Origin of the sequence: Mesorhizobium sp. (assembly GCF_004963255.1) — a bacterium.
Lineage (GTDB): Bacteria > Pseudomonadota > Alphaproteobacteria > Rhizobiales > Rhizobiaceae > Mesorhizobium.
Window position 1 is genome coordinate 1 of sequence record NZ_SUGA01000033.1, and the last position, 55784, is coordinate 55784.

General features: G+C 65.0%; 53 protein-coding genes and 1 tRNA gene (1 of these 54 running past the window's edge). 27 read left to right on the forward strand and 27 right to left on the reverse strand.

Annotated features, from left to right (window positions below; translation table 11 throughout):
• Positions 1-106: 106 nt before the first annotated feature.
• Entirely contained in the window at positions 107-1021 is a 915-nt protein-coding gene (locus E5X34_RS25695) for a hypothetical protein (RefSeq protein ID WP_292570617.1), read from the reverse strand.
• A 316-nt stretch (positions 1022-1337) separates the two neighbouring features.
• Positions 1338-1943, reverse strand: a complete 606-nt coding sequence (gene leuD, locus E5X34_RS25700) for a 3-isopropylmalate dehydratase small subunit (RefSeq protein ID WP_040987979.1) — start codon at positions 1941-1943, stop codon at positions 1338-1340.
• 183 nt (positions 1944-2126) lie between these two features.
• Here leuD and E5X34_RS25705 point away from each other — a divergent pair, with 183 nt between their 5' ends.
• The 5 genes from E5X34_RS25705 (at position 2127) to E5X34_RS25725 (ending at position 4770) form a co-directional block, all read left to right on the forward strand.
• Positions 2127-2552: a GNAT family N-acetyltransferase gene (locus tag E5X34_RS25705; protein WP_292570620.1), complete on the forward strand. Its 426-nt coding sequence runs from the start codon at positions 2127-2129 to the stop codon at positions 2550-2552.
• A 99-nt stretch (positions 2553-2651) separates the two neighbouring features.
• On the forward strand, positions 2652-2972 hold the full coding sequence (locus tag E5X34_RS25710) for a metalloregulator ArsR/SmtB family transcription factor (protein WP_292570623.1): 321 nt from the start codon (positions 2652-2654) through the stop codon (positions 2970-2972).
• Positions 2969-3418 carry an SRPBCC family protein gene (locus E5X34_RS25715; RefSeq protein ID WP_292570626.1) on the forward strand — a complete coding sequence of 150 codons (450 nt, stop codon included), beginning with the start codon at positions 2969-2971 and terminating at the stop codon, positions 3416-3418. The genes E5X34_RS25710 and E5X34_RS25715 overlap by 4 nt, the downstream gene beginning before the upstream one ends.
• 43 nt (positions 3419-3461) lie before the next feature.
• On the forward strand, positions 3462-3947 hold the full coding sequence (locus tag E5X34_RS25720) for an SRPBCC domain-containing protein (protein WP_292570629.1): 486 nt from the start codon (positions 3462-3464) through the stop codon (positions 3945-3947).
• Between the two features lie 43 nt (positions 3948-3990).
• Positions 3991-4770 carry a DUF72 domain-containing protein gene (locus E5X34_RS25725; protein WP_292570632.1) on the forward strand — a complete coding sequence of 260 codons (780 nt, stop codon included), beginning with the start codon at positions 3991-3993 and terminating at the stop codon, positions 4768-4770.
• Here E5X34_RS25725 and E5X34_RS25730 read toward each other — a convergent pair.
• The 4 genes from E5X34_RS25730 to E5X34_RS25745 all read right to left on the reverse strand — a co-directional run bounded on the left by E5X34_RS25730 (position 4719) and on the right by E5X34_RS25745 (position 9790).
• Positions 4719-5885 (reverse strand): FAD-binding oxidoreductase, encoded by a 1167-nt coding sequence (locus tag E5X34_RS25730; protein WP_292570635.1) that lies wholly within the window; start codon positions 5883-5885, stop codon positions 4719-4721. The genes E5X34_RS25725 and E5X34_RS25730 overlap by 52 nt on opposite strands.
• A gap of 81 nt (positions 5886-5966) precedes the next feature.
• Positions 5967-7538, reverse strand: a complete 1572-nt coding sequence (locus tag E5X34_RS25735) for a HAMP domain-containing sensor histidine kinase (protein ID WP_292570638.1) — start codon at positions 7536-7538, stop codon at positions 5967-5969.
• On the reverse strand, positions 7526-8224 hold the full coding sequence (locus E5X34_RS25740) for a response regulator transcription factor (RefSeq protein WP_292570641.1): 699 nt from the start codon (positions 8222-8224) through the stop codon (positions 7526-7528). The genes E5X34_RS25735 and E5X34_RS25740 overlap by 13 nt, the downstream gene beginning before the upstream one ends.
• A gap of 3 nt (positions 8225-8227) precedes the next feature.
• Positions 8228-9790: a DUF4173 domain-containing protein gene (locus E5X34_RS25745; RefSeq protein ID WP_292570644.1), complete on the reverse strand. Its 1563-nt coding sequence runs from the start codon at positions 9788-9790 to the stop codon at positions 8228-8230.
• A gap of 484 nt (positions 9791-10274) precedes the next feature.
• Here E5X34_RS25745 and E5X34_RS25750 point away from each other — a divergent pair, with 484 nt between their 5' ends.
• The gene (locus E5X34_RS25750; RefSeq protein ID WP_292570647.1) at positions 10275-11153 is read left to right on the forward strand and encodes a CoA ester lyase; all 879 of its coding nucleotides are present in this window, start codon (positions 10275-10277) and stop codon (positions 11151-11153) included.
• Positions 11154-11182: 29 nt separating this feature from the next.
• On the forward strand, positions 11183-11389 hold the full coding sequence (locus E5X34_RS25755) for a DUF1737 domain-containing protein (protein ID WP_042645368.1): 207 nt from the start codon (positions 11183-11185) through the stop codon (positions 11387-11389).
• 154 nt (positions 11390-11543) lie between these two features.
• Here the strand turns inward: E5X34_RS25755 and E5X34_RS25760 are convergent, their stop codons facing one another.
• Positions 11544-11981 carry a metallopeptidase family protein gene (locus E5X34_RS25760; RefSeq protein ID WP_042645389.1) on the reverse strand — a complete coding sequence of 146 codons (438 nt, stop codon included), beginning with the start codon at positions 11979-11981 and terminating at the stop codon, positions 11544-11546.
• Between the two features lie 183 nt (positions 11982-12164).
• Between E5X34_RS25760 and E5X34_RS25765 the strand changes: the two genes are divergently transcribed.
• Genes E5X34_RS25765 through E5X34_RS25775 form a run of 3 tightly spaced genes read left to right on the forward strand, consistent with a single transcriptional unit; the run spans position 12165 to position 17912 of the window.
• Positions 12165-13154, forward strand: a complete 990-nt coding sequence (locus E5X34_RS25765) for a hypothetical protein (RefSeq protein WP_292570649.1) — start codon at positions 12165-12167, stop codon at positions 13152-13154.
• Positions 13096-14583: a DUF6504 family protein gene (locus E5X34_RS25770; RefSeq protein WP_292570652.1), complete on the forward strand. Its 1488-nt coding sequence runs from the start codon at positions 13096-13098 to the stop codon at positions 14581-14583. Before E5X34_RS25765 ends, E5X34_RS25770 begins: the two co-directional genes overlap by 59 nt.
• Entirely contained in the window at positions 14580-17912 is a 3333-nt protein-coding gene (locus E5X34_RS25775) for an error-prone DNA polymerase (protein ID WP_292570655.1), read from the forward strand. Before E5X34_RS25770 ends, E5X34_RS25775 begins: the two co-directional genes overlap by 4 nt.
• 267 nt (positions 17913-18179) lie before the next feature.
• Here the strand turns inward: E5X34_RS25775 and E5X34_RS25780 are convergent, their stop codons facing one another.
• The 4 genes from E5X34_RS25780 to E5X34_RS25795 form a co-directional block, all read right to left on the reverse strand.
• Positions 18180-18428 (reverse strand): Trm112 family protein, encoded by a 249-nt coding sequence (locus E5X34_RS25780; protein WP_292570658.1) that lies wholly within the window; start codon positions 18426-18428, stop codon positions 18180-18182.
• A 173-nt stretch (positions 18429-18601) separates the two neighbouring features.
• On the reverse strand, positions 18602-19273 hold the full coding sequence (locus E5X34_RS25785) for an LON peptidase substrate-binding domain-containing protein (RefSeq protein ID WP_126063591.1): 672 nt from the start codon (positions 19271-19273) through the stop codon (positions 18602-18604).
• A 339-nt stretch (positions 19274-19612) separates the two neighbouring features.
• Positions 19613-20605, reverse strand: a complete 993-nt coding sequence (gene trxA, locus E5X34_RS25790) for a thioredoxin (RefSeq protein ID WP_292120585.1) — start codon at positions 20603-20605, stop codon at positions 19613-19615.
• 84 nt (positions 20606-20689) lie between these two features.
• Positions 20690-21190 carry a prolyl-tRNA synthetase associated domain-containing protein gene (locus E5X34_RS25795; protein WP_292570661.1) on the reverse strand — a complete coding sequence of 167 codons (501 nt, stop codon included), beginning with the start codon at positions 21188-21190 and terminating at the stop codon, positions 20690-20692.
• A 261-nt stretch (positions 21191-21451) separates the two neighbouring features.
• Between E5X34_RS25795 and E5X34_RS25800 the strand changes: the two genes are divergently transcribed.
• From E5X34_RS25800 to E5X34_RS25810, 3 genes are all read left to right on the forward strand, one after another.
• Positions 21452-21526, forward strand: a tRNA-Gly gene (locus E5X34_RS25800).
• 593 nt (positions 21527-22119) lie between these two features.
• Entirely contained in the window at positions 22120-22317 is a 198-nt protein-coding gene (locus E5X34_RS25805; RefSeq protein ID WP_292570664.1) for a hypothetical protein, read from the forward strand.
• 213 nt (positions 22318-22530) lie between these two features.
• Positions 22531-22914 (forward strand): hypothetical protein, encoded by a 384-nt coding sequence (locus E5X34_RS25810; RefSeq protein WP_292570667.1) that lies wholly within the window; start codon positions 22531-22533, stop codon positions 22912-22914.
• A 144-nt stretch (positions 22915-23058) separates the two neighbouring features.
• On the opposite strand, the gene E5X34_RS25815 is transcribed toward E5X34_RS25810, so the two are convergent.
• Positions 23059-23499 (reverse strand): Lrp/AsnC family transcriptional regulator, encoded by a 441-nt coding sequence (locus E5X34_RS25815; protein ID WP_292570670.1) that lies wholly within the window; start codon positions 23497-23499, stop codon positions 23059-23061.
• Positions 23500-23630: 131 nt separating this feature from the next.
• Between E5X34_RS25815 and rocF the strand changes: the two genes are divergently transcribed.
• A complete protein-coding gene (rocF, locus tag E5X34_RS25820; protein WP_292570673.1) occupies positions 23631-24566 on the forward strand; it encodes an arginase in 936 nt (311 codons plus the stop codon).
• Positions 24567-24568: 2 nt separating this feature from the next.
• A complete protein-coding gene (locus E5X34_RS25825) occupies positions 24569-25627 on the forward strand; it encodes an ornithine cyclodeaminase (RefSeq protein WP_126063585.1) in 1059 nt (352 codons plus the stop codon).
• Between the two features lie 170 nt (positions 25628-25797).
• Here the strand turns inward: E5X34_RS25825 and E5X34_RS25830 are convergent, their stop codons facing one another.
• Together E5X34_RS25830 and E5X34_RS25835 are read right to left on the reverse strand one after the other, a co-directional pair.
• On the reverse strand, positions 25798-26796 hold the full coding sequence (locus E5X34_RS25830) for a substrate-binding domain-containing protein (protein ID WP_292570678.1): 999 nt from the start codon (positions 26794-26796) through the stop codon (positions 25798-25800).
• A 369-nt stretch (positions 26797-27165) separates the two neighbouring features.
• On the reverse strand, positions 27166-28185 hold the full coding sequence (locus tag E5X34_RS25835) for an LLM class flavin-dependent oxidoreductase (protein WP_292570681.1): 1020 nt from the start codon (positions 28183-28185) through the stop codon (positions 27166-27168).
• Between the two features lie 247 nt (positions 28186-28432).
• On the opposite strand from E5X34_RS25835, the gene E5X34_RS25840 reads away from it, so the two are divergent.
• Entirely contained in the window at positions 28433-29188 is a 756-nt protein-coding gene (locus E5X34_RS25840; RefSeq protein WP_292570760.1) for a COG4280 domain-containing protein, read from the forward strand.
• Positions 29185-29394, forward strand: coding sequence for a hypothetical protein (locus E5X34_RS25845; protein ID WP_292570684.1), 210 nt, complete (start codon positions 29185-29187; stop codon positions 29392-29394). The genes E5X34_RS25840 and E5X34_RS25845 overlap by 4 nt, the downstream gene beginning before the upstream one ends.
• 312 nt (positions 29395-29706) lie before the next feature.
• Here the strand turns inward: E5X34_RS25845 and E5X34_RS25850 are convergent, their stop codons facing one another.
• The gene (locus E5X34_RS25850) at positions 29707-30339 is read right to left on the reverse strand and encodes an isoprenylcysteine carboxylmethyltransferase family protein (RefSeq protein WP_292570687.1); all 633 of its coding nucleotides are present in this window, start codon (positions 30337-30339) and stop codon (positions 29707-29709) included.
• A gap of 216 nt (positions 30340-30555) precedes the next feature.
• On the opposite strand from E5X34_RS25850, the gene E5X34_RS25855 reads away from it, so the two are divergent.
• The 3 genes from E5X34_RS25855 (at position 30556) to E5X34_RS25865 (ending at position 33678) form a co-directional block, all read left to right on the forward strand.
• Complete coding sequence (locus E5X34_RS25855; protein WP_292570690.1) at positions 30556-31341, forward strand: hypothetical protein; 786 nt, start codon at positions 30556-30558, stop codon at positions 31339-31341.
• Between the two features lie 240 nt (positions 31342-31581).
• Entirely contained in the window at positions 31582-32259 is a 678-nt protein-coding gene (locus E5X34_RS25860) for a winged helix-turn-helix domain-containing protein (protein WP_126063578.1), read from the forward strand.
• A 45-nt stretch (positions 32260-32304) separates the two neighbouring features.
• The gene (locus E5X34_RS25865; protein WP_292570692.1) at positions 32305-33678 is read left to right on the forward strand and encodes a HAMP domain-containing sensor histidine kinase; all 1374 of its coding nucleotides are present in this window, start codon (positions 32305-32307) and stop codon (positions 33676-33678) included.
• 119 nt (positions 33679-33797) lie between these two features.
• On the opposite strand, the gene E5X34_RS25870 is transcribed toward E5X34_RS25865, so the two are convergent.
• Entirely contained in the window at positions 33798-34667 is an 870-nt protein-coding gene (locus E5X34_RS25870) for a helix-turn-helix domain-containing protein (protein WP_292570695.1), read from the reverse strand.
• 106 nt (positions 34668-34773) lie between these two features.
• Here E5X34_RS25870 and E5X34_RS25875 point away from each other — a divergent pair, with 106 nt between their 5' ends.
• The 5 genes from E5X34_RS25875 to E5X34_RS25895 all read left to right on the forward strand — a co-directional run bounded on the left by E5X34_RS25875 (position 34774) and on the right by E5X34_RS25895 (position 41098).
• Positions 34774-36042, forward strand: coding sequence for an ABC transporter substrate-binding protein (locus E5X34_RS25875; RefSeq protein ID WP_292570698.1), 1269 nt, complete (start codon positions 34774-34776; stop codon positions 36040-36042).
• 183 nt (positions 36043-36225) lie between these two features.
• Positions 36226-37086: a sugar ABC transporter permease gene (locus tag E5X34_RS25880; protein ID WP_292570701.1), complete on the forward strand. Its 861-nt coding sequence runs from the start codon at positions 36226-36228 to the stop codon at positions 37084-37086.
• Positions 37083-37919, forward strand: coding sequence for a carbohydrate ABC transporter permease (locus tag E5X34_RS25885; protein WP_292570704.1), 837 nt, complete (start codon positions 37083-37085; stop codon positions 37917-37919). Before E5X34_RS25880 ends, E5X34_RS25885 begins: the two co-directional genes overlap by 4 nt.
• 11 nt (positions 37920-37930) lie before the next feature.
• Positions 37931-39016: a sn-glycerol-3-phosphate ABC transporter ATP-binding protein UgpC gene (gene ugpC, locus E5X34_RS25890; protein WP_292570707.1), complete on the forward strand. Its 1086-nt coding sequence runs from the start codon at positions 37931-37933 to the stop codon at positions 39014-39016.
• Between the two features lie 54 nt (positions 39017-39070).
• Complete coding sequence (locus E5X34_RS25895; protein WP_292570710.1) at positions 39071-41098, forward strand: aldo/keto reductase; 2028 nt, start codon at positions 39071-39073, stop codon at positions 41096-41098.
• Positions 41099-41327: 229 nt separating this feature from the next.
• On the opposite strand, the gene E5X34_RS25900 is transcribed toward E5X34_RS25895, so the two are convergent.
• On the reverse strand, positions 41328-41756 hold the full coding sequence (locus tag E5X34_RS25900; RefSeq protein WP_292570713.1) for an Lrp/AsnC family transcriptional regulator: 429 nt from the start codon (positions 41754-41756) through the stop codon (positions 41328-41330).
• A gap of 132 nt (positions 41757-41888) precedes the next feature.
• Here E5X34_RS25900 and E5X34_RS25905 point away from each other — a divergent pair, with 132 nt between their 5' ends.
• A complete protein-coding gene (locus E5X34_RS25905; protein WP_292570716.1) occupies positions 41889-43007 on the forward strand; it encodes a saccharopine dehydrogenase family protein in 1119 nt (372 codons plus the stop codon).
• Between the two features lie 165 nt (positions 43008-43172).
• Here the strand turns inward: E5X34_RS25905 and lpdA are convergent, their stop codons facing one another.
• The 4 genes from lpdA to E5X34_RS25925 form a co-directional block, all read right to left on the reverse strand.
• Complete coding sequence (lpdA, locus tag E5X34_RS25910) at positions 43173-44570, reverse strand: dihydrolipoyl dehydrogenase (protein WP_292570719.1); 1398 nt, start codon at positions 44568-44570, stop codon at positions 43173-43175.
• Positions 44571-44805: 235 nt separating this feature from the next.
• Entirely contained in the window at positions 44806-46116 is a 1311-nt protein-coding gene (locus tag E5X34_RS25915) for a dihydrolipoamide acetyltransferase family protein (protein WP_292570722.1), read from the reverse strand.
• A gap of 12 nt (positions 46117-46128) precedes the next feature.
• Positions 46129-47142 carry an alpha-ketoacid dehydrogenase subunit beta gene (locus E5X34_RS25920; protein ID WP_292570726.1) on the reverse strand — a complete coding sequence of 338 codons (1014 nt, stop codon included), beginning with the start codon at positions 47140-47142 and terminating at the stop codon, positions 46129-46131.
• A 2-nt stretch (positions 47143-47144) separates the two neighbouring features.
• Complete coding sequence (locus E5X34_RS25925; RefSeq protein WP_292570729.1) at positions 47145-48377, reverse strand: 3-methyl-2-oxobutanoate dehydrogenase (2-methylpropanoyl-transferring) subunit alpha; 1233 nt, start codon at positions 48375-48377, stop codon at positions 47145-47147.
• A 345-nt stretch (positions 48378-48722) separates the two neighbouring features.
• Between E5X34_RS25925 and holA the strand changes: the two genes are divergently transcribed.
• A complete protein-coding gene (holA, locus tag E5X34_RS25930) occupies positions 48723-49766 on the forward strand; it encodes a DNA polymerase III subunit delta (RefSeq protein ID WP_292570732.1) in 1044 nt (347 codons plus the stop codon).
• A gap of 144 nt (positions 49767-49910) precedes the next feature.
• Here the strand turns inward: holA and E5X34_RS25935 are convergent, their stop codons facing one another.
• From E5X34_RS25935 to mnmG, 6 genes are all read right to left on the reverse strand, one after another.
• Positions 49911-50681, reverse strand: coding sequence for a DUF2182 domain-containing protein (locus E5X34_RS25935; RefSeq protein WP_292570735.1), 771 nt, complete (start codon positions 50679-50681; stop codon positions 49911-49913).
• A 25-nt stretch (positions 50682-50706) separates the two neighbouring features.
• Positions 50707-51333, reverse strand: a complete 627-nt coding sequence (locus E5X34_RS25940; RefSeq protein WP_292570738.1) for a DUF1326 domain-containing protein — start codon at positions 51331-51333, stop codon at positions 50707-50709.
• Positions 51334-51970: 637 nt separating this feature from the next.
• Positions 51971-52864, reverse strand: coding sequence for a ParB/RepB/Spo0J family partition protein (locus tag E5X34_RS25945; protein WP_292570740.1), 894 nt, complete (start codon positions 52862-52864; stop codon positions 51971-51973).
• A 65-nt stretch (positions 52865-52929) separates the two neighbouring features.
• Positions 52930-53727 (reverse strand): ParA family protein, encoded by a 798-nt coding sequence (locus E5X34_RS25950; protein ID WP_042645323.1) that lies wholly within the window; start codon positions 53725-53727, stop codon positions 52930-52932.
• Positions 53728-53744: 17 nt separating this feature from the next.
• Positions 53745-54386, reverse strand: coding sequence for a 16S rRNA (guanine(527)-N(7))-methyltransferase RsmG (rsmG, locus tag E5X34_RS25955; RefSeq protein ID WP_292570762.1), 642 nt, complete (start codon positions 54384-54386; stop codon positions 53745-53747).
• Positions 54387-54397: 11 nt separating this feature from the next.
• Positions 54398-55784 carry the 3' portion of a tRNA uridine-5-carboxymethylaminomethyl(34) synthesis enzyme MnmG gene (gene mnmG, locus E5X34_RS25960; RefSeq protein ID WP_292570743.1) on the reverse strand. Its footprint extends 488 nt past the window's final position, so 1387 of the gene's 1875 nt are visible here — the last part of the coding sequence; its start codon lies off the right edge, out of view; the stop codon is at positions 54398-54400.

Here is a 55784-nt window from a genome sequence, read left to right on the forward strand (position 1 = left end):
GACCTACCGAATCACCAACTCAGTTCCGTGCAAAGCCCTCCTTGTGGGGGAGATGTCCGGCAGGACAGAGGGGGGCGCGAAGGATCTCGGCCTGGCAGAAATGGGCTTAATTCCCCGCCCCCTGCGCATCCTCATAGGCCTTCTTGATATCCGCCGGCCAGTCCTTCACCGGCGGCCAGGCCTGCGGCTCGCCATTGTCGCCACGGCGGGCGAAATAGACTTTCTGCTTGGCCGGGTCGACAGCCATGAAGCCATCATTGCCGCCGCAGTCATGCGGCACGCAGCCGGTGGCGTAGAAGGCGCCGGACGCCGTCTTTTCGGTGCCGCCGCCAACCAGCAGGCTGGTCGCCATGTCGGGCATGTCGTTGCCCAGCAGCGCCTGGCCGGCCTTGTAGACCGCCTCGTTGTGGAAGGCGTCGATGATGTTGTCGTATTTCGACGGGTCGACATCCTTCCAGCCGGTGCCGGGCTCCGGCGTGTAGGTCAGGTTGCCGGAGGTCGTCAGGCCTTCCGTGGGCGACCATTGCAGCGCCGGCTTGGAATCGCCCGGCAAAAGGTAGGGCACGAAATAGATAGCGCTGTCGGAGACGGCGGCCGGCGGCGCGCCGCATTCGTCCTGCTCGACCGTGGTGGTCTCAATCTCGCCGTCCTTCTTCCAGACGATGACCTTGGCCGGGCCACATTGATTGCCGCCGTCGCCGACATCGACCAGCGCCACGTTTACGTCGCCGATCTTGACGATCTTGTCGAAGAAGACGTCGTAATTGCTGGCCAACTGCTTGCCGTCATAGGACAGCACCTTCTCGCCATCCTGCTCCGGTTGCGTGATGGTGAGCTGTCCGCCCTCGAACGGGATCGGCGCCTGCTTGTCGTCCTCCGACGCAGCCTGGTCACTGCCCTGGTCGGCCGTGCCTTGATCGGCAGCCGGCTGCTCGGACGTGGCGGGCGCGGTGGTCTGCGCGTGGGTGCCGATTGTGGCGAGAAGGATTGCCACCGAAGCTGCCAGAAGCGAGCGTGTCATGACTGTCCCCTCCATTCAGTCGCGAGCCCAGCCGGCAGCGGGCGGGGCTATCGATTTCAAGCCGTGCCGCTCAGAGACTGTTTCGAAATTCGCTCCGGCGAGTCATATGGTGGTGGTTTCGAGAACCGGAGCGGAGCGGACATTTGGGTCCGTGAGCCTGCGCATGACCCCGAAAATCGAAATCGATTTTCGGAAAGGATCATGCGCCAAGCAAAATTGCTGCAGCGTCCTTTGCGCGTCAAGAGGACGCGCGGCGCTGCAGTAGCGCAGAAACCGCCATCAGATGGCCGCCGGAGTAGAATTTCCAAACAGTCTCTCAGGCCCAGGGGCGCTGCTCGGCGTTACGCTTCTCGAAGGAAGCGATGGCGCCGGCCTTCTCCATCGTGAGGCCGATATCGTCCAGGCCGTTGAGCAGGCAGTGGCGCTTGAAATCGTCGAGGTCGAATTTGACCACGCCGCCGTCCGGCCCCCGGATTTCCTTCGCCTCGAGATCGATCGACAGCGTTGCGTTGGAGCCGCGCGAGGCGTCGTCCATCAGCTTGTCGAGGTCTTCCGGGCTGACCGTGATCGGCAGGATGCCGTTCTTGAAGCAGTTGTTGTAGAAAATGTCGGCGAAAGAGGTCGAGATCACGCAACGGATGCCGAAATCGAGCAGCGCCCAGGGCGCATGCTCGCGGCTCGAGCCGCAGCCGAAATTGTCGCCGGCGACCAGGATCTGCGCCTTGCGGTAGGCCGGCTTGTTGAGCACGAAATCCGGGTTCTCCGAACCGTCCTCATTGTAGCGCATCTCGGCGAACAGGCCGGTGCCGAGCCCGGTGCGCTTGATCGTCTTGAGATAATCCTTCGGGATGATCATGTCGGTGTCGACATTGACGATCGGCATTGGCGCGGCGACGCCGGTGAGCTTGGTGAATTTGTCCATGGGTACCTGCCCGTTTTCTTGGCTTGCGGGGGATTTTGCGGGACGGTTTACACAAAGCCGGCGGTAAATGAAAGGCAACTGTTCGTGCACGGCCCTTGAGGCCAATGGCGGGCATGGCTTGCGCACGGAATGACGCCTCAAAAACGGCTTCGAAATCCTGGCCGGCTGGTGCAGTCTGCGACCATGACCGGTCCTTCCAAAGTCCTTTACGCCAGCGAGCCCAGGCTCGACGTCGCCGAATTCCGCCGCGTGCTGGTCGAATCCGGCCTCGGCGAGACGCGGCCCATCGATGACGAGGCTCGCCTGAAGACGATGCTCGACGGGGCCAATCTGGTGCTGACCGCTCGGCTCGACCGGCCGGACCGGCAACTGGTCGGCGTCGCGCGCGGCGTCACCGACTTCTCCTGGGTCTGCTATATCTCCGAGCTCGCCGTGTCCGCCTCCGCGCAAGGGCTCGGCGTCGGCAAGGGCCTGATGGACGAGGCGCGCCGCCAGCTCGGCGCCTCGGTCGCCATCAGTCTGATCTCGATGCCCGACGCCGTCGGCTTCTACGAGCGCATCGGCATGACACGCATGACCGACGCCTTCTGGTTCTCCCGCAAGCGTTGACCCTCCCGCAAGCTGATGGCGCCGGGTCCCGCAGCCCGGCACCCGATCTTTTTGCGTCTCACCGCTTGACATGCAACCAAATGGTTGCATATTAAAGCCATGAGCATGGATGCCGTCTTTCGCGCCTTGGCCGACCCGACCCGCCGGCAATTGCTGGACAGCCTCCATGCCAGGAACGGGCAGACGCTCAACGCGCTCTGCGAGCACCTGGACATGACGCGCCAGGCGGTGACCAAGCACCTGGCGATCCTCGAGGTGGCGAACCTCGTCACCACTATGCGCCGCGGCCGCGAGAAGGAGCACTACCTCAACCCCGTTCCGATCAACGAAATCGCCGAGCGCTGGATCGGCAAGTTCGAGCGCCATCGGCTCAACGCATTGAGCGACCTGAAGCAACGCCTTGAAAGGGAAGAGCCGTGAGCGAGAACAGCTTCGTCTATGTCACCTATATCCGCACCACGCCTGAAAAGCTCTGGCAGGCGCTGACCGATCCGGAATTCAACCGGCAGTTCTTCCTCTGCTCCTATCAGGAGAGCGACTGGAGGGTCGGCTCCAGCTGGAAGCTGATCTTCCCCGACGGGCGCGTCGCCGACTCGGGCGAGATCCTGGAGATCGATCCGCCCAAGCGGCTGGTGATCAAATGGCGCAATGAATGGCTGCCCGAGGTGAAGGAGGACGGCTACACGCGCTGCACCTTCACCATCGAGCCGGACGGCGAACTGATGAAGCTCGCCGTCGTGCACGAGGCCGACGGCCCGCACAGGCTGATCCCCAACGTTTCCAAGGGCTGGCCGCTGGTGCTGGCGAGCCTCAAGAGTCTGCTCGAAACCGGCAAGGGTTTCGAGCGCCCGCCGTCGAAGGGCTGAACTTCATTCCGGATACGAGACAATTTCGCTGGGGATGCATGCGATGCTGCAACTGTCCTTGCCGCAAGCCATGGCGAACGCCGACACGGTGATGGCCTCGGCCGACCTTCCCGCCGCGCCGGACGAGGTCATCGCCGCACTGGTCACCCGGGAGGTCGAGCGCTGGTGGGGTTCGCCCGAAACCTATCGTATGATCGGATGGAACGCCGATCTTCGCGTCGGCGGAAGCTGGAGCGTCGTCGTGAAAACGGCCGACGGTCAACGTCTACCCGCCAGCGGCGAGTTTCTCGAAATCGAGATGCCGCGCCGCATCGTGCAGACACGGCGCTACGACTGGGACCATCCGGCGCTCGGCCGCAAGGAAACGACAGTGGCTTACCTGCTCGAGCCGATCGGCGACGGCACGCGGCTCACCATCTGCCACGGCGGTTTCGCCGGCTTCCCGGACGCCGCGGCCGAACATGCCGAAGGCTGGGCGCGTGCGCTTGGGTGGCTGCAAGCCTTTCTCAACGCGCGGTTGGCTGGCTGAAGCGCTCCCTTGACCCGCAATCGCGCCTGTCCAGATTTTGGGCATGGAGAACAGAAGCTGTGTCGTGGGAACCGCCGGATGGAGCATACCAGCAGCGTATAAAGCTTCTTTCCCGGCCGCCGGCTCGCAGCTTGAACGCTACGCCATGCGGCTATCGATCGTGGAAATCAATTCGTCCTTTCATAAGCCGCATCGGGGAGAAACCTTTGAGCGCTGGGCGCGCTCGGTTCCGGGCCATTTTCGCTTTTCCGCAAAACTCCCCAGGGCCGTGACGCATGAGCGCCGCCTGCAAGGTTGCAATGATCTTCTGGACATTTTTCTTGGTCAGATCGGAGGGCTCGGCGCCAAGCTTTCCGTGCTTTTGATTCAACTGCCACCCAGCCTGCAATTCGAGGCCCAAATCGCCGAGAACTTTTTCGCCTCGCTACGTGCGAAGACTGACCGGCGCCTGGTCTGCGAACCGCGTCACCCCAGCTGGTTCGACCCCGAAGCCGAGGCCTTGCTGAGCCGCTTTCAGGTTGGGCGCGTTGCGGCCGACCCTGCTCCCGTGCCCGCCGCCGCTATGCCCGGCGGCTGGCGCGAGATCGCCTACTTCCGTTTCCATGGCGCGCCGCGAATCTATTATTCGGACTACGAGGCCGATCAGCTTCTGGAAATCGGCAGGCGGCTTGCCGAAGCCAGCGCGTCGGCCGCCGAAGGCTGGTGCATCTTCGACAACACGGCACGGGGCCATGCGCTCGGCAACGCGCTTTCGGTGGATGCGGCCGTCCGTCAGATGACGTTCAGCTCCCGGAACGCCCTTCCTTCCGCCACCCGCGCGTAGCCGAACGCCGAGCAGTCGATCGTCCGGTAGCCGCCATGCACGACAAGCTCGGCGATTGACTTGCCGACCGCCGGCGCCTGCTGCAGGCCATGGCCGGAAAAACCGTTGGCGAACAGGAAGTTTGCGACCTCCGGATGCGGCCCGATCACCCCGTTCTGGTCGAGCGTGTTGTAGTCGTAGTGCCCGACCCAGGCGCGCGTCGGCTTGATCGCCTCGAAAGCCGGGATGCGGGTGGCCAGAACCGGCCAGATCACCTCTTCGAACAGCGGCCAGTTGACCTCAAAATCCTTGGGATCGGGCGCGACGTCGCCTACCTCCGGCTCGGCGCCGCCGGTGAGGTAGACCGAGCCTTCCGGCCGCACATAGATGCCCGACGGATCGACCAGCAGCGGCATGTCTGCATATTTCTCGCGCGCCTCGAAGACAAAGACGTTGCGCTTGCGCGGCTCGACCGGCAGCTCGAGCCCGGCGAATGCCGCGACCTTGCCGGCGTTCGGCCCCGCGGCGTTGACGACGGTACCGGCTTCGAGCGTCTCGCCATTGTCGAGCGACACAGCGGTGACGCGGTTGCCCTCGCGCCTGATGCCGGTGGCGGAAGCCGTGATGAAATCGATCTTCCTGTCGCGCAGCGCCTTGCGGAACAGCGTCAGCAGCGCATGCGCGTCGAACCAGCCCTCGCCGCTGCGACCATAGGCGCCGGCGGAAATGCCTTCGACCGACAGCCACGGGAAGCGGCGCGCCAGCTGATCGGCATCCTCGAGCAGGATATCGGCGCCCTCGGCGACCTGCGTCTCGTGATTGGCCTTGAGGATCGGCCGCCCGGCCTCGCCGGCAAGGATGAGATAGCCGCCCTCGCGGAAGCCGATATCGGCGTCGGCGCCGAACGTCTCCTTCAGCCGCCGGAACAGTTTCAGCGTGAACTGCGACAGCCGGATGTTTTCAGGGATGGAGAATTGCTGGCGGATCGAGGCGCAGGACAAGGTCGTCGCCGCGTGGGAGAATTGCGGATCGCGCTCGATCAGGGCGATGGAGCCGGTAAAGCCTTCCTCCCGCAAATGATAGGCGACCGAGGACCCGACGATGGCTCCGCCGATGATGACGATGTCGTAGCGCACTTTTTTCTCCGATCAGAGCAATTCCAGGAAAAGTGTGTAGCGGTTTTCCGTACGGAATTGCGTAGCAAGCCACCCCGGTTCTCAGACGACCGGCAGATTGATCTCGAAGCGCGTGCCGCGCTCGGTGTCAACCAGCCTGATCGTGCCATCATGCGCTTTTAGGAGGGCCAGCACGATGCCGAGCCCCACGCCGGTGCCGCCGGTCTCGCGCCGCGTGGTGAAGAACGGCTCGAAGATCTTGGCCCGGTTGGCGGCCGAGATGCCGTCACCGTCGTCGCCTATCTGGATCGACGCGCGCTCGCCGTCGGCCGAGGCATGGATCGCGACGTGCCGGGCGCCGTGCCTCGCCGAATTGTCGATGAGGTTGGCGAGCACGATGCCGAGATTCTCGGCCGAGATGCCGAGCCTGATATCGCCGCCGCCTTCGAGCCGCGTCTCCAGCCTGGTGTCGACCGGCAAGGATGCCAGCGCCGCATGGAGCGTCGTGCTCTCGCCGCTCGGTTCCAGGTTCTCGGCGCGCGCCAGGTCGAGCAGCCGGCGCACCAGCAGATTGAGCCGCCCGGCATCGGTGACGATGTTGTTGGAGAAGCGCTTGCGCTCGGCCTCGTCCATCGCGCCGCCGGAATCGCGCAGCAGCTCGGCCGCGCCCTGGATCGCCGTCAGCGGCGATTTCAGCTCATGCGAGACATGGGTGGCGAAAGTCTGGATGGAGTCGGAACGCGCCTGCAGCTTGGTCGCCATGTCGAGGAAGGCCGTCGACAGCGCCGCCATCTCGCGCGTGCCGTGATGGGCGAGCGGCCTGATCGCGTCGCGATCGCCGGCGGCGATGCGTTTCGTCCGCTCGATCAGCGCATAGATCGGCCGGCTGACGGTGCGGATGAACACCAGCGCGATCAAAAGCGTGCCGCCGAGTATGGCGATGGCCGCCAACGTCACCTTGCCGCGCTCGCCATAGAGATGCTTGACGATGTTGTTCGGCGTCCGCGACAGGTAGACGACGCCCGCGACCCGGCCGTCGAGCTCGACCGGCATGGCGACGAAGACGCGCACCCTGGTGCCGCGGCTCACCGAATAAAGCGGCGGCGGCGGCTGGTCGGGGATGCGGAGCCTGAGCTCGCTGGCATAGGCGCCGGAAAGCGCGGCGCGCACCTCCTCGACTCCGCCGAGCGACTGACCGATCTCGTCGCCGCCGGCAATCACCACGCCGCGCGGGTCGAGCAGGCGGAAGCCGGCGAGCGTCGTCTTCTGCGTTTCGTCGAGAATGCCGGAGAGCTTTGCGCCGATCGCCGCGAAAGCGGGATCGGCGGCGGCCGGAGCCGCCGCCGGCCGCATCGGCATCACGTCGTCCGAGGCGAGATCGAGGCGTGGCTCGATCGGTTCATAGGGATAGTTGTTGTCCCGCGCCGGATCGGCCGAGATCGGCGAACCCAGCCTGTCCTGGGAAATGCCGGCGGCGCGCACCTCCTTTGCATAGATGGCGGCGACGACCGCTCCTTGCGCAATCAGCTCGCCCTCGGTCTGCCGGATCAGCTGGTTCTCATAGAGCCGGAAGAAGAACAGCCCGACCAGCGGCAGCGCCATGACCACGATCAGGATGGCGATGACGACGGTGGCGAGCCTCGGCCGCCACCTTTCCTTGCTCAACCACCGCATCGGCCGAGCCGGAAGCCGACGCCATGCACCGTCGCGATCGCATCGGCGCACCCGACCGCCGCCAGCTTGGCCCGCACATTGCGGATGTGGCTGTCGACCGTGCGCTCCGAGACATGGATGTTGGAGGCATAGGCATTGGCCATCACCGCGTCGCGGCCAAGCACGTGAAGCGGGCGGGCGAGAAAGCCTTTCAGGATGGCGAACTCGATCGCCGTCAGGGTGAGCGGCTTGCCGTCGAAACTCGCCGCATGGCTTGCCGGCACGAGCATGAGCTTGCCATGCGCGAATTCCCGCTCGTCGGCTTCTTCTTCGACCGGTGCAGACCGCGCGCGCCGCAGGATGACGTTGACGCGGGCGACCAGCTCGCGCGGGCTGAACGGCTTTGTCACATAGTCGTCGCCGCCCATTTCCAGCCCGAGGATGCGGTCGATTTCCTCATCCCGCGCGGACAGGAACAGCACCGGCACGTCGGATTTTTGCCTCAGCCGCCGGCAGACCTCCAGCCCGTCCATCTCGGGCATGCCGATGTCGAGCACGATGAGGTCGGGCGCGCGCCGCTCGACCGCCTGGAGCGCTGCGGCGCCGTCGGCCACGGCGGCCGTCTTCATGCCGGCCTTTTCCAGCGCGAAGCAGATGATCTCGCGGATATGCGGGTCATCGTCGGCGACGAGGATGTTGTGCGGCATCGATCAGTGGCCCGGCGCGTAAGGTTGAGTGACGGCAGGATTGGCAAGCGAGCCGCGTTTGTCGAGATAGCGCAAAAGCCTCCAGTCGCGAAAGCTCCAGGCCCGCCAGTGGTTCAGGACAGCGCGATACGCGCCTTCGTCGACAGGGCGTATCCCCAAGAATTGGCGAAAGGCCGGATTTTCGGCAGTTGTCGGGCCTTGATGATCGATGAAACGGTCGAGGGCAGGAAATGCGCCCGCGCCAAGCGAACGGACATACCAGATGTCGATGGGAACGCCCTGTCCGGTCATTTCACGGGAATGGTCGACATTGTAGTTGGCGATCAGCGCTGCAAAATTGACGAAACAGCAGGCATAAAGCGTCGCCGAAAGCGTCAGAAGATTGGCGGAGAGCAGCCATTCGCCGGATTTTTGAAGCGCGATGCGGGCAATGATCAGCGCCAGCCCCGCCGCCACCAGCCCCATCCAGATGAAGGCCGCGACGCGCAGATAGGTGAGCGCGTAGGCGCCGATATAGAGGTCGAGCCGCAGCATCGAGGAGATCACCAGCACGATGTTCTGCGCCACCCAGAGATAGACCAGCCGGCGGATCAGCGGATCGCGCGACGTCTCGCTGCCCGAGCGCAGCGCCACCAGCACGAAGCCGGCGGCAAGCAGCGCGGTGGCGACCAGCGGATAGGCGCCGCGATGTGCGTAATTTGCGTAGGTCAGCCCATCGGGAAGAGCTGCGCCGCCCCATAGATAGGTGCCGTCGAGGATCGTCTGCACGGCAAACAGCGCGTTGAAGACGATCAGCGCGCGCAGGACGGCGGCCTTGCCGAAGAGGACGTCCTCGGCGGAAGTCCTCGTCCGCCTTGCCGCGGGCGCGGCAGGCAGGATGCGCCTGAGACGAGAGACGAAGCGCGGCAGGCGGGGCCGCAGAAAGGCCCAGACGCCGGCCAGCACGATGAGCCAGAAGATCAGTCGCGCGACCTCGATTTTCTCGAGCAGCGCATAAAGATCGATCAACGACAGCCAGTGCTCAATGATTGGATTGGCGGCGCCGAACAGCGCCAGGAAGACGATGCCGAGCGTCAGCGGCATGGCCCAGACGGCGATGGCCGCCAGCCGGATGCGCCGCTGCCCGAGTCGGCGCGCCACCTTGCGCCAGCGGAAGAAGTCGCGCGCGAAGCGGAAAGGGGCGGCAAGCAGGAACAGGCCAAGCTGCCGCGCGATGCATGCAGGCCTCGTCCGCAGCCGGCCGGCCAGCGACAGCGCAAAGATCGCAAGTGCTGCAACCGCGACCAGCACCGAAAGTGGGCTGACATTTTCGACCAGCGGCAAAAGTGCCGCGAACAATGCGGCTGGTTTGATCCACACCCGGGCATCGTTCAGCGCGGTCGGATGCATGGCGACAACCGCGGCCGCAAGCACTATGGCGAAGATGAAGACGGTGATGCCGGCTGGCTGGCCGTAGAAAAGGAAATCGGCCAGCGCCACCAGTAGCGCGGCGGCGCCGACGCGGCGGCAGTAGCTCGGGACAGGCGACGTCTTCATTGCCGGCGCCGTGGTGGTGATCGTCGTCATCGCCGCGCCTTCCTGGCTGCTGTTCTGCCGGCGCATGCCAGCCGTGGTCTGAAGGGAAGCACCGTCGCCGGGGCGCGCCGCCCTTGCGACTCGACGAGCCACCAGCCTTCGTCGCGGAGCCGGCGCGGCAGGGTCCAGCGGGATGAGTGAGGCGTTCGCATGCCGCCGGTTTCGCCGACAGACGAGGTAAGCGCGCGGCGGAATCCCGGAGCTTTTCAGCAAGGATTTGCAGATTTGGTGCAGCTAGCTCCCTTGAGACAGGCTAATCGCATAGGGCGCTCCCCCTCTCCGTCTCGGCTTCGCCGAGCCACCTCTCCCCGCCTCTGGCGGGGCGAGGAACCCAGGCTTGCGAAGGCCGCGCCGTCGACGATTAGCGTTTCCTCGCCCCCGAGACGGAGCGGGGGCTAGCGCTGCCCTATGCGATTGTCCTGCCCCTCGAGGGACTCGCCTTGCCTCCCTCGCCATCACCCGGCATAGATCGGCTATGACCGTCGACACCTACCGCCCGCGCCGCTCGGTGCTTTACATTCCCGCCTCGAACGACAAGGCGCTCGCCAAGATCGGCACCTTGGCCTGCGACGCCGTCATCATCGATCTCGAGGACGCCGTCCTGCCCGCCGACAAGAAGGCCGCGCGCGACAAGGTTGCCGGCATCCTGGCCGACCGTGAAAAACGCTGCGAGATGGTGGTCCGCATCAACGCTTTGGCCAGCGAATGGGGCGCCGACGATCTCCTGGCTGTCGCCAAGGCCGAGCCCGACGGCATTCTTCTGCCCAAGATCGGCACGCCGCGCGACATCCTCGAGGCCGGCGACCTGCTCGACGACAATTTCGCGCCGGACGGCGTGAAACTATGGGCGATGGTCGAAACGCCCAAGGCGCTGCTCAACATCGGCGCCATCGCCGAGCTCGGCCGCGATCCGGCTTCGAGGTTGGCTTGTTTCGTGGCCGGAACGAACGACCTGGTGAAGGCGACCGGCATTCTGGCGACGCCCGACCGCCGCTATCTGATGCCTTGGCTGATGCAGCTGGTGCTGGCGGCGCGGGCCGGCGGCCTCGACGTCATCGATGGCGTCGCCAATGATTTCCACGACCTCGACGCTTTTGCCCGCGAATGCGCCGAGGGCGCCGCCATGGGCTTTGACGGCAAGTCGCTGATTCACCCCGCCCAGATCGAGCTGGCGAACCGTGCCTTCTCGCCGGCGCCCGAAGCACTTGCCGAGGCCCGTGCGATCCGGGACGCGTTCGCGCGGCCCGAAAATGCCGGCAAGGGCGTCATCGCGCTGGACGGCCGCATGGTCGAGCGGCTGCATCTGGCGCAAGCCGAGAAACTTCTGGCGAAGGCCGCGATCATCGGCGCATGATGCGCCGATACACATGATGGGTTCGAAAAATGAAACTCTACCGCTTCCTGTCCGGTCCGGACGACGCAACCTTCTGCCACAAGGTCACCGCTGCGCTGAACAAGGGCTGGCACCTGTTCGGCTCGCCGACCTACGCCTATGACAAGAAGACCAAGTCGATGCGCTGCGGCCAAGCCGTGGTGAAGGATGTCGAAGGCCAGGAATACACGGCCGACACCAAGCTCAGCGATTGGTAGGGAAAGCGCTTAGAGACTGTTTCGAAATTCGCTCTGGCGAGTCATATGGTGGTGATTCGAGAACCGGAGCGGAGCGGACATTTTGGTCCGTGAGCACCGGAAGCGCAGAAAGCGCCGCCAGATGGCCGCCGGAGTAGAATTTCCAAACAGTCTCTCAGCCCGCCGCCGCCTGCTCGGCCGCTTCCTCGATCCGCTCCATGTCGTCGTCCGACAGGCCGAAATGGTGGCCGATCTCGTGGATCAGCACATGGGTGACGATGTCGCCCAGCGTCTCCTCGTTCTCGGCCCAATAATCGAGGATGGCGCGGCGGTAGAGCGTGACGCGGTTCGGTCCCTCGCCGGTCTGCGGGTTCCAGCGCTCGGCGATGCCGCGCCCCTCGAACAGGCCGAGCAGATCGAAGGGCGTCTCCAGCGACAGGTCGTCCATGATCTCGTCGGTGGGGAATTCGGCGATCTGGATGACGATCTCGCCGGTGAGCTGGCGGAACTCGTCCGGCAGATGGGCATAGGCCTCCAGCGCCATAAGCTCCAGCTCGTCCATCGACGGCGAGAGCTGATCGTGCCAGGTACGGGTCTTGTAGATGCGGGCCATGGAATGTCCTTTGATCCCGGCATATAGGCTTTCGCGCCGATAGAGGCAAATGAGCCGGCTGGCCATGCGCTTTCAGGGTAAAAGGCGAAGGAATAAATTCCTTCTGACTCTGCTTGACTCTTCCGGGCGCCTCTGGAATCTATAAGAACATAACAGGAACAATTGCTGCCGGAAGTGAACGTCATGGCGATGAGCGCCGTGGCGCGGGACACTGTTTTTGCCCTGCGCCGCCAGATCGCGAAGATCGAAGGAACGCTGCCCGAGCGCCTGGAGGCGCCGGTTGCTGCCCCTGCGGATGCCGCCAAGTCGGATATGACGCTGGTCCGGCGCGGCCTCGCGGTGGCCTCGCCGGATGCCTTCCTGCACACCGGCATCGAACGCCTCGACACCGCCCTTGGCGGCGGCCTGCCCAGGGCGGCGCTCAGCGAGATCCATGGGCTGGAGACCCGCGATGCCGGCGCGGTCGCCGGCTTCGCGCTGTCGCTGGTAAGCCTGATCCTCAAGGAGAAGCAGGGCCTGCCGATCCTCTGGGTCGGCACGTCGGAGATCTTCCACGAGGCCGGCCTGCCCTATGCCAGGGGCCTTCATGCCCTGTTCGGCATCGAGCCGGAGCAATTGCTGTTTTCCGAGGCGCCGAAACTGCTCGACGCGCTGTGGATCGCCGAGGAAGCCGCCCGCATGACCGCCTTCGCCGCGGTCATCCTCGAGATCCGCGGCAGCCCGCGACTTCTCGACCTTACCGCCACGCGCCGCCTGCACGCCCGCGCCCAGAACGCCGGCCGTCCCGTATTGTTGCTGCGCCAGGCCGGTGAGGCCGATCCCACCGCTGCCCCGGTGCGCCTCATCGTCTCGGCGGCGCCTGCGGCAAGCCGCGAGACGGTCGCCGGGCCGCTCGCCGGCTCGATCGGCCGCCCCGCCTTCAAGGTCGATATCGGCAAGAGCCGCACGGCCCTGCCCGGACAATTCACACTGGAGTGGAACCCAAATGAGCACGCTTTTGCGGAAAGAACAGAGAATCCTGTCGCTGTGGTTCCCGCATCTCAGCGCGGAGCGGATCCTGCGCCAGCGCCTGGGGCGGTCCTGGCGTTCCCGGCCATCGGATCACCTGCCACTGGTGATCAGCCATCGCGACAACAACACCCAGCGCATCGCAGCCCTCGACGAGCGGGCTGAGGCGCTCAAGCTGAAGCGCGGCATGGGCATTGCCGATGCCCGCGCCATGCACCCCATGATCGATGTGGTCGAGGCCGACCCGGAAGCCGACCGCCGCCTGCTCGAAGGCCTTGCCGACTGGTGCGACCGCTACACGCCGCTGGTGGCGATCGACGCCGAGGACGGGCTGTTCCTCGACGTCACCGGCTGCACGCATCTGTTCAGCGGCGAGCGCGCCATGCAGGACGAGATCCTCACCCGCTTCTTCCAGCAGGGTTTCGATGTCCGCGCCGGCCTGGCCTCGACGCCGGGCGCCGCCTGGGCGGCGGCACGCTTCCACGGCAACCGTATCGTAGCCCTCGGCGAGGAGGAGGCGCTGCTGGCGCCCCTGCCACTGTCGGCGCTGCGCATCGCGCCGGAGACCCGCACCCTCCTGGAAAGCGTCGGCCTGCGCACCGCCGGCGCGGTGATGGCCGCGCCGCGCGCGCCGCTCGCCCGCCGCTTCGGCGCCACTCTGCTTCTGCGCCTCGACCAGGCGCTCGGCCGCCTCGACGAGGCCGTCTCGCCGCGCCTTCCCGTCGCGCCGCTCTCGGTCGAGCGCCATCTTGCCGAGCCGGTCATGCTCACCGACGATATCGAGCGGCTCATAAGCCGGCTTGCCGTCGCCCTGAAGACCGACCTCGAACGGCGCGGCGAAGGCGCAAGGACGCTGGCGCTGCTTCTCTTTCGCGTCGACGGCGCCGTCAGCCGCATCGCGGTCGGCACCTCGCGCCCGATGCGCGAGCCGCGGCTGATCCAAAGACTGTTTCATGAACGTCTGACCGCGTTGGAGCAGAACATCGATGCCGGCTTCGGCTTCGACCTCGTGCGACTCTCCGTGCTGTCGGTCGCCGCCTTCGACTTGGTTCAGGGCGACCTCACCGGCGAGGCGGATGATGAGGACGCGGACATCGCGCTCTTTGCCGACCGCGTCCGCGCCCGCCTCGACGAGGCTGCCGTGCTGAAGCCGGTGATTGTCGAGAGCCATCTGCCGGAGCGCGCCGTCAAGACCGTGCCCTTCGCCGAAGCGCCGCAAAGGCGCGCGCCGGCGGCCGGACGGGCAACCCCCCGAACAACGCCGCCGATGACCATCTATCCGCCGGAGCGGCCGGTGCGCCTGTTCCGCTCGCCCGAGCCGATTGAGGTGCCGGCGACCGAGATCCCGGAAGGACCGCCGATGAATTTCCGCTGGCGGCGCGCGCTCTACCGCGTCGCCCGCGCCGAGGGGCCGGAGCGCATCGCCGCCGAATGGTGGCGGCAATTGCCCGGCGAGGAAGAGGCGCCAACCCGCGACTATTACCGCATCGAGGACAGCGAGGGCCGCCGCTACTGGCTCTACCGCCAGGGTCTTTACAGCAGCGCGCCGCAAGCCGCGCCACCGCGCTGGTACATGCATGGGGTGTTCGCATGAACGCGCTGACCGCCATCCCCTATGCCGAGTTCGGCATAAGCTCGAATTTCTCCTTCCTGCGCGGCGCCTCGAAGCCCGAGGAGCTGGTGGTCACGGCGAAATTCTACGGTTTTGCCTCGATCGGGCTTGCCGACAGGAACACGGTGGCCGGCGTCGTGCGCGCCTGGCAGCAGGCCAAGGTGGAGAAGATGCCCTATCATCCCGGCTGCCGCCTGGTGTTCGGCGACGGCACGCCGGACATTCTCGCCTATCCCCGCGACCGCCAGGGCTGGGGGCATCTGTGCCGTATGCTCACGCAAGCCAATCTGCGCAACGAGACCGAGAAGGGCGCGACATTGCTTGAGCTCGACGACCTGCTCGAATGGGGCGATCGGATGTCGCTGGCGATCCTGCCCAATCTGTCCGGCGGCGCGGAAGGCAATCTGGAATTGATTAGCCGGCTCAAAGATCGCTTCGGCGCGGCGCTCAGACTGGCCGTGGCGCCGGATTATGGCGGCAATGACCGCTTTCGCATCGAACAGGCGGCGGCGATGGCCGATCAGGCGCGCGTCCCGCTGATGGCGACCAACGACGTGCTCTATCATGCCGCCGAGCGCCGCCCGCTGCAGGATGTGCTGACCGCGATCCGCCTCAACACGCCGGTTTGCGAGGTCGGGCTGGAGCTGACCGCCAATGCCGAGCGCCATCTGAAGCCGCCGCTGGAGATGGCGCGCCTTTTCCGCCGTCACCCTGAAGCGCTGGCCGAGACGCTGCGCTTCGCCGACGAATTGACCTTCTCGCTCAGCGACCTCGAATACAACTACCCGGACGAGCCGACCGAATCCGGCCTCGGGCCGCAGGCCGAGCTCGAACGCCTGGCCCGCGAAGGGGCGGTCAGGCGCTATCCGGCCGGCGTTCCCGAATATGTGCTGGAACGCATCGACAGCGAGCTCGCGCTGATCGAGCGGCTGAACTATGCGCGCTATTTCCTGACCGTCCACGACATCGTCAAATTCGCCCGCAGCAAGGACATCCTCTGCCAGGGCCGCGGCTCGGCCGCCAATTCGATCATCTGCTTCTGCATCGGCATCACCGAGGTCGGCCCCGAGCGTATCGACACACTCTTCGAGCGCTTCATCTCGGAGGAGCGCAACGAGCCGCCCGACATCGACGTCGACTTCGAGCATGAAAGGCGCGACGAGGTCATCGCCTATATTTACGACAAATACAGCGCCAAGCGCACGGCGCTTGCGGCCGCCGTCATCAGCTATCGCGGCCGCTCCGCTCTGCGCGAGGTGGCCAAGGCCATGGGTCTGTCGGAGGACGTGCGCAGCGCGCTGTCCAGCACCATCTGGGGCTGGTCGACCTCCGAGCTCGGCGAAAGGGAAGCCAATGCCGGCGGCCTCGACCGCACCGATCCGCTGTCGCGCCAGGTGCTGGAGCGCGCCAACGAGATCATGGGTTTTCCCCGCCACCTCTCCCAGCATGTCGGCGGCTTCGTCATCACCCGCGACCGGCTCGATGAGGTCGTGCCCATCGTCAAGACGGCGATGGAGGAGCGCAAGATGGTCGAGTGGGACAAGGACGATCTCGACGCGGTGAAGATCCTCAAGGTCGACGTGCTGGCGCTCGGCATGCTGACCTGTCTGAAGCGCGCCTTCACCTTGCTCACCGACCATTATCCGCAAGCGCGGGATCCGTTTGGACGGCCTTACGTGCTCGCCACCCTTCCCGAGGAGCACGAGGACGTCTACGCCATGATCCAGAGGGCCGACACGCTCGGCGTCTTCCAGATCGAGTCGCGCGCGCAGATGTCGATGCTGCCGCGTCTCAAGCCGGAAAATTTCTACGATCTCGTCATCGAGGTGGCGATCGTGCGCCCCGGCCCGATCCAGGGCGATATGGTGCATCCCTATCTGCGCCGGCGGCAGGGCAAGGAGGCGGTCCATTACCCCAGCCTGGAGCTCAAGAAGATCCTCGGCAAGACGCTGGGCGTGCCGCTTTTCCAGGAACAGGCGATGAAGATCGCCATCGTCGCCGGCGGCTTCAGGCCGGGTGAGGCCGACGAGCTGCGCCGCGCCATGGCGACCTTCAAGCGCACCGGCACGATCGGCAATTACCGCCAGCGCATGATCGACGGCATGGTCGGCAATGGCTACGACAAGGAGTTCGCCGAGCGCTGCTTCAAGCAGATCGAAGGCTTTGGCGAGTACGGCTTTCCCGAAAGCCACGCCGCCTCCTTCGCGCTGCTGGTCTATGCTTCCTGCTGGTTCAAGACCTTCTACCCGGATGTCTTCTGCGCCGCGATCCTGAATGCGCAGCCGATGGGTTTCTATCAGCCGGCCCAGCTCGTCCGCGACGCGCGCGACCATGGCGTCGAGGTGTGCGAAGTCGACATCAATCATTCCGTCTGGGACTGCACCCTGGAGGCCACCGCCTTCGATCCGTCCCGCATCCTCGAGCGCCACGCCTCGATGCGCGGCGTCATCGAGACGGCGCATGCCGTCAGGCTCGGCTTCCGCCAGATCAAGGGCCTGTCCAAGGAACGCATGGAAGCCGTCGTCGCGCAGCGCGGCGGCGGCTATCGATCGGTCAGGGATGTCTGGCTGCGCTCCGGCCTCGATGTCGGCGAGATCGAAAGACTGGCTGAGGCCGACGCCTTCCGCTCGATCGGCCTCGACCGCCGGGCCGCGCTCTGGGAAGTCCGGGCGCTAGACGGCAGGAGCGCCGCCGAGAAGCTGCCGCTGTTCGACCAGCCGTCGCTTCGCCTGCGCGAGCTGGAGCCGGAAACGAAACTGCCGAAAATGCCGCTCGGCGAGCATGTCGTGCATGACTACCGCTTGCTCGGCCTGTCGCTGAAGGAGCACCCCGTCGCCTTCTTGCGTGAAAGGCTTACCCACGCCGGCATCACCCCCAATGCCCAGCTGCCGTCGGTGCGCGACGGCCGCCGCGTCTCCGTCGCCGGCCTCGTGCTGGTCCGCCAGCGTCCTGGCAAGGGCAACGCCATCTTCCTGACGCTGGAGGACGAAAAATCGATCGCCAACGTCATCATCTGGCCGCGCGTCTTCGACCGCTTCCGCCCGGTGGTGATGGGCGCCCGCTTCATCCGCGTCACCGGCAAGCTGCAGCATGAATCAAACGTCATCCACATCGTCGCCGACAGGATCGAGGATTTGACCTCCTGGCTGAGCGTGCTGCTGGAGTCCGCCAATTGCCCGGTCATCGAGCCCGCCGAACGGCCGGTTGGATCAAAGGCCGACGCAAGCCGTGGCCTGCCGGTCCATCAGAATCTTGAAGCCCTGTCGGGTGCTGCACAACAGGTCATGCCGAAAGGACGGAATTTTCAGTAGGATGACACGAGGAAGACGCCCGACTACGTGTGCCGTCACGATGCACAACTTTGATGTCGGCGGGACAGCGCCCCCCTCTGTCCTGCCGGACATCTCCCCCACAAGGGGGGAGATCGATGTCTCGCCAGCTTTCGCCAATCGCCAACGTTGCAGGATACGCTGGGCGCCGCAGCTGCCAATCTCCCCCCTTGTGGGGGAGATGGCCGGCAGGCCAGAGGGGGGCGCGAAGGATCGCCAACCTACGTCGCGCTGCGCCTATGAGCCCGCTCACGAAGGCCCGCCGAGCCGCGGCGGCGGTGGCGCCAGCATGTCCTCGGCCGAGATCGTGCGCGCCTCCGAAGGCAGCATGATGGGGATGCCGTCGCGCACCGGATAGGCGAGCTTCGCCACGCGCGAGACCAGCTCGCCGCGCTCCGGATCCCAGGTCAGCGGCCCCTTGGTCAGCGGGCAGGCCAACAACTCCAGCAATTTCGGGTCAACCTCGGCTTTTCGTCCGTCACGTCCGTCCGCTGGCATCGCACTTTTCCATTGTCCAATTCCCCCGGCACTAAGTGTGTTGAGATTCAGGTCAGGCCGAGTCGAGAACGGCGGATTCCGAGAACCGGAGCGGAGCGTACTTGAAGTACGTGAGCACCGGAAGCGCAGGAAGCCGCCGTTCGCAGGCCGGGCTCACCTGAATATCAATACACTTATTGCAGGCTGGACCCGAACTCGTCATCCTCGCGCGCCAGCGTCATTTCGGTGATGGCGATCAGCGTTTCGGCGCGCGTCTTCAGGTCCGGCGCTTCCAGGAGCGCCTGTTTCTCGGCCGGCCCGTAGGGCGCCATCATCGACAGCGCATTGACCAGCATGCCGTTTTCGGCGCGGCTGACGCTTTCCCAATCGGCCTCGAGGTCGTTGGCCTGCAGATAGGCGCGAAACGCCTTGAGCAGCGCCGGCCGGTCGATCTCGGCGGCGGCCGGGTCCTCCTCGAGGTCAGCCAGGAAGGGCATGATCTTGCACTGCCGGAACGGCGCCTTTGCCGCGAGCTCCTGCACGATGCGGAACCGGCACACGCCCTGCAGCGAGATCAGGTACCGGCCGTCGCCCGTCTCGGCGAGAGAGATGATGCGCCCGGCGCAGCCGACGCTGCACAGCTCCGGCTCGCCGTCGTCGCGCAATGCGCCGTCGAGGCTCGGCTGGATCATGCCGATCAGCCGCGAGCCGGCCATCGCCTGGTCGATCATCTGCAGATAGCGCGGCTCGAAGATGTTGAGTGGCATGCGGCCGCCGGGCAGCAGCAGCGCGCCGGCGAGCGGAAACACCGGGATTGCCGGCGGCAGATCCTTGGCCAGCCGGTAGAGGGCGTTACCGACGCGCACCGCGACCCTCCCAACGCAACGCCGGCAAGTGCATCACCCTGCAATCTCCTCTCGCACCCTCGATCGGCACAGCCCTTATCTGGCGCTGGCACTCCTCCGCTCAAGCCTGCCGGTCGCGACAGCCGGCAAAAAACTTCAGAGCATGTCTCCCGAAAGTGGGAACCGGTTTCGGGATTAAAGACATGCTTAAATCAAAACCCAAAGCGCATGGAGCGAATCTGAAAGATCGCGACGCGCTTTGAGCGCAATTCCGGGACAAGGGCGCAGCGGCCTTCGTCCGGAATTGCGTCAGAACAAATACCTAGAGCGTTTCGCGTTTCTGTGAAACGCCGAAATGCTCTACGAGAACAGCAGCGACGACAGCTTGCGGCGTGCCGCCAGCGTCGCCTCGTCGGTCATTCCCCAGGCCTCGAACAACTTCAGCAGCTGCGCCCTGGCGCCGTCGTCGTTCCAGCTGCGGTCAGCCTTGACGATCGAAAGCAGATTGTCGGCGGCGGCATTGCGATCGCCGCGCGCGTTCTGGATCATCGCCAGATCGAAGCGCGCCTGATGGTCGGCTGGGTTGGCGGCGAGCCGGCGCTCGAATTCGGCCGGATTGCCAAGCGCGGCCGCTTCGGCCGCCAGCGTCATCTTGGCGCGCAGCGCGGCGAGCGCCGGCGCGTCCTTCTTGTCCTCGGGCGCCCGGGCCAGAACCGCCTCGGCGCCTTCCGCGTCGCCGGCGTCGAACAGGATTTCGCCCAAGCCGGCGATCGCCTCCAGCGTCTCCGGCGCCTGCTCGAGGATCGCGTCATAGATGTCGGCCGCGGTCTGCACGTCGCCGGCCGTGCGCGCCTCGGCGGCAGCGGCCAGCGCGTCGGCAATCTGCGGCGCGCCGCCGCCCTTGCCGCCGACCTTCTGGATGAATTGGTTGATCTGGCTTTCGGGAATGGCGCCCATGAAGCCGTCGACCGGTTGGCCGTCCTTGAAGGCGATGACCGCGGGGATGGACTGGATGCCGAGCTGGCCGGCGATCGAGGGGTGGTCGTCGATGTTCATCTTGACCAGCTTGACCTTGCCGCCGGCTGCCTGCACCGCCTTTTCCAGCTGCGGCGTCAGCTGCTTGCACGGCCCGCACCATGGCGCCCAGAAGTCGACCAGCACCGGCTGGCGCCGCGATTCCTGGATGACGTCGGCGGCGAAAGTCGCGGTGGTGGTGTCCTTGATCAGGTCGGCCGCCGCCGGCGCCTCGCCCAGCGAAACCTTGGGGCGGTCGCCGCCGCCATATTGCACCGTCTGGGCGTACTGGCCGCCATTGCCGCCGAACGCGCCGCTATACGGATTGTTGTCGCTCATCATGTCGCCCTTTCGGTCGCGCTTTCAGGCGCGTCATTGTCGGATTTCGGAACCGCCTTCCATGTGGCGATCAAGCCCTGACTTTCAAGATTGTGAGACGTTCAGGATAACAGGATCGTGGCCGGTTGCCTCGACGAATCTGATCAGATCGGCGGCGGCGATCGAGGTCGTCGCCTCATTGGTCAGCGGATGGCCGTTGATGACGTCGTGGCTCATCAACGCTTGGTCGAGAACGACCTTCACCCGCCCTTCCGTGTCGTTGATCAGGCCGAAGACGGTGACCGCGCCGGGGATGACGCCGAGCAGCTCCATCAGCATCTCGGGCTTGCCGAACGACACCCGGCTGGCGGCGCCGATCAGGTGATGGATCTGCTTCAGGTCGACGACGGCTTCCTCGCCGACGGTGACAAGGAAATAATTGTCCTTCTTGTCCTTGAGGAACAGGTTTTTGGTGTGGCCGCCGGGAATCTCGCCGCGCAAGGACTGCGAATCGGAGACGGTGAACAGCGGCGGGTGCCTGACCGTCGAGACGGAAATGCCGAGATCGGCAAGAAATTGATTGAGCTCGGCTTCGGTCTTCGGCATCGGTCCTCGCGCGGTCAAAAGAGCGGTCACGCCGTTTACGGCCAACAATGCCCTCGGGGCAAGGCCGCAGGGCAATTCCTGGAAAGGCGCGCGGAAGCTTCGAGCGCGGATTTGCGATCCGCCGGTTCCGCGCCGCTTCGATGCTTTCGAGGCGGACGTCGCCGCGGGAAAAATTCGCCGCAAAAAAGACCGTCATTTCCCTGTTGCAATCGCCGCGCTCTTCGGCCATATAGGCGCGGCTTGCGGCCCGAGGCCGCGCGAGCGGGTGTAGCTCAGGGGTAGAGCACAACCTTGCCAAGGTTGGGGTCGGGCGTTCGAATCGCCTCACCCGCTCCAGTTTCCTCCACCGAGGATCAAGCAATCGAAAAGCCGCGGTTTCGCCGCGGCTTTTTCGCGTCTGGACCATTTGAGCTTCTTGATCTTCGAAGCTTCCCGGATTGCCGGGGAAGTGACGACATCTGCCGCCGGCAGTTGGCGCGGGTCATCCGGGAAGTGCCGCCATCCATCAGACTTGGGTCGCACGCCAAAGGGACTGTAGAGCCTCTTTTGCCGGGCACCTGACAACTATATGTTGAGTGAAAGTGCCGGAACTAAATCCGGCCGGACTGTTTCGCGGGGCGCAGTTCCTGCGAGTCGTTGCGTTGGGGCATACTAGATCAAAGAACGTCGGCCATGAGGTTCACAGCCTTACGGGATCCGTGCGGCCAATGGATGGTGTATGACCTGCTTTCGGGTTATCCGGCGCAGGTTGGGGACATATTGTTGCTCGGCCTGAGCCGCGAGGAGGCGGAGCGGCTTGCCGGACAGGCGGATCAATCGGCGCCGCAGCCATTTCGTCCGTATTGCAGCCATTTATCGATACTCTGCCGTTCCGATCCGGAACAATCGCACTCGTCGGAGATTTGGATGCGCCGACCGAGGGAGCGCCGATGAGGTTCGCAGCGATGCAGGATCCGTGTGACGACTGGCTTGTCCATGATCTGGCTCTCGACCTCCCGGCGGAGATGGATGGCCGGGTGCTGATCGGGCTGACGCATGGCGAAGCCGAGGATCTGGCCGACCAGGCCAATGCGGGAATTGGCGGGCAGGTTGTCGATTCGCCGGTTTCCTTCGCCAGCGTCGCCTGAGGACGCGGTCCGCAGAGCCGAGATTCAACCCCAGATCACATCGGATAACATTTGCGTGCCAACGCATTTCAACCTTGCGCCGGCTTCTATATCCCCTTCCAGGGCCGAGAACCGCCGGCGGTGAGTGGCCTTCACCGCGACACGACGTGACCAGACGGCCCGTTTCGGAGAAAAGCGGTTTCTACCGCTTCCTCCATCATAGGGAGTGTCATCATGCGTTCTTTCATCGCAAAAATCGTCGCGGCCGCTTCGATCCTCGCGGCCATCCCGCTTTCAAGCGCCTATGCGGTGCACCGTCACCACAGGGCGCAGGTTGACACCATGAGCACCGCATCGGTTCCGGCGAACCCGGAAGCGAGAGCGGCCATGGAGCAGTTGCTGGGCGTGAAACAGGGTATCCGTGAGGCCCGGGAGATGGGCAAGATCACGCAGGACCAGGCCCGCGACCTGATGCGGCAGGCGGACGCCATCCAGCCCACCCGAGGCCGTTCGGCGATCGGGCAGATCAACCAGTTGGATCAGCGGCTTCAGAATGCTTCCGGCCAAGGGACCTATATCGGCAGCGGCGGCGATGGCGGCTACTATCCGAACGGCTGACGACCCGAGCGCTCCCCCCCCGCAATGCGGCCGCCGGTGTGATCGAGCCCTGCCGCGCCTCACACCGGGGCCGTCGCGTTCCCACGATGCCAAGGCGGAGATAACGCCCGCGGGCCGCCGACCGTCCCGAGACTCACGGAGCTGTTATGCCAGCCGCGCCCGGGTCGTCCGCGGCGTCGCCAGCAGCAGGCTGGTCTCGCTGCCTGTTATGCCAGGGATCAGCCTTATCCGGCGCAGCACGGCGTCGAAATCGGTGAGCGAGGCGGTGCCGAGCTCCACCACGAGGTCCCAGCGGCCGTTGGTGGTGTGGATGGTCGAAACCTCGGGCAGGCCGCCGAGCGCCCGGATGACACGGTCGGCGGCATGGCCCTCGATCTCGATCATCATCACGCCGCGTATCCTCTGATCGACCGCGTCGGCGCGCAGCACCACCGTGTAGCCGATGATCTCGCCGGATTTTTCCAGCCGCTCCATGCGCGACCGGACCGTGGCGCGCGAGACGCCGAGATCGATGGCGAGATCGGAAACGCTGCGCCGCGCATCATGCCGCAGAAGCGTGACCAGTCTTTCGTCGAGCGCGTCCATGATTGCTCATCCTGATCAAGTTGGATGTGCAGAATGATAGATTACCCTTCTCGAAATGCCAATTTCGTCTGTTCAAACCGCCAGCGCCTGATGATCCAATCAGCCAATCAATCGTAAGGGCTGAAAAAATCATGCGCTGCAGGATCGTCGGCGCGCCGGTGCAGGACGGCGCAGGCAGGATGGGATGCGAGATGGGGCCGAGCGCGCTGCGCACGGCAGGTCTCGTCTCGGTGCTGGCCGAGCTCGGCCATGAGGTCGAGGACTGGGGGGCGGTCGAGAAGGCCGCGGCGCGCCCGGTGGTGGTGCACGGCAACCTCGCGCTCAAGGCGCTGCCCGAGATCTCCGCCTGGACCGCGGCAATTGCCGAGACCGCCTACGCCGCTTCCAGGGACGCCGTGCCGATCTTCCTCGGCGGCGACCATTCGATCTCCGCCGGCACGGTGTCCGGCGTGGCGCGCCGCGCCGCCAAACGCGGCCGGCCGCTCTTCGTGCTGTGGCTCGACGCTCATCCGGATTTCCACACGCTCGACACCACCACCAGCGGCAATCTGCACGGCGTGCCGCTCGCCTATGCCAGCGGCCAGGCGGGCTTCAAGGGTTATTTCCCGGATCTGCCGCAGGCGGTCGACCCGGCCCGCATCTGCGCCATCGGCCTGCGCAGCGTCGATCCGGCCGAGCGCCGCGCGCTCGCTGAAGCCGGCGTCACCGTGCATGACATGCGCGCCATTGACGAGCACGGCATCGCGCCCTTGCTGCGCGCTTTCCTCGCCCGCGTCGAAAAGGAGAACGGGCTCTTGCATGTCAGTCTCGACGTCGACTTCCTCGACCCGTCGATCGCGCCGGCCGTCGGCACCACCGTTCCCGGCGGCGCCACCTTCCGCGAGGCGCATCTGGTGATGGAGATGCTGTCCGACAGCTGTCTCGTCTCCAGCCTCGACCTGGTCGAATTGAACCCGTTCCTCGACGAGCGCGGCCGCACCGCGACCCTGATGGTCGACCTCACCGCCAGCCTTATGGGCCGCCGCATCATGGACCGCCCGACCCGCAGCCATTCCGGGAGCCTCTGATCATGACCCAGCCTTCTCGCCTCGCCATCGTTCCCTTCGTCAGCGTCGACCGCATGATGAAGCTGGTGCTCGCCATCGGCGTCGAGCGCTTCCTCACCGAGCTCGCCGCCTATATCGAGGAGGATTTCCGCCGCTGGGAGCTGTTCGACAAGACGCCGCGCATCGCCTCGCACAGCCATGATGGCGTCATCGAGCTGATGCCGACCAGCGACGGCAAGATGTACGGCTTCAAATATGTCAACGGCCATCCGAAGAACATGCGCGAGGGCCGCCAGACCGTCACCGCCTTCGGCGTGCTGGCCGATGTCGGCTCCGGCTATCCGATGCTGCTCACCGAAATGACCATCCTGACGGCGCTGCGCACGGCGGCCACCTCCGCCGTGGCCGCCAAATACCTGGCGCCGAAGGGCTCGCGCGCCATGGCCATCATCGGCAACGGCGCCCAGTCGGAATTCCAGGCCATCGCCTTCAAGGCGCTGCTCGGCATCGACAAGCTGCGGCTCTACGACATCGACCGTTCGGCTTCCGAAAAATGCGCCCGCAACCTGGCGGCCAAGGGTTTTGACATCACCATCTGCGCGACCGGCCAGGATGCCGTGGAGGGCGTCGACATCATCACCACGGTGACCGCCGACAAGCAGTATGCAACCATCCTCACCGACAACATGGTCGGCTCCGGCGTCCACATCAACGCCGTCGGCGGCGACTGCCCGGGCAAGACGGAACTCCACCGTGACATCCTTCTGCGCTCCGACATCTTCGTCGAGTTCCCGCCGCAGACGCGCATCGAGGGCGAGATCCAGCAGCTCGACGCCGACCATCCGGTGACCGAGCTGTGGCAGGTGATGACCGGGAAGGCAAAGGGCCGCAAGGCGCCCGAGCAGATCACGCTGTTCGATTCCGTCGGCTTCGCCACCGAGGATTTTTCGGCGCTTCGCTATGTTCGCGACCAGCTCCAGGCCACGGGCCTCTATGAGGAGCTCGACCTGCTCGCCGACCCCGACGAGCCGCGCGACCTGTTCGGCATGCTGGAGAGGGCCGCCATGCAGCCGGCTGCGTGAGCGAACGAGCGCGTAATCTCCCCCCTTGAGGGGGAGATGGCCGGCAGGCCAGAGGGGGTCGGTCCGACTGGGCTCGGCTTGCTTCTGCAGATGGAGGTTGGCGCTTCACGCGCAGCGACCCCCTCTGTCGCCTTCGGCGACATCTCCCCCTCAAGGGGGGAGATAACGCACTACCCCCGCGCCGCGCAGCTCTCCCGTTCCACCAGCACCGGCGCCAGCACTTCGCGCCTTGACGGCGCTTCCGGTTCGCCCAGCCTCTCGAGCAGCAGGCTCACCGCGCGCGTGCCGATCTTTTCGACCGGCTGCGCGATGGTCGTCAGCGGCGGCCAGGTGGTGACGGCATAGGGGATGTCGTCGAACCCGACCATCGAGATGTCGTCTGGAACCCGCAATCCGCGCGACCGCAGCGCCGTGACCGCGCCCATCGCCATCAGGTCGTTACAGGCGAACACCGCCGTGATGCCCGGCGCCTGCGCCATCAGCTGCTCCATCGCCAGGCGCCCGCCGGCGAAATGATAGTCGGAATCGACGACCGACGAGGCCGGCAGCTCGAGCCCCGCCTCTTCGAGCGCGCGTGCGAAACCGCGCAGGCGGGCGGGGCTGGAGCTGGAATCGCGCGGGCCGCCGATGACGCCGATCTTTTCATGCCCAAGCCCGGCCAGATATTTGCCGGCGAGATAGCCGCCATGATCATGGTCGACCAGCACCGAATCGACATTGACCGACTGGATCTCGCGGTCGAGCAGCACCGCCGGCACGCTGGGCAGCAGGCGGGCGAACACCCGCGCGTGGTCGGACGAGCCGGCGAAGATCAGCCCGTCGATCTGCTTGGCCATCAGCACCGAGAGGTAGCGCTCTTCCTTTTCGGCGTTGCCGTCGGAGTTGCACAGGATCACCGTGTAGCCGGAGACGAAGCCGGCATCCTCGATCTGCCGCGCGACGCTGGCGAAGAACGGGTTGGAATTGTCGGGCAGCAGCAGGCCGATGGTCTTGGTCTCGCCGCGCCGCAGACTCCGCGCCACCGAGTTCGGGCTGTAGCGGAGCGCCGCGATCGCGGCGCGCACCCGCTCGGCCGTTTCCGGCTCGACGTGGCGGGTACGGTTCATCACATGCGAGACCGTTGCGACGGACACCCCCGCATGGCGCGCGACATCGGCAATGGTCGTCATGGCCCGTTTCCCCAGGCAGTCCTTAAAGCAGGCTGAAGAGCGTGCAGCTGAATAAAATCATGCTCTTCGACCCGGAACCTTCCGCAACAACCCTCTTCCGGTACGCGTCTAGGGCGGCCGCCAGCACGATGACAAGGCCGATCACGGAGGGTTCGAGATTCTCATAGATGCCGGGCAATTGCCGTCTACGCGACGGATAACCTCCGCCGCGATGCCGGCGATTGGCCCCGCCGAAGGATGGACCCTTATCCGCGCCATTCTCCCTCGATACCGGTAATCGGTTGCGTAACCGATTACGCGGCAAAGTAGAGCCGGGATTGGGCCGGCGTCAATACCGGGGAACAACGCCTCGGGCCGATGCCGGCGCCGTCACCGCCAGCCCAGCGCCGGCGCGACGTGCTTCAGGATCGACTCGATGACATGGGCGTTGTAGTCGACGCCGAGTTGATTGGGCACGGTGAGCAGCAGCGTGTCCGTCTCGGCGATCGCCTCGTCTTCCCTGAGCTGTTCGACCAGCTTATCCGGCTCGGCGGCATAGGTGCGGCCGAACACGGCCCGCTTCTCCGGCTCGATATAGCCGAAATGGTCCTCGCCCTCGCTGCCGCCGAAATAGGCGCGGTCCATGTCGTTGACCAAGGCAAAGATGCTGCGGCTGACTGAGACGCGCGGCTCCCGCGCATGGCCGGCTTCCTTCCACGCGGCGCGGTAGGCTCTGATCTGCTTGGCCTGCTGGACGTGCAGCGGCTCACCGCTTTCGTCGAATTTCAGCGTCGAGCTCTGCAGGTTCATGCCGAGCTTGGCCGCCCACACGGCGGTGGCGTCGGTGGCCGCGCCCCACCAGATGCGGTCGCGCAGGCCAGCCGAAAAGGGTTCGAGCCTGAGCAGCCCGGGCGGGTTGGGGAACATCGGCCGCGGGTTGGGCTGGGCGAAGCCTTCGCCGCGCAACAGGTCGAGGAAGATTTCGGCGTGGTTCCGCGCCATGTCGGCGTCGCTCTTGCCCTCTTGCGGCACGTAGCCGAAATAGCGCCAGCCATCGATCACCTGCTCGGGCGAGCCGCGGCTGATGCCCAGCTGCAAACGCCCGCCGGCGATGAGGTCGGCGGCACCCGCGTCCTCGGCCATGTAGAGCGGGTTCTCATAGCGCATGTCGATAACGGCGGTGCCGAGCTCGATCCGCTTGGTCTTGGCGCCCGCCGCGGCCAGCAGCGGGAACGGCGAGGCGAGCTGCCGGGCAAAATGGTGGACGCGAAAATAGGCGCCGTCGGCGCCGAGCTCCTCGGCCGCGACCGCGAGGTCGATCGATTGCAGCAGCGCGTCGGCGCCCGAGCGCGTGCCCGATTGCGGCGAGGGCGACCAATGCCCGAACGACAGAAATCCGATCTTCTTCATGTGCTCCGTTCCTGCTGGAGCGGCTCGTCGGCCGCTCAAATGCCTTGTTGCTCCCGCAGATAGCCAGGGCAGCGCCGCGATACAACGGACACCGAACGGATACAGACCGTCAATGAGTCTTCGAAATGCTACCGTGCCGCCCCCCCGCCATGCGGAACCATAAGCTCATCTCCGGCATTCTCGCTCCCGCCGGAGCGCTGTATCGTTTGCGCCAGCCGATGATTCCCCAGCATTGGACGATGCCTTCATGCATGGCCTGACGCCCATACTTTCCACCGTGACGGCCTCTTTCCTGGCCTCCTTCGTCGAAGTGGTCGAAGCCTTCACCATCGTGCTCGCCGTCGGGGTGACGCGCAGCTGGCGCCCCGCGCTGACGGGTGCAGCACTTGCGCTCATCCTGCTGGCGGCGCTGGTGCTTATTTTCGGGCCGCTGCTGGCGCTCATCCCCATCGCCGTCCTGCAATTCGTGGTCGGCGTGCTCCTGATCCTGTTCGGCATGCGCTGGCTCCGGAAGGCGATCCTGCGCAGCGTCGGCGTGATCGCGCTGCATGACGAGGAGCAGGCCTTTTCCAAGGAGACGGAGGTGCTGCGGCGGCAGGCCGGCGACCGCCGGGCCGACTATCTGGCTGCCGTTGCGTCGTTCAAGGCGGTGCTGCTCGAGGGCGTCGAAGTGGTGTTCATCGTCATTGCCGTCGGCGCCGCGCATGGCCAGACGCTCTATGCCGGCCTTGGCGCGCTGGCGGCCTTCGTGCTGGTGATGCTGATCGGCCTTGCCGCGCACCGGCCTTTGGCGCGCGTGCCCGAGAATGCGCTGAAATTCGTCGTCGGGCTGATGTTGACCAGCTTCGGCGTGTTCTGGACCGGCGAGGGGCTGGGCGCGCAGTGGCCAGGCGCCGATCTCGCTCTGCTCGCCATCTTCGCCGTCATCGCCGCCGCATCCTTCGCCATTATGCGCTGGCTGCGCGGCGCTTACCCGGCGCCCGCCAGGAGAATTGCCCGATGATCCGTCTTGTCTTCAAGGAACTCGTCGGCATGTTCGTCGACGACGGCAATCTTGCGCTGCTGGCCCTGATCCTGATCGCGCTCGTTACCGCCGTGGTGAAGGTCCTGGGACTGCCCCCGCTTGTCGGCGGCTTCCTGCTCCTCGCCGGCTGCCTGGCGATTCTCCTGCAGAGCACGCGCCGCGCCGCGCGCGACAAGGCACGCTGAGGGGCATTTGTACTCGGGAAAATCAGCGCAAACGCAGGAGAATTGGCGCAAGCCTCTCAACCTCGTCATCCACGGGCGGAGCGAGGCGAAGCGGAGCGCAGACCCGAGGATCCATTCCGTGATCTTGGCCGAGGAACGCAGCGGAGCAGAATTCTGCACCGTGGCAACGCCTCCACGTCACGGAATGGATACTATGGTCTGCGCGCGTCGCTTCGCTCCTGGCTCCGCCATAGAATGAGGACCTGACACGCGCTTCCGCCGATCTCCAAGCACGCCGTCTGCAAACGCAGACAAAGCGGCTGCGCCGGAAACCTAATAAACCGTGAAAAGCGTCGGCAGATGGCCGGCGAGGCGGGCATACTCGACCGCCTCGATGAGCGGAAACAGCGCCAGGAAATAGAGCCCGTCGCGGAACGTCCTGCGCAGCGCGCCCGTCGAAAACAGCCACTGCGACTCGTCGCGATAAAGCATCGGATTCGGCCAGAAGGACGGCGTGCGTTCGGCATAGGCCGCGTACGCCGCGCCGAACTTGCCGGCGAGATACGCGGCCTCCTTGCGCGCCGTGAAGCGGAAGACGAAGAAGCTTGCCAAGCCGAGCATTGCGGCCGCCAGCACCGAGCCGAACATCAGCCCGATACCGACCGCGCCGACGGTCGAGAAGAAATAGAGCGGGTTCCGGGTCACCGAGAACGGGCCGGACACGATCAGCTCGTCATTCTTCCTGCCGCCGACGAAAAGGATGCTCCACAACCGGCCCAGGAAGCAGGCCAGCACCATCACGAAGCCGATCGTCTCCAGCGCTTCATGTCCGTTCGATCCTTCGGCCAGCGCCGGTCTGCTGAAGAGAAGCAGGATGACGGCAAGCACGGCTGCCACCTGCACGACGATCAGGCGCTTGTGCTGGTCGAACGCTTTCGGCGCCGCTTTGAGGGACGTGTAGGCCATTCTTTCTCACCGCTGCGGCGCCGAGACGGACGCCGGGCTTTGTCTAGCTCTTCCGTCGGGCGATGACGAGACCCGGCGAATGTTTTTGGCCGACCTTACGAATTTGTAAGGATGCGGACAGGCCGCGGTGAATTTACCCGCCTAGCCTGATTGCCACGGTTTGTCGGCTTGAACAGAGCACGGACGACCGGCTCCTACAGGATGACAGCCATCGCAATGACCATGACAGCCAACGAATACGGGTCCGAACTGAACAGGGTCCCGGACGCCACCCTCGATTTCTGGCTGATCAAGGTCATGGCGGTGACCATGGGCGAGACGGCTGCCGATTATCTCGCCGTCAATCTCGGTCTCGGCCTTACTGTCACGTCGCTCATCATGGCCGGCATCCTGGTCATCGCGCTCGCCCTGCAATTCACGCAGAAGCGTTACGTGCCCTGGGCCTACTGGCTGGCAGTCGTCCTGATCAGCATCGTCGGCACCCTGGTCACCGACAACCTCGTCGATAATTTCAGCCTGCGGCTGGAGATGACGACGATAGTCTTCTCGGCCGCCCTCGCCCTGACCTTCATTGCCTGGTACGCCAGCGAGAGGACGCTCTCGATCCACACCATCTTCACCACCAGGCGCGAGATCTTCTACTGGCTGGCGATCCTCTTCACCTTTTCGCTCGGCACGGCCGCCGGCGACCTGTTGGCCGAGCGCTTCGACCTGGGCTATCTCAACACCGGTCTGATCTTCGGCGGCGTCATCGCGGCGATCGCGCTTGCGTGGTTCTTCCTCGGCCTGAACGGCATCCTCGCCTTCTGGCTCGCCTATATCCTGACCCGGCCGTTCGGCGCCTCCTTCGGCGACCTGCTGGCGCAGCCGGTCGAATATGGCGGCATGGGCTTCGGCACCACTTTCACCAGCCTGACCTTCCTCGGCTGCATCGTGGTCATCGTCCTCTACATGACGCTGAAGTGCCTGATCGACGAAGACGAGCAGGCCCTGCTCGACTGAGCGCGATCCCTGAACCAGCCGTCTCGCAAAAATGTGTAGCGGTCTTCGGCCCACGAATGCGTAAAAGCAGATGGTTACAGCAATCCGTCCGCAATTGCGCCAAGACGACGAGATGGGGCATGATGCCGTCCGAAAGCCGCTTCACACGTTTCGGCATCACGTCCTGGAGAACCAGCCAGGAAAGAGCCCGGCCGGCGCCGCCACGCCGGCAAGGTTGAGGCGGCAAGGGCAGCACGGGCGATGCGACTTCTGCTTGTTGAGGACGATCCGAGAACCGCCGACTATATCGTGCGCGGGCTGACCGAGGCCGGCCATGTCTGCGATCTCTTGCGCGACGGCCATGACGGCCTCTTCGCCGCGACCCGCAACGCCTATGACGTGATCGTCGCCGACCGCATGGTTCCCGGCCTCGACGGCCTGTCGATGATCAAGGCGGTGCGCGCCGCCGGCATCCATACGCCGGCTATCTTCCTGACCTCGATCGGCGGCGTCGACGACCGCGTCGAGGGCCTGGAAGCCGGCGGCGACGACTATCTGGTCAAGCCCTTCGCCTTTTCCGAGCTGCTTGCCCGCATCCATGCGCTCGGCCGCCGGCCGGCGGCGCAGGAACAGAAGACGGCGCTGCGCGTCGCCGACCTCGAAATGGACCTGATCCAGCGCCGCGTGACTAGGCAGGGCCAGCCGATCGACCTGCAGCCGCGCGAATTCAGCCTGCTCGAGGTGCTGATGCGCGGCGAGGGCCGCGTCATCACCCGCACCATGCTTCTGGAGCGCGTCTGGGATTTTCATTTCGACCCCAAGACCAGCGTCGTTGAAACGCATATCAGCCGGCTGCGGGCCAAGGTCGACAGGCCGTTCGACGTGCCGCTGATCCACACCGTGCGCAACACCGGCTACAGCCTGCATGTTCCGGCCTGATCCCGCATCCGCGATTGCGGGGCGACCAAACGGCTTCGCGATCGCATGAGCGAGAGGCGCTCCAGCCTTCTGCGCAGCACGCCGTTCAGGCTGGCGCTGACCTTCGCCTTCCTGTTCCTGCTGGCCTTCATCCTGTCCGGCGCGGTCGTCTATCAACTGATGAGCGCCTCGCTCGCCAGGCAGCTCGATCAATCGATCAAGGAGACCTATTCGCTGATCGCCGCGACCCATGCCGAGAGCGACGAGGAGGATCTCGTCTCCGCCGTCAGGGACCATGCCCAGTTCAGCCAGGACAAGGACGAGATCTTTTCCCTCACCGATAAGCCCGGCAACCGTCTCGCCGGCGATTTCACCGCCTCCGGCCTGCCGGACGGGTTTTCCATGTTCGCCGCGAACTTGCCGGGCGTGCCGCCGGGTACCGAATATCGCGCCTATTCCGGCACGGTCGGCGATAACAATCTGACGGTCGCCTTCTCGCTTTCGGAAACCGAGGATCTCGAGAGGATCGTGCTAATGAGCTTCGGCTGGGCGACGCTCGCCATCACCGTTCTGGCGATCGGTGGCGGCGCTGTGCTTGCCTCGCGCGTCCAGCGGCGCCTCGATGGCATCGCCAGCACCATGGTCGACGTCTCGCATGGGCGGCTCGACGCCCGCATCCCGCTGATCGGCAGCGGCGACGACATCGACGCCGTCTCCGCGCAGGTGAATGCGGCGCTCGAGCGCCTGTCGGGCCTGGTCGACGGCATGCGCGAGGTGAGCGCCAACATCGCGCATGACCTCAAGACGCCGCTCAACCGGCTGCAGATGATCCTGGAATCCGCCGCCGACAAGACGGTGTCGGGCGAGGACATCTCGGCCGAGCTGACCGACGCCCGCGCCGAGAGCCAGCAGATCAACAGCACATTCGACGCGCTTCTGCGCATCGCCCAGATCGAGGCCGGCGCCCGCAAGGCGCGTTTCGTCGATCTCGATGTCGGGCCGATCGTCGAAACCATCGGCGAGGTTTATGCCGATGTCGCGGAGGATGACGGCAAGTCGCTGTCGACGACCATCCTTCCGGATACGAAATGGTACATTCACGGTGACCGGGACCTGCTGATGCAGATGCTCGCCAATCTGGTCGAGAACGCGCTCCGGCATTGCCCACCGGGCACGGCGATCGGGCTTTCGGTGACCAGGGATGGCAGTCACGTCCTCATCCATGTCCGCGACAATGGCCCGGGCATTCCCGCCGAGGAACGCGAAAAAGTGTTCCGGCGGCTCTACCGGCTGGATGCAAGCCGCACGACGCCGGGCAGCGGCCTGGGTCTCAGCCTCGTCAAGGCTGTGGCCGACCTGCATGGCGCCGCCATAACGCTTGAGGATTGCGAACCGGGTCTCGGCGTGACCGTCAGCTTCCCGGCGGTGAAAGCCGCCTGATCCGGATCCGCTTTGGCGGCTAGAGCGTTTCACCGTTTCACGGAAATGGCGAACCGCTCTGTCTCTTTGTTCTACGCAATTCCGAACGGAAAACCGCTCACACTTTTCCTGGAATTGCTCTAGCGCGCGGCGCCGGCCCGGCGGAAATCGGAAGGTGACATGCCGGCAAGCTTGCGAAACGATTTGTTGAAGGCGCTGAGCGAGCCGAAACCGGAATCCATCGCGACTTTCAGCACATTAGCGCCTTCATGCATCAGAAGCGCCTGCGCATAGCTCAGCCGCAAGAGACTGACATATTCGTTGAGCGTCATGCCCGTTGATTTCTTGAACAGGCTCATGGCGTATTTGGGATGGATATCGGCGGCGCAAGCGATGTTCACGCAGTCGATATCGTAGAGAAAATTCTCGGCGATGAAATCGCACATGCGCCCGACATTGCGTGAGGACTGCTGGTCGAAGGGGCTGCCCGCGCCATGCCCGGCGGCGGTTCCGGGCACCAGCCGATAGGGCTCGAAGCGCACCCGCTCTAGCCGAAGCAGCAGCTCGTTGACGGCATGCTCTGTCCTGGCCGGATCCCCCGAGCGCGCATAATCGTTCCAGCGCTTGAAATTGTCATTGTCGGATTGATCGGTCGCATTCGTCACCAGCGTCGCGCCGGTCATCAGCCGGTGGCGGACATCGGCCGGCAGATGCAGCCTGAAGAAATGCACCAGCGGCAGATGCGCGCCGGCATAGACAGCGTCGTCGGAGAGGTCGTCCATCTGGTGCGGCAGCCCGCCCCAGAACAGGCACATCTCGCCGGCCGACAGCGAAATCTCATGCTCGGCCATGCGGTAGTGCACGCTGCCCTGCACGATGAAATTCACCTCGACCTGGGCGTGCCAATGCGGCTTCAGCATCACCAGCGGATGGTTGTGGAACATCTGCAAGGCCAGCGGCAGGCCTTCGACGCTGCTCGCGCCAGGTTGGTAGAACGGACGCTCTGGCATCTTACTTTCCGCCAACTTCTTATTCCCTCTGTCGGGGACAAGCCTTCCGCGCCGCATAGTCTAGCCACGCTCACAGCGAGAGAGCAAATGAATTGGGAGGATTTCAATGCGCACTACACTGACCTGCGCCGCGCTTTTGCTTGCCCTGGGTTCAGGCCCGGCGCTGGCGCAGTCCGGCGAGATCACCATCTGGAGCTGGAACATCGCCGCTTCGTCGCTGAAATCGACGGTCGAGGGCTTCAACAAGAAATATCCCGACATCAAGGTCACGGTTCAGGACCTCGGCAACCAGCCGACCTATGACAAGTCGATCGCCGGCTGCGCCGCCGGCGGCGTCGGACTGCCCGACATCGTCACGATCGAGAACGGCGAGGCCGAGAACTACTGGAGCCAGTTCCCGGACTGCTTCGTCGACCTGCATACGCTGGGCTACACCGCCGAAGACCAGAAGAAATTCCCCGATTTCAAGCGCACCGAGCTCGAGGTCGGCGACAAGGCCTATGCCATGCCATGGGATTCCGGGCCGGTCGCCGTCTTCTACCGCCGCGACTTCTACGAGAAGGCAGGCGTCGATCCGGCCTCGATCAAGACCTGGGACGATTTCATCGCCGCCGGCAAGAAGATCCAGGCCGCCAATCCCGGCGTGTCGATGACCAACGCCGATTTCAACGGCGACACCGAATTCTTCCGCATGATCTCCAACGAGCAGGGCTGCGCCTATTTCGCCGAGGACGGCCAGTCGATCACCGTGGCGGAGCCGAAATGCGTCGACGCCATGACCAAGGTCAAGGAGATGAAGGACGCCGGCATCGTGTCGTCGGCAGACTGGTCGACCAAGATCACCAACAACACCGCCGGCACCGTCGCCACCCAGGTCTATGGCGGCTGGTACGAAGGCACGATCCGCACCGAATCGGCGAAGGAAAGCGGCAAGTGGGGCGTCTATCTGATGCCGAGCCTGACCGCCGACGGACCGCGCGCCGCCAATCTCGGCGGCTCGTCGCTGGCCATCACATCGGCCTCGAAGAACAAGGAGGCGGCCTACGCCTATCTGAAATACACGCTGGAGACCAATGAGGGCCAGATCACCATGCTGAAGGATTTCGGCCTGGTGCCGTCGCTGGTCTCTGCGCTCGACGATCCTTACGTCGCGCAAGGTCAGGAATATTGGGGCGGCCAGGCGGTCTGGAAGGATATCCTCTCCACGCTGCCCAAGGTGGTGCCGAGCCGCGGCACCCAGTTCCAGAGCGACGCCGAGATCATCGTGCGCGCCGTGCAGACCAAATATCTGGCCAACGGCTATCCCGACGCCAAGGCCGCGCTCGACGACGCCGCCAAGCAGATCGCCGCCGCGACAGGTTTGCCGGTGAAGTAGCGCGCCGCTTTTTACCTTCTCCCCTTGTGGGAGAAGGTGGATCGGCGCGCTAGCGCCGAGACGGATGAGGGGTGTTCCAGGGAACGCCAACGTCTCACTCCGCTGGAACACCCTCATCCGGCCGCTGCGCGGCCACCTTTTCCCACAAGGGGAGAAGGGAAAAACAAAGAAAGGAGGAGGCCGATGCGCACCCAGAACGCCACCGCGTACCGCTTCCTCACGCCTTACCTTCTGATCTTCGCCATCTTCTGGATCTGGCCCATCATCTCGTCCTTCATCATCTCCTTCCAGGCGACGCGCACCGTGCCGTGGCGTTTCGCGCCGGCCTTCAACTGGGGCCGCCTGATCGGCGACCCCGCCTTCTACAACGCGCTGAAGAACACACTGCTGATCCTGGTCATCCAGGTGCCGGTGATGATTGCGCTGGCGATCGTCATGGCGGTGCTTCTGAATTCGCCGCTCCTGAAGGCGCGAGGCCTCTACCGCTTCGCCTTCTTCGCGCCCGTTGTGGTCGGCGAAGTCGCCTATTCGGCCGTTTTTCGCCTGATGTTCAGCCTCGACTTCGGCATCGTCAACAAGCTGCTCGATAGCATCGGCCTGCCCAAGGTCGACTGGTTCTCCAACGTCACGCCGGCGATGGCGCTGATCATGATCGCGGTGACCTGGCGGTGGGCCGGCTACAACGCCATCATCATCCTCGCCGGCCTGCAGTCCATTCCGGAGGACGTTTACGAGGCGGCGACGCTCGACCGCGTCAGCAGGGTGAAGCAGTTCTTCCACATAACCTTGCCGCTGTTGAAGCCCGTCATCGTCTTTTGTGCCGTGCTGTCGATCATCGGCACCATGCAGCTCTTCACCGAGCCGTTCCTGATCACCGAGCGTGGCGGCCCCGGCGGTGGCACCGAAACGCTTGGGCTGCTGCTCTACCGCCAGGGTTTTCGGTCGCTCAATTTCGGTTACGCCTCGGCCGTCGCCTACACCATGGCGGGTCTCGCCATCACCATAACGCTCGTGCAGCTCTGGCTGATGAGGGAGCCGAAATGACCTCGCGCTCGCAGACAAGGCTCGGCCGCAGCATCCTGCTGCATCTCTTCCTGACGCCGCTGGCGCTGATCTGGCTGTTCCCGCTGTGGATGATGGTGGTGTTCTCCACCATGCCCGACAACGGCATCTTCAGCCCCAGCATCGAGCTTCTGCCGCATGACGGCTTCATCGACAATTTCAACAATCTGCAGCGCGACACCAATTTCGTCGGCGCCATCGGCATCTCGGTCTCGGTGGCGGTGACCTACACCGTTCTTTCGGTGCTGCTCACCTCGATGGCCGGCTGGGCGCTGGCACGTTACGAGTTCCACGGCAAAGGCGCGGTGGTGGCGATCATCTTCGGCACCATCACGCTTCCCTACGCGGTGGTGCTCATCCCGCAATTCATCATGGTGGCGCGCGACTTCGCTTTGGCCAACACCTGGATCGCGCTGATCGTGCCGCCGCTGTTCAATTCACTCGGCGTGCTCTTCATGCGCCAGGCCTTCTCGATGATGCCGGCCGAACTGTTCGACGCAGCTAGGGTCGAAGGCGTCAAGGAATGGCGCATCTTCCTGTTCGTGGCGCTGCCGCTGGCGCGTCCGATGCTGGCGGCGCTGGCTATCATCCTCTTCCTCGCCTCGTGGAACAATTATCTCTGGCCGCTTTTAATCAACAGCCAGCCCGGCGCCATGACCGCGCCGGTGGCGCTCGGCACGCTGATCGGCCTGACCAAGGTTTCCTGGGGCGGCATCATGGCCGGCGCGGTGATGCTGACCGTGCCGATGCTCATCGTCTTCGTGCTGTTGCAGCGTCATTTCATCGCCGGCATCGCCGCCGGCGCGGTCAAGTAGGAAGGAGCGCAATGGCAGCCGTCACCCTCACCAATGTCGTCAAACGCTTCGGCTCCTTCGAGGTCGTGCACGGCGCCAATATCGACATCGCCGACGGCGAGTTCGTCGTCTTCGTCGGCCCGTCCGGCTGCGGCAAATCCACGTTGCTGAGGATGATCGCCGGGCTGGAGGACATCAGCGGCGGCGACATCGCCATCGGCGGCAAGGTGATGAACGATGTCGAGGCGGCCGACCGCGGCATCGCCATGGTGTTCCAGTCCTACGCGCTCTACCCGCATATGACAGTCGAGCAGAACCTCTCCTTCGGTCTCCGCATGAACGGCAACCCGAAGGCCGACACCGATCGCCGCGTGAAGCGTGCCGCCGAGATCCTGCGCATCGATGAATTGATGCAGCGCCGGCCGAAGCAATTGTCCGGCGGCCAGCGCCAGCGCGTCGCCATCGGCCGCGCCATCGTGCGCGAGCCGCAGGTCTTCCTCTTCGACGAGCCGCTCTCCAACCTCGACGCCGAACTCAGGGTGCAGATGCGGGTCGAGATCTCGCGCCTGCACAAGGAGCTCGGCGTCACCATGATCTATGTGACGCATGACCAGACCGAGGCGATGACGCTGGCCGACCGCATCGTCGTGCTGAAGGCCGGCAATGTCGAGCAGATCGGCGCGCCGCTCGACCTTTATGACGACCCGGCCAACCGATTCGTAGCCGGCTTCATCGGCTCGCCGAAGATGAATTTCCTCAGCGCCAAAGTCGTCGATACGTCAAACAGTGCCGCGATCATCGAGCTCGTCAATCATGGCGGCGCACGATTGCGCAAGCCGCTCCGCGATGCTTTTCCCGCCATCGGCGCCGAAATCGTGCTCGGCGTCAGGCCGGAGCATTTCTTCGAGGCCGGCGAGGGCGATTGCGACATTCCGGTCAAGGCCGACGTAGCCGAGCATCTGGGCTCCGTGAGCTATGTCTACGCCAATTCCGGGCCTGAGGAGCTGATCGTCGAGCGCGAAGCCTCGCGCCAGCGCGCCAGCGGCGATCATTTCACGGTCTCTATCAAGGCGGAACGCTCGCTGCTTTTCGACAAGGCGGGCGCAAGGATCCGCTGACTTTCATTTCCGCCCGATCCCCAAGGCGTGGCGGCGACCCATGGAGAATTCGACATGACATCTGGAAAAATCCGCTGGGGCATTCTCGGGCCCGGCAGCATCGCGAAATCCTTTGCTGGCGGCGTGGCGCAGTCGCGCACCGGCACGCTTGAGGCGCTCGGCGCCCGCAATCCCGTCAAGCCGGGCCTCGCCGAGACTTTTCCGGGCGCGCGCATCCTCGACGGCTATGACGCGCTGCTTACCGATCCAGACGTCGACGCGGTCTACATTTCGATTCCGCATCCCGGCCATGCCGAATGGGCGATCAAGGCCGCCGAGGCCGGCAAGCACGTGTTGTGCGAGAAGCCGCTGGCGCTCACCGCCTTCGAAGCCGACGCCATGATGCACGCCGCGCGCAAGGCCGGTACCTTCCTCGGCGAAGCCTTCATGTACCGGCTGCACCCGCAGACCCGGCAGCTGGTCGAGCTGATCAAGTCGGGCGCCATCGGCGAAGTGCGCATGATCAAGTCGAGTTTTGGATTCGCCATGCCGGGCTTCATGCCCGAGCACCGGCTCTATGCCAACGACCTCGCCGGCGGCGGCATCCTCGATGTGGGTGGCTATCCTGTCTCGATGGCGCGGCTGATCGCGGGCGCCGCGACCGGCCTGCCTTTTGCCGAGCCCGACAAGGTCGTGGGAGCGGCCCATCTTGGCCAGTCCGGCGTCGACGAATGGGCTTCCGCCTTGCTGCACTTTCCCGGCGGCATCGTCGCCGAAATCTCCTGCAGCATCTCGCTCGACCAGGACAATATCCTGCGCATTTTCGGCACAAAGGGCCGGATCGAGGTGCCCGATTTCTGGTTCGCCGGTGGCAACCGCGATGTCGGGCCGGGCCGGATCGAGGTGATCCGGTCCGGGGTGGCGCACGAGGTGATCGGCCTCAACGAGACCCGTCACCTCTATTCCTTCGAGGTCGATGCCGCGGGCGAAGCAATCCAGGCAGGCAGGCAGGAATTCGCCTGGCCGGGCATGTCCTGGGCCGACAGCCTCGGCACGCTGCGCGTCCTCGACAAGTGGCGCGCCGCCGTCGGGCTGGAATATGAGATTGAGAAGCCGGCTAAGCACGTGAACACGCTCTCCGGCCGGCCGCTGCGTACGGATGGCGCGGCCATCGGCAAGCGCGCCATTCCCGGCCTGCCGAAACCGGTTTCACTTCTGGCGCTCGGCTTCGAGGATTTCCGCAGCTTCTCCTCCGGCTCGATCCTGCTCGACGCCTATTTCGAGGCCGGCGGCAATCTGTTCGACACCGGCTATGTCTATGGCGCCGGCTACACCGAGACGCTGCTCGGCCAGTGGCTGAAAAATCGGGGCGTGCGCGAGCAGTTGGTCATCATCGCCAAGGGCGCGCATTCGCCGCTCTGCTATCCCGATGTCATCGGCAAGCAACTGGCGCAGTCACTTGAGCGGCTGCAGACCGACCATGTCGACATCTATTTCATGCATAGAGACAATCCCGACGTGCCGGTCGGGGAATTCGTCGACGCCATGGATGCGGAGGCCAAGGCCGGCCGCATCCGCGGCCTGTTCGGCGGTTCCAACTGGACGATGGAGCGCATGGACGAAGCGATCGCCTATGCCGAAAAGAACGGCAAGCAGAAGCCCGGCGCGCTCTCCAACAATTTCTCGCTGGCCGAGATGCTGGAGCCGATCTGGGCCGGCTGCATCACCTCCTCCACCGACGCCTGGAAGGCCTGGCTGACGAAGCGGCAGATGCCGAACTTCGCCTGGTCGAGCCAGGGCCGCGGCTTCTTCACCGACCGCGCCGGCCGCGACCGGACCGACAATGAGGAGCTGGTGCGGGTCTGGTATTCGGAAAAGAATTTCGGCCGCCGCGACCGCGCCATCGAGCTGGCCCGAAAACTCGGCAAGAGCCCGATCCATGTCGCGCTGGCCTATGTGCTGGCGCAGCCCTTCCCCTCGGTGCCGCTGATCGGCCCGCGCACGCTGGACGAGCTGGAGGACAGCCTCAAGGCGCTGGATATCAAGCTGACGCCGGAGGATGTGGCGTGGCTGGATGAAGGGCCGGAGAGGAGGAGGGCTTAGGGGTTAATTTGGGGGCGAAAAACAGCCGCCTCATTCCTTCGCGCCCCCCTCTGGCCTGCCGGCCATCTCCCCCACTTGGGGGGAGATTAGCAGCTTCGGCGCCCCGCCTATCTTGCCACGCCGGAGATTAGCGAAAGTCCGCGTGACATCTGATCTCCCCCCTCGTGGGGGAGATGTCCGGCAGGACAGAGGGGGGCGCTGTCCCGCCAACATCTCCAAATAACCCCGCCTACCGATCCACCCGCGTCGACAAGATGATCGACGACGACGTCCTCTCCACCCCGTCCATCGCCCCAATCCGGTCGAGCAGCGCGTCGAGATCGCGGATCGACGGCGCGTCGACGATGACGATCATGTCGAAATTGCCGCTGACCGAATGCACCGTCCGCACCGGCGGCATCGCCGCGAGACTCCGCACCACCTTGTCGGCGAATTTCGGCGTGACGGTAAGCAGCACATGCGCCTTAACCAGCCCCTGCTCATAGTCGGGCGACAGTCGCACCCCATAGCCGGCGATGATGCCGCGCTGCTCCAGCCGCTCGATGCGGCTCTGCACAGTGGTGCGCGACACGCCGAGCTGGCGCGCGAGCTCGGCGGTCGAGGCCCGCGCGTTGGCGCGCAGCAGAGTGAGCAGGGCCTGTTCGGCTTGAGTGAGCATTTCAACGAAACCTTTCGGCAGATCGTCCAAAGTTCAGCTTCATATTGCCAGATTCCACGCTTCCTTTCGACAACCAAGCTGCGACGATTCCGCCAAATCGAATTGGCCTAGATCATCGCAGGGGAATTGATCATGAAGAACATCGTTGTCGTCGGCGCCGGCAAGATCGGCTCGACCATCGCGGAAATGCTGAGCGCCACGGGCGACTACCGCGTCACGCTTGTCGACCGCTCGGCCGCCCAGCTCGCCACCGCCGAGCTGCCGGCTGGCGTCGCAACGCAGGAGCTCGACATCGCCGCGGCCGGCGAACTGGAAAAGATCCTCGCCGGCAAGTTCGCCGTGCTGAGCGCCGCGCCCTTCCACCTCACCACCCGCATCGCCGAAGCGGCCGCCGCGACCGGCGTGCACTACCTCGACCTGACCGAGGACGTCGTCTCGACCCGTCGCGTCAAGGAACTGGCGCGCGACGAACTGGCGCGCGACGCCAAAAGCGCATTCATCCCGCAATGCGGCCTGGCGCCGGGCTTCATCTCGATCGTCGCCAACGACCTCGCCAGCCGCTTCGATACGCTGGAAAGCGTGCGCATGCGCGTCGGCGCGCTGCCGCAGTATCCGTCCAACGCGCTGAACTACAACCTCACCTGGAGCACCGACGGCGTCATCAACGAATATTGCGAGCCCTGCGAAGCGATCGTCGAAGGCGAGCTGATCGAAGTGCCGCCGTTGGAGGAGCGCGAGGAATTCTCGCTCGACGGCGTCACCTATGAAGCCTTCAACACCTCCGGCGGGCTCGGCACTTTGGCCGAGACGCTGAAGGGCAAGGTGCGCACGCTGAACTACCGCACCATCCGCTATCCCGGCCACGCCGCGATCATGAAGGCGCTGCTAAACGATTTGGGGCTGCGCCACCGCCGCGACGTGCTGAAGGACATTTTCGAAAGCGCCCTGCCGGCGACGCTGCAGGATGTGGTCATCGTCTTCGTCACCGTCTCGGGCCGCCGCAACGGCCGCCTGCTGCAGGAGACCTACGCCAACAAGATCTATTCGCACCGCGTCGGCAACATCGTGCGCAGCGCCATCCAGATCACCACCGCGTCGGGCATCTGCGCCGTGCTCGACATGCTGGCCGACGGCTCGCTGCCGTCTAGGGGCTTCGTGCGCCAGGAAGACATCGCGCTGGACGCCTTCCTCGCCAACCGCTTCGGCCGCGCCTATGCGCAACATGAGATGGTGAGCCGGCTGGCGAGTTGAGCCGCGCCGTCTTCTCCTTCTCCCCTTGTGGGAGAAGGTGGATCGGCGCGCAGCGCCGAGACGGATGAGGGGTGTTCCAGCGGAGTGAGACGTCGGCGTTCCCTGGAACACCCCTCATCCGTCGCCTTCGGCGACACCTTCCCCCACAAGGGGGGAAGGAGGAGCTCAGACATGCAGAGCGTGGCCCAGCGCCTTCAGCGCCGCTTCCTGGAAACCCTCGCCTTGCGTCGGATGCGCGTGGATCGTGCCGGCAATATCCTCCAGCCGCGCGCCCATTTCGAGCGCGAGCCCAAAGGCCGCCGACAATTCCGACACGCCTTGCCCGACCGCCTGGATGCCGAGCACCAGATGATTGTCGGCGCGCGCCACGACCCGGACGAACCCATCCTCGCCCTGTTTCGTCATCGCCCGGCCGTTGGCGGCAAACGGGAACTGGCCGATCTTGACCTCGCCGGCGAACGCCTTCGCCTCTTCCGGTGACAGGCCGGCGGTGACCAGCTCCGGATCGGTGAAGCAGATCGCCGGTATCGAGCGCTTGTCCCAGCTTCTTTTATGGCCGGCGACGATCTCGGCCACCATCTCGCCCTGCGCCATGGCGCGATGCGCCAGCATCGGCTCGCCGGTGACGTCGCCGATGGCATGAATGCCGCGCATCGAGGTGCGGCACTGGTCGTCGATGCGGATGAATTTGCCGGCACGATCGAGGTCAATCTGCTCCAGCCCCCAGCCTTCGGTGAGCGGCTTGCGGCCGACCGTGACCAGAATCCTGTCGGCGGCGACTTTGGCGCTCTTGCCGTCGGCCGTCTCGACCAGCAGCGCGTCGCCCTTGGTCGACAATCCCTTGGCTTTGGCACCTGTCATCACCTCGACGCCGAGCTCGCCGAGCCGCTTCAACACCGGCCTCGTCAGCTCGGCATCATATTGCGCCAGCACGCGCGGCAAGGCTTCGACCACGGTGACCTTCGAACCCATCTTGGCGAAGGCCATGCCGAGCTCGAGCCCGATGTAACCGCCGCCGACGACCGCGAGCTTCTTCGGCACTTCGCCGAGGGCCAGCGCCTCGGTGGACGAGATGACCGGTCCGCTGAAAGGCAGAGACGGCAGCTCGACCGGCGCCGAGCCGGTGGCGATCACCACCGTTTCGGCGCGGATGACCTGCGTGCCGGTCTCGGTCTCGACCTCAACGGTCTTGCCATCGCGGAACGTCGCCCATCCCTGCACGATCTTCACCTTGGCCTTCTTGAGCAGCCCGGCCACGCCGCTGTTGAGCCGGCTAACGATACCGTCCTTCCAAGCGACGGTTTTCGCGAGGTCCAGCGTCGGCGCGGCGACCTTGATGCCGAGCGGATCCTTGCCGGATGCCATATGCGCAATCTTCTCGAACTCCTCCGCCGCATGGATCAGCGCCTTGGACGGGATGCAGCCGACATTGAGGCAGGTGCCGCCCGGCTTCGCAACTTCGACGATCACCGTATCGACGCCGAGCTGCCCGGCGCGGATGGCGCAGACATAACCGCCCGGCCCGGCGCCGATAACGAGCAGCTTGCAGGAGATTTCTTTCATGACGGCTGCTTCCTTTTGGCGGAGGCGGCGACGCGCCTTTTCCTTCTCCCCTTGTGGGGGAAGATGGATCGGCGCGACAGCGCCGAGACGGATGAGGGGTGTTCCAGCGGAGTGAGACGCTGGTGTTCCCTGGAGCACCCCTCATCCGTCGCCTTCGGCGACACCTTCTCCCACAAGGGGAGAAGGGGGAGCGCCCATGCTGGCGCCGCGACGTTCAAGCCCAACATCCGCCCCCTCAATCCACGAAGATCAGCGCCGGCGTCTCGAGCAACGCCTTGATGCGCTGGACGAAGACCGCGGCATCCCAGCCGTCGATGACGCGATGGTCGAAACTGGACGACAGGTTCATCATCTTGCGCGGGATGAACTGCGTGCCATCCCACACCGGCCGCACCATGATCTTGTTGACGCCGACGATTGCCACTTCAGGATAGTTGATGACCGGCGTGGTCGCCACGCCGCCCATGGCGCCGAGCGAGGTGATGGTGATGGTCGAGCCGGACAGCTCCTCGCGGCTCGCCGTGCCGGCCTTGGCCGCATCGGCCAGCCGGTTGACTTCCACGGCACTATCCCACAGGTCGCGCGCCTCGGCGTGTTTCACCACCGGCACCACCAGCCCGTTCGGCGTCTGCGCGGCGATGCCGATATGGACGCCCTCATGCTGGTGGATGACGCCGGCCTCGTCGTCGAACAATGCGTTGAGGTTGGGCTGCTCGGCGATCGCCTTGACCATCGCCCGCATCAGGAAGGGCAGCAGCGTCAGCTTCGGACGATCCGCCCGTTTTTCTTTGTTCAGCGCGGCGCGCAATTCCTCCAGCGCGGTGACGTCGATCTCCTCGACATAGGTGATATGCGGGATGCGCGATTTCGCCAGCGACATCTTCTCGGCGATCTTGCGCCTGAGCCCCACGACCTTGATGTCCTCGACGCCGTCCTTGCGGGCAAGCCCGGTCGCGCGGGCCAGCTGCGGGCCCCGCGCGACGAAGGCATCGATGTCTTCATGGCTGATGCGCCCGGCCGGACCGCTGCCCGGAACCTGGCGCAGGTCGATGCCTGCTTCCTTGGCGCGCAGCCGCACGGCCGGCGAGGCCAGCGGCTTTTCGCCTTCCACGCGCGGCGCCCCGGAAATGGAGGCAGGGCGCGCGGCCTTCGGTGCAGCGGCCGGCGAGACATTAGCCGGCGGATCGGCTGGCTTTAGCGCGGGCTTGGGGGCGCTCGGCTGAGCTTCCGTTTTCGGCTCGGCCGACTTGCCGGGAGCCTCGGCCTTCGGCGCGTCGCCGCCACCCGCCTTCACATTGCCTTCGCCGGCTACCTTCAGCCGCACGATCGGCGAGCCGATCGCCACCGTGTCACCGATCTCGGCGCCCAGCCACAGGATCTCGCCATCGACCGGCGATGGGATCTCGACGGTTGCTTTGTCGGTCATGACGGCGGCGAGAACCGTGTCCTCGCGCACCAAGTCGCCGACCTTGACGTGCCACTCGACAAGCTCGGCCTCGGCGACGCCTTCGCCGACATCGGGAAGCTTGATGACGTGTTCGCCCATCTCAGGCCTCCCCTAAGCTTCCAACGTTTCGATCAGGGCACGGCCGACCCGCGCCGGGCCGGGGAAATAGTCCCATTCCTGCGCGTGCGGGTAGGGCGTGTCCCAGCCGGCGACCCGCGCCACCGGCGCTTCCAGATGGTAGAAGCAGTTCTCCTGCACCAGCGAGACCAGCTCGGCGCCGAAGCCGGAGGTCAGCGTCGCCTCGTGTACGACGACGCAGCGGCCTGTCTTCTTAACCGAGGCGACGATCGTCTTGAGGTCGAGCGGAAGCAGCGTCCTCAGATCGATCACTTCGGCGTCGATGCCGGTCTCCTCGGCCGCGGCCTGGGCGACATAGACCATCGTGCCATAAGCGAGCACGGTGACGGCCGAACCCTGGCGGCGGATCGCCGCCTTGCCGAGCGGGATGGTGTAATGGCCGTCGGCAACCTCGCCGAGCTCATGCTTCGACCAGGGCGTCACCGGCTTGTCGTGATGGCCGTCGAAAGGCCCGTTATAAAGCCGCTTCGGCTCAAGGAAGATCACCGGATCCGGATCCTCGATCGCCGCGATCAGCAAGCCCTTGGCGTCATGCGGATTGGACGGCACGATCACCTTCAGGCCGGAGACATGGGTGAACAGCGCTTCCGGACTCTGGCTGTGCGTCTGGCCGCCGAAAATGCCGCCGCCGGTCGGCATGCGCACCACGATCGGGCAGGTGAAGTCGCCGTTCGAACGGTAACGCAGCCGCGCCGCCTCCGAGACGATCTGGTCGTAGGCCGGATAAACATAGTCGGCAAACTGCACCTCGACGCAGGGCTTCAACCCGTAGGCTGCCATGCCGATGGCCGAACCGACGATGCCGGATTCGCTGATCGGCGCGTCGAAGCAGCGGCTCTTGCCGTATTTGGCCTGCAGGCCTTGCGTCGCGCGGAAGACGCCGCCGAAGAAGCCGACATCCTCGCCATAGACGATGACGCGTTCGTCGCGTTCCATCGAAACGTCCATGGCGTCGCGGATCGCCTCGATCATGGTACGCCTGGGCATGGTTAGACCCCTGCCTGCTGGCGCTGGCGCCTGAGATGCGGCGGCATCTCGGCATAGACGCCCTCGAACATGTCGCGGGTCGACGGCTTTCCGCCGGCATGCAGCGTGCCGTGGCCCTCGGCCTCCTTCTGCGCTGCGATCACCGTTTCGAGGATCTCGGCCTCCGCCTGGGTGTGGCGATCCTCGGACCAGACGCCCTTGTGGATCAGGTGGTTCTTCAGCCGGATCACCGGATCGCCGAGCGGCCAGGCGTCGGACTCGGCTTTCGGCCGGTAGGCCGACGGATCGTCGGAGGTCGAATGCGCACCGACGCGGTAGGTGACATATTCGACCAGTGTCGGCCCGAGATTGGCGCGCGCCCGTTCGACCGCCCATTTCGCCACCGCATGGACGGCGAGGTAGTCGTTGCCGTCGACGCGCAGCGAAGGAATGCCGAAGCCGAGGCCGCGCGCGGCGAACGTGCCGGAGCCACCGCGGGCGATGCCCTGGAAGGTCGAGATCGCCCACTGGTTGTTGACGACGTTGAGCACGACAGGAGCCTTGTAGGTCGAAGCGAAGACCAGCGCCGCATGGAAATCGGACTCGGCCGTCGAGCCGTCGCCGATCCAGGCGGCGGCAATGCGAGAATCGTTGGAGATCGCCGAGGCCATCGCCCAGCCGACCGCCTGGATATATTGCGTCGCCAGATTGCCCGAGATCGAGAAGAAGCCGTGCTCCTTCGAGGAATACATCACCGGCAGTTGCCGACCCTTCAGCGGATCGGCCTCGTTGGAGTAGATCTGGTTCATCATCGTGACCATCGGATAGCCGTCGGCGATCAGTAGGCCTGCCTGTCGATAGGTCGGGAAATTCATGTCGCCCGGCTGAAGCGCCTTGCGGAACGCGCAGCTCACCGCTTCCTCGCCCAGATGCTGCATGTAGAACGAGGTCTTGCCCTGGCGCTGTGCCATCTGCATGCGCGCGTCGAAGGTCCGAAGCGTCATCATATGGCGCAGGCCTTCGAGCAATTCCTTATCGCTGAGCAGCCCCGCCCATGGTCCGACGGCCTCGCCGGCGCGGTTCAGCACGCGGATGATGGAGAAAGCCATGTCGCGGATGGTGCGCGGATCGACGTCGATCTCGGGACGCGGCACCGAGCCGGCCTTGGGAATGGTCACATTGGAGAAGTCAGGCGTGCCGCCGGGCCGCACCTCGGGCTCGGGCACATGAAAGCGCAACATTCCAGCATCGGCCATGAGCTCACATCCTCCAATGTTGCCGGCGCGATCTTTGCACATCCGCGCGGCCAGACCAGTGCCAATTCGCCGGGTCCGGGCACGGCCTTCCTCCCCGGCGCCGGCCTCGGCAAGCCAATGCGGCGCACAGGCTCAAGATGCAGATATGGCGACGAAATTTCTTGTCGATGTTTTCGCGCCGCGCGCAATTTGGCGGAAGTTTGCGAGGCGATTGCGGTCAGAAAAGGTAAGTGGGATATGCGCGGTGGCCGAAACAGCTAATCTCCCCCCTCGTGGGGGAGATCACGCTCTCTGCCCGCTGCTTCGCCGTTCACTCCGTCCCCGCCTCATGCTAACTCACCCCGCATGGCACAGAAGAAAGGATACGAGGTCGATTCGTGGCTGGCGAGGCCCGACCCCTCCATGGGAATCGTCTTGCTCTACGGTCCCGATCGCGGCCTTGTCGCCGAGCGGGCGAAGACCTTCGCGGTGAAAACCGGCCTGCCGCTCGACGACCCGTTCTCGGTGGTCAAGCTGGACGGCGCGGAGGTCGACCGCGACGAGGGCCGGCTGCTCGACGAGGCGCGCACGGTGCCGATGTTTTCCGACCGGCGGCTGCTTTGGGTTCGCAATGCCAGCGGCCAGAAGGCGCTGGCCGACGACATCAAGGCGCTGACAACCGAGCCCGCGCGTGACGCCGTCATCCTGATCGAAGCGGGCGACCTGAAGAAGGGCACGGGCCTCAGGGCCATCGTCGAGGCCGCCGGCAACGCCATCGCTCTGCCCTGCTATGCCGACGAAGCCCGCGACCTGGATTCGGTGATCGACGACGAATTGCGCAAGGCCGGCATGTCGATGACGCTGGACGCCCGCCAGGCGCTGCGCCGCAATCTTGGCGGCGATCGCCTTGCCTCGCGCGGCGAGATCGAGAAGCTGGTTCTTTACGCGCATGGCCGCAAGGAGATCGGCATCGAGGACATAAACGCGCTGTCGGGCGACGTCTCCGGCGCTTCCTTCGACGCTGCAGTCGACGCCATGCTGGACGGCAAGGTCGGCGATTTCGACATCGCCTTCACCCGTCACTGCCAGTCCGGCGGCCATCCGTTCCTGGTGCTGTCCTCGGCGATGCGGCAATTGCAGGCGATCCAGGCGCTGCGCGGCCAGATGGAGAGCGGCGGCCGCAACGCCGCCTCGGTCGTTGCCGGCGCGCGCCCGCCGGTCTTCTTCTCGCGCCGCAAGCTGGTGGAAAAAACGCTGGAGCGCTGGAATGTCGAGGCGCTCGGCCGCGCACTTAGCCGGCTGCAGACGGCGGTGCTGCAGACACGCAAACGGCCGGACCTGTCGGAGGCGCTGGCCAGACAGGCACTGCTCGGCATTGCGATCGAGAGCGCGAGATTGGGGCAGAGGTAGGCGATTAGCCGATCACCCCCCTTGTGGGGGAGATGTCCGGCAGGACAGAGGGGGGCGCTGTCCCGCCAGCGTATCAGCCAACCGCAGCGGCACTCACGGCGTTTATGATGACGTCGACTATCTTTGCCCGAGAGCCGCCTTCAGTCAGTTCATCGTCATTGCATCGCTCGGCTGGAAGGTGGGCAGCGCCTGCGGAAAGACCAGCACCGCCGCGCCATAGAGAACCAGGGCGACGCCCGATACCTTCGCTATCCGCTCTCCATGGGGGAAGGTCTTCTCGGCAAACACCAGCAGCGTGACCACCGCCATTGCACCGATGTTCATGATCCCGAGTGGAAAAAGGGCAGCGAACAACAGCCAGCAGCAGCCCAGGCAGAAGAGCCCATGCCGCAGGCCCATGCGCACCGCTCCCCATTGCCCATCGCGCCACGAGGTCAGGATGAAACCGATCGGCGAGCGGCACTTGGCCAGACAAAGATCTTTCAGCGGGGAGAGCTGGTAGGCGCCCGCGGTCATCAGCAGCGCGCCGCCGATGCGCGCGGCCGCCGCCGCAGACAATCCCACGCGCCCGGCAAGCATCTCCGCGCCCGCCGCGCCGGCGAAAGCGAGAACGCCCGTCGCCGTCCAGACCAGCATGTAGCCGGCCACGAACAGCCAGGTCGAGACAAAGGCCTGACCGCGGCTCCGTTTGCCGCTCTGGACCTGGTGAAACGTCAGGATCATCGGCGCGACCGCCGGAAACATCATGGCGATCATCATGATCAGCCAGACGGCAAGAAACAGCGCGGCCGTCATGCCCATGGTGGGTGTGTACATGTCCATGCCGGACTGCTGCCGGACGAGGAGGGCCCAAGCCACCGCAGCGGCGGCAATCAGCAGTGCGAGGATGATGTTTCGCTGCAGCGTCAGCGGCATGAGCGGTCCGTTCTTCTGCCAGGCGCTAGTGCTGGCCGGACCAGTTGATCGGCGCGTAATGCCCGTTGCGGCGGGAATTGTCCCAACTCATGCCATGGTCGCTGAAGGTGCTGCCTGCGACCCCCATCGCCAGACCGAGCCAGTCGGGATTGACGGGATGGCCGGTGGCCGCCCACATCTCGCCGTCCTCGCGCATGGTCGGCAGCGGCTCGACCGCCAGCTGTGCCACGCCGGCAATTGCCGCCGACCTTTTCTTGCCATCTATCCGATAGTCTATCGGAACCTTCCTGGCGCCGAGATTCTTGCCGATCATCGGCGCCAACACCGCCATCGGACCGCCCGCGCCGCCGGTGAAGATCGCGCCCAGTGCTTCCGTTTGCCGGTCATCGGCCCGTTCGTCGATATAGGCCGCAGCCGTCCAATTGCCTTCCGCCATCGGGCCTGGCGTGTGCGCGATCATCGCGACGTTTAGCCCATCCAGTCGAACGTCGCCGTAATTGCCCTTGTCGATATGAAAGACCAAGGCGACATCGCAAACGCCTTGCGTCGGCCTCGATGTCAACTGCGCATTGGTGGACATCAAGCAAGGACATACGACATCGCAGCTGCAGTTTTCGAAGTAGCTTCCGGACAATTGCCAACTGGTCGCCATTTTCACCTCCCAGCTCTGTCAGGCGGGTCGGCTCGGATCGCTTTGGCGAGGTGGCGCCGCTCATATCGTGGAAGCGGCAAATAGCCCGACATCGCGACTGCTCGGCACGCCAGGGCATATAGTTTAGTTGTCTCTAATGAGGTTACGCCGATGCCCGGCACTGTCAAGCCAAGGCCCGGGCGCTGGCATTGCGATCGAGAGCGCGCGAAATTGGGGCAGAGGTAGGCGGTTAGCCGATCTCCCCCCATGTGGGGGAGATGTCCGGCAGGACAGAGGGGGGCGCTGTCCCGCCGGCGTATCGGCTCTTTGGCCTTGACCTCCCGATGATCCGGGCCATCACTTCTGTCGACGGGCGCATGCGCGAATTTCTGCCTCCGCTACAATGGCTTAATGTCCCCGCATGTCCCCTGTTCATTGTTTCACCGGAGAGATGATGGCGCTCGGTCGCGCCCCCCTCTGCCCTGCCGGGCATCTCCCCCACAAGGGGGGAGATCAGCAGCTTCGTCGCCTTCGCCAATGATCCGACAAAAAAGGCCAGCGTAACGCCAGCCTTTCTCGTTTATCACCAATATATCAGGCGTATCCAGCGTTCAGCCAAAACCTCAGCTATAGCCAAATACCGTTATGCCGCAGCCGCCTACCGCTCGTCCTTCAGCCGCCGGCAGAGCTCGTCGAGTTGCTCCAGAGAGCGGTAATCGATGCGCAGCGTGCCGCCCTTGCCCTTGTGCTCGATGCTGACGATCATGCCGATCGTGTCGGTCATCAGCTTCTCGAGCGCCAGCGTGTTGGGGTCCTTTTCCGTCGAACTCGGCGCGGACTTGGTCTTGGCCGGCGTTGGACCGGCGGGCATCTGCGCCAGCGCCTCCGCCTGGCGCACCGAAAGCCCTTCCTTGACGATGCGCTTGGCAAGCCCGGCCGGGTCCTCGGCGGTGACCAGCGTGCGGGCATGCCCGGCGGACAGGTCGCCGTCGACCAGCATCGAGTGGATGACGGGGGGCAGCTTCAGCAGCCGCAGCGTGTTGGCGACATGGCTGCGGCTCTTGCCGATGACCTGGCCAAGGTCGGCCTGCGTATAGCCGTGCTCGTCGATGAGCTGCTGATAGCCTTGCGCCTCCTCGACCGGGTTGAGGTCGGCGCGCTGCACGTTCTCGATAATCGCCAGCTCCAGCGCCGTGCGGTCGTTGACGTCGCGCACGATGATCGGGATCTCGGTGAGCCCCGCGCGCTGCGCCGCCCGCCAGCGCCGCTCGCCGGCGATGATCTCGTAGCGGCCGGACTGCGAGGGCGAGGGACGCGCCACCACCGGCTGTACGACGCCATGCTCGCGGATCGACTGGGCAAGATCCGTCAGCTCGGCGTCGCCGAAATGCCGCCGCGGGTTCTTTGGGTTAGGGCTGATGAACTCGATCGGCACCTTGCCGTCGGCCGCCACCGTCGCGCTCGGCTTTTCCGGCGCCGCCGGACGGTCGATTTCGCCGATCAGCGCAGCGAGGCCACGGCCCAGTCTTTTTCTCGATTGGTCTTCGCTCATTATATTGTCCAGATCGTTTCGGAATCGAATCGGCTGACTAACCAGAGCTGCCAGACGGCTGCGGTTCAGGCGGCGCGCAGCTTGCGCTCACGGCGGATCACCTCGGAGGCGAGCTGCAGATAGGCCTGGCTGCCGGAGCATTTCAGGTCATAGAGGATGGCCGGCTTGCCATAGGACGGCGCTTCGGAAACCCGCACATTGCGCGGGATGATCGTCTCATAGACCTTGTCGCCCATATGGGTGCGCACGTCCTGGACCACCTGGTTGGCGAGGTTGTTGCGGCCGTCATACATGGTGAGCACGATGCCCTGGATGGTCAGGTCCGGATTGATCGTGCCGCGCACCTGCTCGACCGTTTCCAGCAACTGGCTGAGACCCTCCAGCGCAAAGAACTCGCATTGCAGCGGCACGAGAACGGAATCGGCTGCCGCCATTGAATTCAAAGTCAAAAGATTGAGCGAGGGCGGGCAGTCGATCAGCACATAGCCGAACGGCGCCGACCGTTCCGCCGCGGCGCGCAGGGCATTGCGCAACCTGAGCACACGGTCGGGCGCCGAGGCGATCTCCATCTCGATGCCGAGCAGGTCGAGCGTCGAAGGCACGATGGATAGGCCCGGCACCGCCGTCGGCACGGCTGCCGCTTCCAGATCGAGCTCGCCGGTCAGCACATCATAGGACGAGACGGTCCGATCCTTGCGGTCGATGCCGAGCCCGGTGCTGGCATTGCCCTGCGGATCGAGGTCGACGATCAGCACGCGCTCGCCGATCGCGGCCAGCGCCGTGGCCAGGTTGATGGCCGTCGTTGTCTTCCCGACGCCACCCTTCTGGTTGGCGACAGTGATGATACGCGGTGCTGTGCTCATGGGCCTATGCCAGTAATTCATTGCTGTTTCGCCGGGCGCAAGTCGCTGATTTCGAGGATGACGCCATGGGGGTCGGTCATGCTCGAATGTTCTACCAGATCGAAGGCCCAGCGGTGAGTGCTTTCTTCCACTTCGGCCCGGTAATCCCGGCCTTTATGGAAAAGCGCGCGCGCCCCTTTGGCCAGCCAGGGCGCCGCCAGATCGAGCAGGTCCGGGAGCGCCGCCAGCGCCCGCGCCGTGACGATTTCCGGTGCGGAAACAAGTGGATAGCTGTCGTCGATGCGCTTTGCCAGGACCCGCGCCGGCAAATCGAATTGGCCCACGACAGACTGCAGGAATGACGCCTTCTTGCGGTTGCTCTCGACCAAATCGATCGACGCGCCGGGACGCTCCTTGAGCAGAAAACCGAGCACCAGCCCCGGAAAACCGCCGCCCGAGCCAAGATCAACCCAGCGTGTCGCGGCGGGCGCGATTCGCGCGAGCTGGGCGCTATCCAGGATATGGCGCCGCCAGACGTCGTCCAGCGTCGACGGCGCCGCCAGATTGATGCTGCGATTCCATTTCAGGAACAGCTGTTCGAAGGCCCGCAGCCGCTCGAATGTTTCACGTGAAACCGGACCCGCTGCCTTCTGCAGGTCCGCCCAGGCACTGGCGCCCAAGCCATCCGCGCTCACGCCACGGACCTGCGCGCCGCAAGCTCGGCGTTGCGGACATGCGCGACAATGATGGCAAGCGCCGCTGGCGTCATGCCTTCCATCCGTTGCGCGTCGGCGATCGAACGCGGCTGGCGCGTCCTCATCTTCTGCTTCAGCTCGTTCGACAGGCCCGGAACATCTGAGAAGTCGATCCCCTCAGGGATGAGCCGCGATTCCTCGTGCCTGATCTGCGCCACATCCGCCTGCTGGCGATCGAGGTAAACCGAATATTTCGCTTCCGTTTCAAGCCGCTCGGCCGTCTTGGCGTCAAGCACGGCAAAGCGCGGTTCGACGCGGGCGAGCCAGGCCATGTCGACGCCCGGATGCGCCAAGAGCTCGTAAGCCGAGCGCCGCACGCCGTCCTTGTTAATCTCCAGCCCGAGCCGCGCCGCCTCGTTCGGCGTCCAGGCCACCGACTTCGCCAACGCACGAGCCTCGTCGAGCCTCTGTACCATCTCGCCAAACCGCTGCAGCCGCTCCGGTGACCCGATACCGAGCTTTTCAGCCAGAGGCGTCAGCCGCTCGTCTGCATTGTCGGCGCGCAGCGAAAGCCGGAACTCGGCGCGCGAGGTGAACATCCGATAGGGCTCTGCGATGCCGCGGCTGGTGAGGTCATCGATCATCACGCCGATATAGGCTTCGGTTCGGCTGAGCACGACTTCGTCGTCGCCGGCCGCCTTGCGCGCCGCGTTGAGCCCGGCAAGCAGGCCTTGCGCGCCCGCCTCCTCATAGCCGGTGGTGCCGTTGATCTGCCCGGCCAGGAACAGGCCGGCGACGCGCTTGGTCTCCAGCGTCGTCTTCAGCTCGCGCGGATCGACATGGTCGTACTCGATCGCGTAGCCCGGCTGCAGCATCGTCGCCTTCTCCAGCCCGGGAATGGTCTTCAGGATCTCAAGCTGAACGCCCTCCGGCAGCGAGGTCGAGATGCCGTTCGGATAGACCGTGTCGTCCTCGAGACCTTCCGGCTCCAGGAATATCTGATGGCCTTCGCGGTCGCCGAACTTGACGATCTTGTCCTCGATCGACGGACAGTAACGCGGCCCGACACCTTCGATGGAGCCGGAATACATGGCGGAGCGGCCGAGATTGGCGCGGATCAGCTCATGCGTCGCCGGCATCGTGCGGGTGATACCGCAATGGATCTGCGGGTTGGCGATAGCGTCCGTCATCAGCGAGAACGGCACCGGATCCTCGTCCGCGGCTTGGGCGTCCAGCGAAGCCCAATCGATGGTGCGACCGTCGAGGCGAGGGGGCGTGCCCGTCTTCAGGCGCCCGAGCTGAAAACCCGCGCGCGCCATGGTGGCCGACAGGCCCATGCTGGCCTGCTCGTTCATCCGGCCGGCGATGATCTTCCTTTCGCCG

What these genes read in the sequence shown, in the direction of transcription:
- E5X34_RS25695 (WP_292570617.1), bottom strand. Translation starts at nt 1,021, where the DNA reads ATGACACGCTCGCTTCTGGCAGCTTCGGTGGCAATCCTTCTCGCCACA.
- leuD (WP_040987979.1), bottom strand. Translation starts at nt 1,943, where the DNA reads ATGGACAAATTCACCAAGCTCACCGGCGTCGCCGCGCCAATGCCGATC.
- E5X34_RS25705 (WP_292570620.1), top strand. Translation starts at nt 2,127, where the DNA reads ATGACCGGTCCTTCCAAAGTCCTTTACGCCAGCGAGCCCAGGCTCGAC.
- E5X34_RS25710 (WP_292570623.1), top strand. Translation starts at nt 2,652, where the DNA reads ATGAGCATGGATGCCGTCTTTCGCGCCTTGGCCGACCCGACCCGCCGG.
- E5X34_RS25720 (WP_292570629.1), top strand. Translation starts at nt 3,462, where the DNA reads ATGCTGCAACTGTCCTTGCCGCAAGCCATGGCGAACGCCGACACGGTG.
- E5X34_RS25725 (WP_292570632.1), top strand. Translation starts at nt 3,991, where the DNA reads ATGGAGAACAGAAGCTGTGTCGTGGGAACCGCCGGATGGAGCATACCA.
- E5X34_RS25735 (WP_292570638.1), bottom strand. Translation starts at nt 7,538, where the DNA reads ATGCGGTGGTTGAGCAAGGAAAGGTGGCGGCCGAGGCTCGCCACCGTC.
- E5X34_RS25740 (WP_292570641.1), bottom strand. Translation starts at nt 8,224, where the DNA reads ATGCCGCACAACATCCTCGTCGCCGACGATGACCCGCATATCCGCGAG.
- E5X34_RS25745 (WP_292570644.1), bottom strand. Translation starts at nt 9,790, where the DNA reads ATGACGACGATCACCACCACGGCGCCGGCAATGAAGACGTCGCCTGTC.
- E5X34_RS25750 (WP_292570647.1), top strand. Translation starts at nt 10,275, where the DNA reads ATGACCGTCGACACCTACCGCCCGCGCCGCTCGGTGCTTTACATTCCC.
- E5X34_RS25755 (WP_042645368.1), top strand. Translation starts at nt 11,183, where the DNA reads ATGAAACTCTACCGCTTCCTGTCCGGTCCGGACGACGCAACCTTCTGC.
- E5X34_RS25760 (WP_042645389.1), bottom strand. Translation starts at nt 11,981, where the DNA reads ATGGCCCGCATCTACAAGACCCGTACCTGGCACGATCAGCTCTCGCCG.
- E5X34_RS25765 (WP_292570649.1), top strand. Translation starts at nt 12,165, where the DNA reads ATGGCGATGAGCGCCGTGGCGCGGGACACTGTTTTTGCCCTGCGCCGC.
- E5X34_RS25775 (WP_292570655.1), top strand. Translation starts at nt 14,580, where the DNA reads ATGAACGCGCTGACCGCCATCCCCTATGCCGAGTTCGGCATAAGCTCG.
- E5X34_RS25780 (WP_292570658.1), bottom strand. Translation starts at nt 18,428, where the DNA reads ATGCCAGCGGACGGACGTGACGGACGAAAAGCCGAGGTTGACCCGAAA.
- trxA (WP_292120585.1), bottom strand. Translation starts at nt 20,605, where the DNA reads ATGAGCGACAACAATCCGTATAGCGGCGCGTTCGGCGGCAATGGCGGC.
- E5X34_RS25795 (WP_292570661.1), bottom strand. Translation starts at nt 21,190, where the DNA reads ATGCCGAAGACCGAAGCCGAGCTCAATCAATTTCTTGCCGATCTCGGC.
- E5X34_RS25805 (WP_292570664.1), top strand. Translation starts at nt 22,120, where the DNA reads ATGAGGTTCGCAGCGATGCAGGATCCGTGTGACGACTGGCTTGTCCAT.
- E5X34_RS25810 (WP_292570667.1), top strand. Translation starts at nt 22,531, where the DNA reads ATGCGTTCTTTCATCGCAAAAATCGTCGCGGCCGCTTCGATCCTCGCG.
- E5X34_RS25815 (WP_292570670.1), bottom strand. Translation starts at nt 23,499, where the DNA reads ATGGACGCGCTCGACGAAAGACTGGTCACGCTTCTGCGGCATGATGCG.
- rocF (WP_292570673.1), top strand. Translation starts at nt 23,631, where the DNA reads ATGCGCTGCAGGATCGTCGGCGCGCCGGTGCAGGACGGCGCAGGCAGG.
- E5X34_RS25825 (WP_126063585.1), top strand. Translation starts at nt 24,569, where the DNA reads ATGACCCAGCCTTCTCGCCTCGCCATCGTTCCCTTCGTCAGCGTCGAC.
- E5X34_RS25830 (WP_292570678.1), bottom strand. Translation starts at nt 26,796, where the DNA reads ATGACGACCATTGCCGATGTCGCGCGCCATGCGGGGGTGTCCGTCGCA.
- E5X34_RS25835 (WP_292570681.1), bottom strand. Translation starts at nt 28,185, where the DNA reads ATGAAGAAGATCGGATTTCTGTCGTTCGGGCATTGGTCGCCCTCGCCG.
- E5X34_RS25840 (WP_292570760.1), top strand. Translation starts at nt 28,433, where the DNA reads ATGCATGGCCTGACGCCCATACTTTCCACCGTGACGGCCTCTTTCCTG.
- E5X34_RS25845 (WP_292570684.1), top strand. Translation starts at nt 29,185, where the DNA reads ATGATCCGTCTTGTCTTCAAGGAACTCGTCGGCATGTTCGTCGACGAC.
- E5X34_RS25850 (WP_292570687.1), bottom strand. Translation starts at nt 30,339, where the DNA reads ATGGCCTACACGTCCCTCAAAGCGGCGCCGAAAGCGTTCGACCAGCAC.
- E5X34_RS25855 (WP_292570690.1), top strand. Translation starts at nt 30,556, where the DNA reads ATGACCATGACAGCCAACGAATACGGGTCCGAACTGAACAGGGTCCCG.
- E5X34_RS25860 (WP_126063578.1), top strand. Translation starts at nt 31,582, where the DNA reads ATGCGACTTCTGCTTGTTGAGGACGATCCGAGAACCGCCGACTATATC.
- E5X34_RS25865 (WP_292570692.1), top strand. Translation starts at nt 32,305, where the DNA reads ATGAGCGAGAGGCGCTCCAGCCTTCTGCGCAGCACGCCGTTCAGGCTG.
- E5X34_RS25870 (WP_292570695.1), bottom strand. Translation starts at nt 34,667, where the DNA reads ATGCCAGAGCGTCCGTTCTACCAACCTGGCGCGAGCAGCGTCGAAGGC.
- E5X34_RS25875 (WP_292570698.1), top strand. Translation starts at nt 34,774, where the DNA reads ATGCGCACTACACTGACCTGCGCCGCGCTTTTGCTTGCCCTGGGTTCA.
- E5X34_RS25880 (WP_292570701.1), top strand. Translation starts at nt 36,226, where the DNA reads ATGCGCACCCAGAACGCCACCGCGTACCGCTTCCTCACGCCTTACCTT.
- E5X34_RS25885 (WP_292570704.1), top strand. Translation starts at nt 37,083, where the DNA reads ATGACCTCGCGCTCGCAGACAAGGCTCGGCCGCAGCATCCTGCTGCAT.
- ugpC (WP_292570707.1), top strand. Translation starts at nt 37,931, where the DNA reads ATGGCAGCCGTCACCCTCACCAATGTCGTCAAACGCTTCGGCTCCTTC.
- E5X34_RS25895 (WP_292570710.1), top strand. Translation starts at nt 39,071, where the DNA reads ATGACATCTGGAAAAATCCGCTGGGGCATTCTCGGGCCCGGCAGCATC.
- E5X34_RS25900 (WP_292570713.1), bottom strand. Translation starts at nt 41,756, where the DNA reads ATGCTCACTCAAGCCGAACAGGCCCTGCTCACTCTGCTGCGCGCCAAC.
- E5X34_RS25905 (WP_292570716.1), top strand. Translation starts at nt 41,889, where the DNA reads ATGAAGAACATCGTTGTCGTCGGCGCCGGCAAGATCGGCTCGACCATC.
- lpdA (WP_292570719.1), bottom strand. Translation starts at nt 44,570, where the DNA reads ATGAAAGAAATCTCCTGCAAGCTGCTCGTTATCGGCGCCGGGCCGGGC.
- E5X34_RS25915 (WP_292570722.1), bottom strand. Translation starts at nt 46,116, where the DNA reads ATGGGCGAACACGTCATCAAGCTTCCCGATGTCGGCGAAGGCGTCGCC.
- E5X34_RS25920 (WP_292570726.1), bottom strand. Translation starts at nt 47,142, where the DNA reads ATGCCCAGGCGTACCATGATCGAGGCGATCCGCGACGCCATGGACGTT.
- E5X34_RS25925 (WP_292570729.1), bottom strand. Translation starts at nt 48,377, where the DNA reads ATGGCCGATGCTGGAATGTTGCGCTTTCATGTGCCCGAGCCCGAGGTG.
- holA (WP_292570732.1), top strand. Translation starts at nt 48,723, where the DNA reads ATGGCACAGAAGAAAGGATACGAGGTCGATTCGTGGCTGGCGAGGCCC.
- E5X34_RS25935 (WP_292570735.1), bottom strand. Translation starts at nt 50,681, where the DNA reads ATGCCGCTGACGCTGCAGCGAAACATCATCCTCGCACTGCTGATTGCC.
- E5X34_RS25940 (WP_292570738.1), bottom strand. Translation starts at nt 51,333, where the DNA reads ATGGCGACCAGTTGGCAATTGTCCGGAAGCTACTTCGAAAACTGCAGC.
- E5X34_RS25945 (WP_292570740.1), bottom strand. Translation starts at nt 52,864, where the DNA reads ATGAGCGAAGACCAATCGAGAAAAAGACTGGGCCGTGGCCTCGCTGCG.
- E5X34_RS25950 (WP_042645323.1), bottom strand. Translation starts at nt 53,727, where the DNA reads ATGAGCACAGCACCGCGTATCATCACTGTCGCCAACCAGAAGGGTGGC.